The following is a 53576-nucleotide window of genomic DNA, read 5'->3' as shown; positions in this document are numbered from 1 at the left end:
GGGACATCCACCAGGCGCAGGCGCTCGAGGCGCGGGCGGCCAAGCTGTACGACGTCGCGCGATCGGTGAACGTGTCCTGACATGACCTCTCTGACTCCGTCGAGGGGTGGTTTGTTCCACACGAGTTGCGATTTGTGATTCTCACCGGGGCGGTGAGAGGTCATGTGGTCTATTCTCCTGTGCAGGGGGGCATGACCACCACCGATCACAGGGAATGCACCACTTCCATGGCGACTGCGGAAGAACTCGTCCGTACCTACCTAACCGCTCTGCGCGATCCTGATTCGTTGAAGGACGATGACGCGATCGAATCGAAGCAGGCCGAGCTCGATGCCGCAGAGGACGTGATCTCGCGGTTGCAACTCCAGGAGGAGCTGAGGAAGCTGTCCGCACCGTCCCTCGAAGCGGTCGAGGAGGACTTCGTCGTCCACGCCAAGTCGTGGGCGGACGAATCCGGCATCAGCGCAGAGGCCTTCGCCGCAGAGGGTGTCCCGACCGCGGTGCTGCGCCGTGCGGGCTTCCAGGTCGGCGGTGGCCGTGGTGGTCGCCGGCAGCGGCGCAGCGCCTCCGGCACCCGTCGGAGCTCCGGCACCCGCGTGACGACGGAGGAGGTCATCGAGTCGATCCCCTCCACGGCGTTCACCGTCAAGCAGCTGCGCGAGATCTCCGGCGCATCCCCGGCCGTGGTCCGCAAGGCCATCTCGGCCGAGCAGGAGGCCGGCCGGCTATCCGACCTCGGACCCGACCCCGACCACAGCGGGCCGGGGCGCGCGCCGACGCTCTACAAGCGGGCCTGACCAGGTCGAGGCGCCGAGGGGGGGCGCCTCGTCCACGTCGACGTGCGACGGCGTCGTGGCGATGCTCCACAGGACGACCGCCGACCCCACGACCGCGGCGGCGCACGCCAGCAGACCCAGCCAGCCGGGTGCGGCGAAGCCGGCGTCGGCGAGCACGGCCGTCGCGGCGGACGGCAGGTCCGGTCCCGACCGCAGCCCCGCGAGCTCGAGGTAGCGCAGCCAGGTGTCGGCGTTGCCCCACAGCAGGCCGGCCACTGCCAGGGGCAGGGCGATCGGCACCGAGGGGATCGCCTGGTCCCGCCACCTGCGGATCCCCGCGGGCGGTTCGATCCGGGGCATCCGGATCACCTCGGCGCCCACGGCCAGGACCAGCCCGAACCCCGCGGCACCCGGCCACAGGTACCGCGCGTGCGGCGCACCGCCACCGCTGACGAACTGGATCATCATGGCGAACAGCGCCGCCCACCACGTGATGAGGAGCGTCCAGGCAGCCACCCGACCCCCGTCGAGGGCGCGCGGGCGCACGCGCGCCCTGGTGGCGAGTGCCGGGATCGACGCGACGACCCGGTGGGTGCCGGCGACGACCGCGCCGATCAGCGCCAGCCCGACCGCCCGGTAGACCGCGAGGATCGTGTCGGGCGGCATCAGCGACCGGGGCAGCGGGGGCAGGCCCTCGTAGCGGTTCCACAGCTGGTAGACGTGGAAGCGGTAGTCGTGGGCTCTGAAGAGGATGTCGGCGAACTCGCCGCGGGGTTCGCGCAGGTGGAGCTCGAACAGCGCCGCAGAGCCCGTGGGATCGCCGTACACGTCGAGGTTGTGGAGGTAGAACCACCCGGCCGCCGCCGCGGCCGCCGCGCCGATCAGCAGGCCTCCCCCGATGCCGCGGAGCCACCGGCGGGCCAGCCCGTTCCTCCCGTGGACGAGGTTGGCGACGCCCCAGGCGAGCCCCGCGAGGACCACCATGACCGCCGAGGGCGCGCGCATCAGCGCCGCCACGGCGGACAGGACCACGAGCCCGAGGAGCCGCCAGCGGCTCGGGCCCCGGCAGAGCACGGCCACGGCCGCGCAGGTCAACGACATGGTCCCCGCGAGGGCGATCCCGTCGGTGTAGGCGGTGCCGGCGACCTGCACGGAGTAGGGCCACAGCCCCGCCAGCGCCGTGGCGCCCACCACCACCCGCGGCCGGTGCGGCAGCACCGTCGCGGCGATGCGACCCACCAGCACCAGCGCCAGGCCGGCGGCGGCCACGTTGGTCAGACGGGCCCACCAGAACCCGTCCAGGGGGTCGCCCTGCGCGATGCCGATCCGCAGCGGCAGGCTGAGGATCGCGTAGCTGCCGGGCGGGTGGTTGGCCGTCCAGATCGACAGCCCCTCCGGCATGCCGGGGATCGGCAGGTCCTCCGGGAACTCGTCGATCCGCGGGATCTCCCCCTCCGCCAGGGCGAGGGCGTAGGCGACGTGCGCGGTCTCGTCCGGCGGGGCGAACGGTGGCGTCGCGTAGGCGTGCAGGGCCCCGGCCGCGAGGAAGACGACCAGGACCGCCAGGACGCCCACCGTCGCCCGTGCGCGCCCGGCCGCGATCTCGTCGGTCGCCGGGCGGTCGGGTCCCCACAGCAGGCGGGCGATCCCCGGACGTGGGCCCGGTGGTCGTCCTGCGTGGTCGCCCGCGGGCGCGACGGCGTCCGCCCGCGTCGGGGCGTCCTGCTCGCCCTCGGAGTCGACCATGACCTGCAGGAGCCTAGAGGGCGTGCGGGGACGGGGCGCGGCGCGGCGGGCGTCGCACCCCGCACCGACGTCAGCCGAGCGCCGCGACGATCGCCGGGTCGAGCCCCTCGTGGGTGGCCATGAAGGCCGTCCGCTCCTCCTTGACCCGTGCCACGGACTGCGCGTACTCGTCGGCGCGGCCGAGGCGCTCGTAGAGGCGCCGGGGCTGGAGGATCTCGATGTCGTCGATGCCCGGCACCTCGGTGGCGATCTCGTAGCCGAAGTCGGGATCGACCTCCCAGGTGATGGTGTCCTCCGCGATGCCCTTCACGATCGCCGAGGAGTGGGGGATCGTGATCTTCTTCGAGCCCTCGACGTCGGCGCCGCCGCCGACGCGACCGGTCGACAGCAGGTAGACGCCGAAGTCGTAGTCCATCGACTCGATCATCTCGACGAGGCGGTTGCCCTGCATGTAGTCGAAGCGCATGAAGAACGGGTTGGTGCCGGGGACGCGCAGGAACTTCCCGGCCTCCGCGGCGCCGCCCGCCGAGGTGCCCTTGGTCTCCCCCAGCATGAAGTAGGCGGCGGCCTGCTCCGGCGACGTCATCCGGGCGACACCCGGGATGATGGACTCGTTCCGGTTGAGGATGAGGAGGAAGCTGGCCTTGCCGAGCTTCCGCGGGTCGTGGTGGGGGATGTTCGCGAGCGAGAAGGTCCCCCTCCCGTTCGCCGTGTAGGAGTCGTCGTGGAAGTCGACGGCGCCGTCGGTCACCTTCACGTTCTCGAGCCAGGAGTCGGGGCTGGTCAGGGCCTTGTGGATCGTCGGCTCGTAGTCGGGGTCGAGACCGATCGTCTTCGCGAAGCAGCCGTCCTCGGTGGAGTACACGTCGCCACCCTCGACCAGCGCGACGATGTCGTCCTGGACCGGCAGGGAGTTGTTCTGCTGCTGGAACGTCGTCGTCGTCTTGCCCGTGCCGGACAGCCCGACGATCAGGGCGACCTTGTCCCCCTCCGCGGTCGGGATGACCTTGGCACCGGAGTGCATGGCCAGCGCCCCCTGGCCGTAGACCCAGTCCATCCACATCCTGAGGCCGCCCATCTTCGACTCGCCGAAGTAGTCGATGTTGAAGACGCGGGTCACCTCGGCCTCGAGGTCGATGGTCACCAACCGCTCGCCCGGGTACCCCTCGGCCGGGCAGTTCGGCGTGTAGATGATCGTGAGCGCGTCCGACTCGTCCCAGTCGGCGTCCTTCTCGAAGTACAGCTGCTGCTGCATCGCGGGGATGTTCGCGGCGCTGCGCTCGATGAAGACGCGCGCCGCACGGCGCATCGGGGAGTTCTCCGGCCCGATGTAGCCCTCGACGAGGATCATGTCCGCCTCGGCGATGTAGGCCTCCTGCCGCGCCACGTTGTCGGCGTACTCCGACGTCGACATGGTCTGGACCTGCGTCGATCCCGGGTCGTCGGTGACCAGGAACGTCGACCCGGCGGACCGGGCGGTCACGCGCGTGGTGACGTTGTAGTTGCCGAACTCGGTCAGCTCGGCGTTCGGCATCTCCGCGACGATGTCGCGGAGCTCGTCCTGCGAGGGGTTGCGAAGCACGGACTTCGCCTGTGGGAGCTCGATGCTCACGGTGTCTCTCCTGGCTGTGGCGACGTGGAAGCCCGAGTGACCTTGTGAACCCGCTCACAAGTACTGCGGGGTGCGCCGGATCGTAGACGACCGGCTCGGCAGGGCCCTAACCCGGCCGGACTAGCCCGAACCGCCCCCGATGCCGGAGGGATCGGATCCGACCCCTCCCCCGCCGGGTGACAGGGCGGGGTCGACCCGCCCCTGGGCGACGAGCTTCTCGAGGACCGCGTTCACGCTGCGCGCCGCCGCCGGGTGGAGGTGGGCCGGCACGTCGGTGTAGACCACCTCGACGATCGCCGGCGTGGACGCCGCCCCGGAGGCGATCGCGTCCAGCACCTGCCGCTCCCGCTCGCGGCGGTGGGCGATGTACTCGGCGACCTTCTCGGCAGGCCGGTCGACCACGTCGCCGTGACCGGGGTAGATGCGCCGGCCGGGCGCGGCGGCCAGCCGGTCCAGGGACCGCATGTAGGCGGACATGTCCCCGTCGGGCCAGTTCACCACCGTCGACCCGCGGCCGAGCACGTGGTCGCCGGTGAGCACGACGTCGGTCTCGACGATCCGCAGGCACAGGTGGTCCGAGGCGTGCCCGGGGGTGTGGACCGCCGCGATCGTGATGCCGCCGATCCGCAGCTCCTCGCCGTCGGCCAGCGGGGTCGCGCCCGGCACCAGGCCCGGGTCGAAGGCCCGCAGGTCCGCACCCCACTCCCCCGCCCAGCCCGCGGCAGCGGAGTGGTCGTGGTGGTGGTGGGTGATCACGACCGCAGCGACCTCCGCGCCGTCGAGCGCGGCCTCGACCGCCCGGCGGTGGTCGGCGTCATCGGGTCCGGGGTCCACGATGGTGACGGCCCCGTGGGCGGGGTCGCCCAGCAGGTAGGTGTTGGTCCCGTCGAGCGTCATCGGGGAGGGGTTCGGCGCCAGCACCAGGCGGGCCACCTCGTCGAGGGTCCGTGGGTCGCTCATCGGGCCGCCCCGTCGGGGTGGCGGGGGTCGTCGGGGAGCACGATCGCCTCGTAGCTGCCGTCGTCGCGCACCAGGATGTGCGGCTGGATGACGTCGACGACCTCCTGGGCGGTCGCGTGGGCGACGACGGCGTCGGGGCTCTCGAAGCCCGCGAGCAGCTCGAGGGTCTTCTCGGTCGGGAAGATGACCTGGGTGCCGTCGTCGTCGAGGGCCTGGCGCGGGGTGAGCCACCGCGACTCGGTCATCTCCACGTTGTCCGCCGCGGCGGTGACCCCGGCGGGCATGCGGGCGACGAAGAAGGAGGTGTCGTAGCGGCGGGGCTCCTGGACGGGGGTGATCCACCGGCTGAGGTAGGTGACCGCGCCGAGGTCGAGGACCAGGTCCTGCTCGCGCAGGAACGCCGGCCAGTCGACGGCCCGGTCGCTTTCGTCGACGGTCCGGTCGTTCAGGGTGCGGCGGACCTCGACGAACGGGGCGGCGGTCACGTCGACGGGTTCGCCGTCCCGGCGGTGGGCGAGCAGCACGCCGGCCTCCTCGAAGGTCTCCCGCACGGCCGCGACGTGCAGCGCCAGGACGTCGGCGGCCGGCAGGTCGAACCGGCCGGCCAGCACCTCGGGGTCGATCCCCGACCAGAGGGCGTCGTCGAGGTCGGCGTCGGCCGCGTCCACCACCCCGCCGGGGAAGACCCAGGCGCTGGCGGCGAACCCGGACCGCGCGTGCCGGCGCAGCAGCAGGACCTCGAAGGGTGGGGTGTCGGCCTCGCGCATGAGCACGATCGTGGCGGCGGGACGGGGGCTCGGTCCTTCGGGCGGCGCGGCGGACATGGCCGTGATCCTAGTGAGCCCCGGCTGCGCGGGTGGCCGTGTGCGATCCTGCGGGCGATGGACGCCAACCCGTTCGCCGCCCTGCCGCGCACCGACGACCTGCTGGACCGGGCGCAGGACCTGCGGGAGACGTACGGGTACGACGACGTGAAGACGGCGCTCGGCCGCGGGCTCGACGCGGCGCGGGCGGCGATCGCGGACGGCGGGCTCGCCGACGCCGACGACGTGGAGGGGTGGGTGCTCGCGACGGCCTCGACCGATCTCGCCGCGCGCCGACGGGGCGGTCCCCGTCGGGTCGTCAACGCCGCCGGCGTCGTCGTGCACACCAACCTCGGTCGGGCCCCGCTCAGCGCGGAGGCCGTCGCGGCGGTCGTGGGCGCGACCGGGTGGTGCGACCTCGAGTACGACCTCGCGGACGGTCGTCGGGGGTCCCGCGGCGCGCACGTCGACGGGCTGCTGGCCGACCTCGTCGGCGCCGAGGACGCGATGGTGGTGAACAACTGCGCCGCGGCGCTGGTGCTGGTCCTGTCGGTGCTGGCCGCCGGGCGGCAGGTGCCCGTGAGCAGGGGGCAGCTGGTCGAGATCGGGGGGTCGTTCCGCCTGCCGGAGATCATGGCGGCCTCCGGCGCGCGCCTCCTCGAGGTGGGGACCACGAACCGGACCCGCGCGGCGGACTACGAGGCCGGCGACGACGTGGCGCTGCTGCTGACCGTCCACCCCTCCAACTTCACCCAGTCCGGGTTCGTCGCCAGCCCCGACCTGCCAGCGGTCGCGAAGGTGGCCCGGCGCCGGGGTGTGCCGCTGGTCCACGACGCCGGGTCGGGGTTGCCGCGGGACGCCGAGGGGCCCCTGGCCGGGGAGCTGAGCATGGCGGCCGCCCTGGCCCGCGGCGCGGACCTGGTGCTCGCCAGCGGCGACAAGCTGCTCGGCGGGCCGCAGGCCGGCCTCATCGCGGGGCGGGCGGACCTGGTCGCGCGGCTCCGCACCGCCCCGCTCTCGCGGGCGCTGCGGGTGGACAAGCTGCGACTGGCCGCCCTCAACGCGACGCTGCGCGCCCACCTCCGCGGCGAGCCGTCGACCGTGGCCGCGGTCCTCGCCCCCGACGGGTCGCTCGAGGACCGCTGCCGAGCGCTCGCCACGTCGGTCGGGGGGGAGGTCGTCGAGGCGACCACGATGGTCGGCGGCGGGAGCGCACCGGGGGTGGGCGTGGCCTCCCCGGTCGTCTCGGTCCCAGGCGGCCGCGCCGTCGCCGAGGCCCTGCGGCGCCACGACCCGCCGATCATCGGCCGGGTGGTCGACGACCGGGTGCTCCTCGACCTCCGCACGGTCGATCCCGTCGACGACGACACGATCATCCGGGCGCTGGGCAGGGCCTGAGGGCGCGACGGGCCGGGCCCACCCCACATGGCAATTCATGTGACTTTGTGTCACCTCCACCGGAACTGAGTTCAGCGCTCGTACCCTCAGCGTCATGCGCCGCACCGCTGTCACGGTCTGGGTGCTGGTGTGGGGGCTCGTCGCCGTGGTGGGATCGTCCCCCGCGCTGGGGGCCACGGACCGGAACGCCGTGATCGAGCTGACCTTCCCCGTCGCCGGACCCGTCACGTACACCGACACCTACGACGCGAACCGCGACGGCGGCCGTCGGCGGCACCAGGCCACCGACGTCTTCGGGGTCAAGGGGCAACCGGTCCTGGCCTCGGTCGCGGGGACGATCTGCTTCGCCCCCGGCATCGACGAGCCGATGCCGAGCTACGGGTACATGCTGCGGATCTGCCGAGGCGACGAGGTGCACTCCTTCATCCACCTCGACAACGACACGCCCGGGACCGACGACGGGCGGGGTGGGCACCGCGCGGCCTACGCACCCGGGATCCGCGAGGGCGTGGCGGTCGCGCGAGGCCAGGTGATCGGCTACCTCGGCGACTCGGGGAACGCCGAGGACACCCCGCCGCACCTCCACTACGCCATCCACGACGGGTCGCTCGTCGACCCCGCGCTGACGCGTGCCCCGTGGCGCCAGCACCAGCGCAACCCCTACCCGAGCCTGGTCGCCGCCCAGCGGCGCGGGGACGTGGTCGCCGGCGCCATGCGGGCGGGTCACCGAGGTCCGGAGGTCCGGGCGTGGCAGCAGGACCTCAACGCGGCGATCGCGGCCGGGCTCACCGTGGACGGCGACTTCGGGCCGGCGACGGACTCCGCGACCCGCCGCTTCCAGCGCGACCGCGGTCTGGCCGTCGACGGGGTGGTCGGGCCGGCCACGCGGGGGGCGATGGCCGACGTGCTGTCCGACCTCGGCCGCAGACCGGCCACGCCGGCCGGCCGTGTCGGCACGGGCTTCCCGGGACGGCTGCTCCGGCTGACCGACCCGCCGTTGCGGGGGGACGACGTCCGCGCGTGGCAGCAGCGCATGCGCGACCGGGGGTGGCGCGGCGCCGACGGCGCGGCGCTGGCCGTGGACGGCATCTTCGGACCGGACTCAGACCGGGCCGCGCGGTTGTTCCAGCAGGAGCGGGGGCTCGGCGTCGACGGCGTGGTCGGACCGGCGACGTGGACGGCCGCGTTCGGGTCCTGACGCGAGGGACCGCTCACGTGGGTGCGGTCCCCGCCCGTGGCGCATGGCGGCGCACCCACTGCGAACGCCGCGCGCTCACGTGGGTGCGGTCGCCGCCCGTGGAGCATGGCGGCGCACCCACTGCGAGCGGGCGGACTACCCTTCGCGGCCACATGACCGACCACGCCGGCGCGCGCGACCTCCCCGTCCGGGTGGTGTGCACCGCGGGCCACGTCGACCACGGCAAGTCGACCCTCGTCGCCGCGCTGACCGGCACCGACCCCGACCGGCTGGCCGAGGAGAAGCGGCGGGGCCTGACCATCGACCTCGGGTTCGCCTGGACCGAGGTCGGCGACGTGCGGGTGGCCTTCGTGGACCTGCCCGGCCACGAGCGGTTCGTCCCGAACATGCTCGCCGGCGCCGGACCGGTCCAGATCGCCCTGCTCGTGGTCGCCGCGGACGAGGGGTGGATGCCCCAGAGCGCCGAGCACCTGGACATCCTCCGGCTCCTCGACGTCCGCCACGGCGTGGTCGCCGTCACCCGGACCGACCTGGTGGACGACGAGACCGCGGAGCTCGCCATCGAGCTGACCCGCGACGAGCTCGCCGGCAGCGGCTTGGCGGACGCGCCGATCGTGGCGGTGTCCGCGGCGACCGGGGCGGGTCTCGACGACCTGCGCCGCGCCCTCTCCGACGTCATCGTCGCCGCCCCCGCACCCGCGGACCGTGGGCGCCCACGGCTGTGGATCGACCGCGGGTTCACGATCCGAGGAGCCGGCACGGTCGTCACCGGCACGCTGACCGGCGGCGGGCTCGCGGTCGGGGACGTCCTCGCGATCTGGCCTGACGGGCCCGAGGCGCGGGTGCGGGGCCTGCAGGTCCTCGGCGCGGACGTCGCCCACGCCCCGCCCGGCTGCCGAGTCGCGGTGAACCTCGCCGGCGTCGACCTCGACGACGTCCCCCGGGGGGCCATGCTCGGCCGGCCGTCGCAGTGGACCGCCACCACGACCGTCGACGCGTGGTGCCGGACCGTGGGCGACCGGCCGCTCAGCCGGCGCGGCGCGTGGAAGCTGCACGTCGGCACCGCGGCCGTCCCCGTCCGCCCCTACCCCGTCGGCGGTGAGGACCTCGTCGGCGAGGGGCCGGTCCGACTCGAGCTGGCCGAGCGGCTGGCGCTCGCCGCCGGCGACCGGGTGGTGCTGCGCGACGCTGGCTCCGGCGGCACCGGCGCCGGCGGCCAGGTCATCCACCCCGACCCCGGTCCCCGCCCGCGCGGACGGGCCCGGCGTGACGCCGCGGTGGCGCGGCTCACGGCCCTCGCGGCGGCGACCGACCCGGTCACCCGCCTCGAGGCCCTCGTCGCCCACGACGACGAGGTCGCCGCCGAGCGCGCCCTGGCGCTGGCCGACGCGGGACCTGACGACCTCGCAGCCGCCGACCTGGTGACGGCTGGCGCCCACGTGCTGGCTCCGACGCGCTGGCAGGTCCTGGCCGACCTGGCCGTGGGGGCGGTGCGGGGCGAGCACGACCGCCGCCCAGCGCGCAGCGCCGTCGACCGGTCCGTGCCACGGGCGCTGCTCGCCTCCGCCGGCGCCGACCCGGCGGCCGTCGACGGGATCCTCGACCGGCTGGTGGCGACCGGCCGGCTCGAGAGCCTGCCCGGCGGCCTGCGCGTCCCGGGGCACGAGGCGCGGCTGACCGTGGCCCAGCAGACGGCGCGGACCGACCTGCTCGAACTGCTCGACGGCGCGGGGGTGGCGCCGCCGGAGCTCACCGAGGCGGCCGCGCGGACGCGCGCGGACCAGGACCTGGTCGATGCGCTCGTGCGCGCGGGCCAGCTCGTCCCCCTCCCCGGCGTCGGTCGTGCCCTCAGCCGGACCGCGCTCGACGGGGCCGTCGCCACCCTCCGCCGGTTGCAGGACCAGCAGGGGCCGTTCACGGCCTCACAGGCCCGCGAGGCCTGGGGCACCTCCCGCAAGCACGCGCTGCCGCTGCTCGAGCTCACCGACGCGCTGGGCCTGACGGAGCGCGACGGCGACCACCGGGTCGTGATCGACCGCGGCTAGCCCTCGACCTGGGCGACGGCCTCGACCTCGACCGGCACGCCGAGGGGCAGGACCGCGACCCCGACCGCAGATCGCGCGTGGCTGCCGCACCCCTCACCGAGGACCTGGGCGAACAGCTCGGAGGCGCCGTTGGCGACGAGGTGCTGGTCGGTGAACTCCGGCGCGCTGGCGACGAAGACGGTGATCTTCACGAGCTTGGTGATGAACGTCAGCTCGCCCACGGCCGCCTTGAGCTGGGCGAGCACGTTCACCGCGCACTCGCGGGCGGCGTCCTGCCCCTGGGCGAGGGACACGTCCTCACCCAGCCGGCCGGTGATGGTCGGGCTCCCCCCGCGCACCGGGATCTGCCCGGCAGTGAAGACGAGGTCGCCGCTGCGGCGCCACGGCACGTAGGCCGCTGCCGGGGCGGGGGCCTCCGGCAGCTCGATGCCGGCGTCGGCGAGGCGCTGCTCGGGCGTGGACACGGCGCTAGCCCTCGAGGGGCCGCTTGAAGTACGCGACGGGCTGGGCGGGGTTGGTCGTGACGACCGCCACGAGCTCCCACCCGTCCTCGCCGAAGTTGTTCAGGATCTCCTGGAGGGCGTGATCCAACAGGGGCGCGGTGAAGTACTCCCACTTCTGCATGTGGGGGACACTAGCGGCTGGCGCCGCGATGGTCAGGCCGGGATGCGCGCCTTGCCGAGGAGCATCTGCTTGCGCTCACCCTCGGCGTGACCGCCCCAGACGCCGTGGGGTTCGCGGGTGCTGAGCGCCCAGTCGAGGCACTCGGCGCGGACCGGGCACTCGTTGCAGACGGCCTTCGCCCGACGTTCGCGGGCCTCTCGTTCCGGCTTGTGCTCGAAGTGCGCGGGGGGGAAGAAGATCGAGGAGTCGACGGCGCGGCAGAGCCCGTGTGCCTGCCACGACGTCGGAGGAGCTCCTGCGAGCAACGGCAGTGTGGCCATGTTCTTGGCGATCTCCGTGCAGATCGGGGTCGTGCGGTTGTGCTACCGGGCGGAGGCTACGTGCGATGTGCGCACAACGGAAGGGCCAATTGGCACGCGGCAGCCATGGCGGACCCCGCGTCGGCTCAGCGCTCGAGGTCGCCGAACGCCGCCTTGAACGGCCCGAGCAGCTCGATCGGGAACGGCAGCACCAGGGTGGAGTTCTTCTCCGCCGCCACCTCCGTCACGGTCTGGAGGACGCGGAGCTGGTAGGCCACGGGGTTCTGGGAGATGACCGCCGCGGCGTCCGACAGCTTCTGGGAGGCCTGGAACTCCCCCTCCGCGGAGATGATCTTCGCGCGCCGGTCGCGCTCCGCCTCGGCCTGGCGGGCGATCGCCCGCTGCATCTCCGGGGGGAGGGTCACGTCCTTGATCTCGACCAGGGTGACCTTGACGCCCCACGGCTCGGTCAGCTCGTCGACGATGCGCTGGATCTCGGCGTTCAGGCGGTCCCGCTCGCTGAGGAGCTCGTCGAGCTCGGCGGTGCCGCACACCGACCGCAGGGTGGTCTGGCTGACCTGGCTGGTGGCGAACAGGTAGTTCTGGATGTTGATGACCGCGCGGACCGGCTCGACGACGTTGAAGTAGGCGACCGCGTCGACCCTGACGGTGACGTTGTCCCGCGTGATGATCTCCTGGGAGGGGACGTTCACCGTCACCGTCTGCAGGTTGACCTTCACCATCTTGTCGATGATCGGGATGATGAAGAACAGGCCGGGGCCCTTGGCGCCGGACACCACGCGGCCGAGGCGGAAGATGACGCCCCGCTCGTACTCCTGCACGACCTTGACCGACTGGAACAGCAGGATCGTGCCGACGGCGGCGATGACGATCAAGAACGCGGCGAGCGCTTCCACTTCGGCCTCCGAGGTCGGTGCACGGCGGGTGCCCGATCAGCCTAGATCAGCCCCAGCGCCCCTGGACGACCCAGCACCCCCGGACGACTCAGCACCCCTGGACGACGAGCCCGGGTGCGGCGGCCTCCGATTCGTTCCCCCGCCGGTCGACGGCCGAGATCGTGAGGCCGACCTCCCCCGGCGCGGTGAAGGGCCCCAGCACGCCGACGTAGCGCCCCGGCTGGTCCGGGTCCGCGGCCAGGGCGGTCTGGGCCTGGGCGTCGGGCGCCGGTCCCGTGGCGACCACGACGACCTCGTCGAGCGGACTGGGGTCCGCCACCTCGACGGCGATCTCGGTCTGGGTGACCGGACACCCCTGGACCTGCAGCGCGGTGGTGGCGATCTGGACGTTCTCGAGCACGGGGGGTTCGTTGACCGCGGTGGTCACGTCCACCACCATCCGGCCCCCCGGTGACCCGTCCCACTGGATGACGACGCGCCCGGTGTAGTCCCCCTCCGCGAGTCCGTCGGCCTGGGCGATCTCGAGCTCCGCGGCAGCGCCGGGATCCAGGCTGCCCTGCACGGGCTCGATCATGAGCCACCCGGGCGACGTGATGACCTGGTACTCCACAGCCGTGCCGCCCGAGTTGGCCACGCGGAGTGCCGCGACGGCGCCCGCGGGGACCTCGACGGGGCCGGCGGGACCGGTCAGGCTGCCCGGCGGGGGCGGGCTGGAGGGCACGGCGCTGGTCGTCGTCGCGGGTGCGGCCGCGGAGGACGTCGACCCCTCAGGTCCGTCGTCCGCACCCGCCGTGGCCGCGGGGATCGCGGGCGCGTCCAGGTCCGACGCCATCGCAGCGGTCTGCGGACCGGTGACGACCGCCTCGGTCGGCGGGTCGGCGGCCAGGACGAGGCGGAAGATCGACGCGGCGACGACCAACCCGAAGGCGACGCCGAGGGCGATGGCGAGGTGCCGGGGGATCCCGGGCCGCGAGCCGCTCACGCGACCGGCGCGGGAGGCGGGACGTCGCCAGCCGGGCCGCTCGTCCTCCACCACCGTCGTCTCGGCACCCTCCGCCGCCGCGAGGCCGGCGGTGGGGGTCGAGGTCGGCCCTGGCGTCGCTGGCGGCGGCGCGGCAGGCGTCGCAGCCCCGCCCTCGGGCTGGTCAGGTCCGGGTGCGGACGCGGGCACGGTGGGTGGTGGGACGGTCGCGTGGGTGGTCGGCGGGACCGTCTCGTCCAATCCGGTGGCGGCCGCGGGGACGTCCCCGAGCGCCTCGGCCAGCGCGAGCCGGTCCGCCACGGCCGCCCGCAAGCCGGCCGGCGCGGGGACCAGGGGGATCGACTGCAGCAGCTGGAGGGGCGCGGTGCGGTCGTCGTCCCACAGCTCGGCGCAGGTCGTCTCGAGCTCGGTGGCGCGTCGCCGCACGAGCGGCGAGAAGGTGCCGTCCCAGCGCGCCCGGAGCGCGTCGAGCTCGGGGTGGTCCGCCCCGCAGTCGGTGACCAGCACGAGGAGCGCGCGGATCTGGGTGCTGACCCGCTCGAGCGTGCCGGGCAGCAGGACCTCGACCGCGCCGCTCGAGACGCCCAGCGCGTCGGCGAGCTCGGCCCCCTCGAGCCCGTGGCGCAGGTGGAGGGTCACCAGCGCTTGGTCCCGCTCGGTGAACGCCGCCGTGGCGGTCCAGACCAGCCCGGCCAGGTCGGCCGGGGTGTGCGCGTCGGGCAGGTCGTCGACCTCGACGACGCGGTCCTCCGCGGGTCGACGGCCGCGGCTGTGCAGCAGGGCGAACGCCTCGGTCCGGGCCTGGGCGTACATCCACGCCCGGACGTCCTCGGCGTCGTCGAAGCTCCGCCGCTGGGTCGCGGTCATCACGATCACGTCGCGCGTGATGGCGGCCGCCGGCGCCGGGTCCCGGGTCAGGAAGAAGACCAGGTCGTGGACCCGGTCGGCGAAGCGGTCGAAGAGCGCCAGGCCACCCGCCGTCGCCGACGTCCGCAGGTCACGGAGCAGGTCGACGGTGTCGGGGCGGGGGCCGGGCTCCGTCACGTGATCGATGGACATCAGTGCGAGACGTCAGCCTCATCGTCCACGGGCGAGACGTCCAGGGTCAGTTTGTCGTTGAGGCCGAGGACGCGGACCCGGGTGCCGGTCTTGACCCGACCGGCCTCCTCCGGCGCGCGGGCCCGCCACAGGGCCCCGCCCACGAAGATGTGCCCCTCGGGGTTGAGCACGGACCGGACCACGCCGACCTTCCCCTCGACGTGCTCGGCGCCGAGCTGGGCGGTGTTGCCCTGGGCACGCAGGACGGTGGTCATGACGATGACGAAGAAGAACGTCGCCGAGAGCGTGCCGACGATCACCAGCCAGAGCGGTGGCGCGAGCTCCGGCACCGCCCACATCCACCACGAGCCGGCCCCCAGCAGCAGGGTGCCGACGGCCGTGGGCCAGCTCAGCCCCGCGACGGCGAGGTCGTAGGCCAACAGCAGCAACCCGACGATCGCCACCACCACCCACAGCGGGGCGAACGGGAGCGGGACCAGCGAGTACACGCCCAGGCCGAGCAGGCCGATCGCGGAGAACCCCGCCACGCCGAACCCGGGCTGGAAGATCTCGAAGGCGAGGGTCAGCAGGCCGACGAGCAGGAGGAGGTAGGCGAGGGTGGGGCTGGCCGCCGTGTGCAGGATGCGCACCAGCAGGTTCGCGTTGACGAAGCGGACGTTGGCGGTGACCGGGTCGACGTCCAGGGGGGTCGGGCCGGCGGCGGTCTCGACCTCGAGGTCGCTGAGCCGGCTGAGGACCCCCTGGAGGGTGGGCTCGACCACGTCGGCGATCCCGGCGTCGACCAGGGCGGGTTCGTCGAGGGTCCGGACGCGGTCGGGATCGACCTCCGACCCGAGGTCGGCGTCCTCGGCGACGGCGGTGCCGGCCTCGCCGTCGGGGACGGCCACGACCGCGTCACCCGCGGCGGCCGCGTCGGCGAACGCGGGGTCGCGGCCGCGGTCCTCGGCGAGGTCGCGCAGCAGGGCCGCGGTGGCCGCGACGTCCAGCGCGTCGGGATCGCCGAGGTCCTGGGGGACCGCGACGCCGAAGGTGGTGGCGGGCGCCAGCGCCAGGACGTGCGCTGCCGCGGCGACCCGCACGCCGGCGCCGAGGGCCTGCGCACCGGGCGGGCCGACGTAGACCACCACGGGGACCGGCGAGCGGTCGATCGCGTCGACGAGGGCGTCGATGTCGCCGCCGAGCGCGCCGGGGGTGTCGAGGCGGATCACGACGGCCTCGGATCCCTCCTCCGCCGCGGTCTCGAGCGCCCCGATGGTGAAGTCCGTGAGGGGCGCGTCGAGCACCCCCACGACCTCGACGACGTCGACGGTGTCCTGGGGCGTCTGCTCAGCGGCCAGGGCAGGCTCGGGCTGGAGGAGGGTGGGCGCTGCGATCCCGGCGAGCAGCCCCAGGACGAGCAGGACCCCACCCACGAGACGGGGGAGCGGCATCCGGGGGATTGTAGGTCGGGTCGTCCGGATGGCCGAATGCGCAGGTGGGGCGGCGGTGCTTGCGCGGTCGCGGCGATGGGGTACCACTGTGGTCGTGGACGCCCTCGACCTGCTCGACCGACGGCTGCTGCTGGTGACCGGGAAGGGCGGCGTCGGCAAGTCGACGGTCGCGGGCGCGCTCGCGGTGGCGGCCGCCCGCGCCGGGCGCCGCACCATCCTGGTGGAGGTCGAGGGGCGCCAGACGTTCTCCTCGCTGTTCGAGACCGCGCCGTGGGACTTCACCGAGCGCGAGTTCCGACCCGGGCTGTTCGGGTTGTCGATCGACCCCGAGGCCTCTCTGACGGAGTACCTGTCGCAGTTCTACGGCGCGCAGCGCCTGACCCGCATCGTCGCGCGGACCCCGGCGGTCGAGTTCGCCACCCAGGCCGCCCCCGGCATCAAGGACGTGCTCCTGATCGGCAAGGTCAAGGAGATGGAGCGCCGCCGCGAGCCGGACGGCCGCTTCGCCTACGACCTGGTCGTGGTGGACGCGCCGCCGACCGGGCGCATCGTGAACTTCCTGGCCGCGCCGGACGCCACCACCGAGCTGGTGAACGTCGGGCCCGTGCGCCAGCAGGCGCAGACGGTGATCGACATGCTGACCGACGACGCCCGCACGGCCCTCATCCTGACGACCCTGCTCGAGGAGATGCCCGTCACCGAGACCGTCGACTCGATCACCGCTCTAGGCGATCTCGGCGTGCCCCTCGGGCCGATCATGGTGAACCGGGTCGCCCGGCCGGCGTGGGATCAGCAGGCGCAGAAGGTGTCGGAGTCGCTGACCGCCGAGGACCTCGCCGCGGTCCTCGGCGCCGACCGCGCCGGGACGGTGGTCGAGGAGCTGCTCGGCCTCGGCGCGGCGCACCGGTCACGGCTCGAGCTGCAGGAGCGGATGCGCGCGCGCCTGGACGAGCAGGCGGCCCTCCCCTCGGTGGAGCTGCCCTTCGTCGCGGACGCGGTCACCGCCCAGGACGTCGTCACCGAGCTCGCGGGGGTCCTCGAGGAGGTCCTGGACCGTGGCTGACGCACCCGTGGCCGAGCCGGACCGCGACGACCGGGACCTCCGCGAGGTCGTGGCCACCCGCCACATCATCGTCTGCACGGGGTCCGGCGGCGTCGGCAAGACCACGACCGCGGCGACCCTCGCCCTGGCGGCCGCCCGTGCGGGCCGGCGCACGATCGTCGTCACGATCGACCCCGCCCGCCGGCTGGCCCAGTCGATGGGCCTCGAGCAGCTCGACAACACCCCTCGCCCGGTGGCGGGCGTCGAGGGGCTCGACGCGATGATGCTCGACATGAAGCGGACCTTCGACGAGGTGATCGACCGCCACGCCGACGACCCCGCCCGCGCCCAGCGGATCAAGTCGAACCGCTTCTACCAGCAGCTGAGCGACACCCTGGCCGGCACCCAGGAGTACATGGCGATGGAGAAGCTCTTCGACCTGCACTCGACCGGCCACTACGACTGCATCGTCGTCGACACCCCGCCGACGCGGAACGCGCTCGACTTCCTCGACGCCCCGCGGCGGCTGACCGACTTCCTCGACGGCCGCTTCCTCAAGATGTTCCTGTCGACGGGGGTCAGCGCCGGCCGCGCCGTCGGGCGGGTGGCCGCCTTCGGCACGAGCCTGTTCATGAAGGCCGCCGGCCGCATCACCGGGGCCGGGGTCCTCGACGACCTCGGGGAGTTCTTCCAGTCCTTCGAGGGCATGTACGAGGGCTTCAAGCACCGCGCCCAGGCGGTCTACCGGCTGCTGTCGAGCGGCGACACGGCGTTCGTGGTGGTCGCGACCGCCGACCCCGGGGCGCTGCGCGAGGCGCGGTACTTCGTGCAGCGCCTGGCCAAGGACGGCATGCCGATGGCCGGCCTGGTCGTGAACCGGGTCGCCGAGCCGATCAGCGATGACCTCCAGGCGCTGGTGGCGGCCACCGAGGACGAGCGGGGCGCGTGGGCCGAGGGGGACGACCAGCAGCGGGCCGTCGCGGGCCTCCTGGCGCTCGCGCGGCGGCAGGCCGACGTCCGGGCGCGCCAGCAGCGGGCGATCCGCAACGGGTTGCACGGCCTGGACGTCGGGGTCCGCCTCGAGGTGCCGCTGATGGCCTCGGACGTGCACGACCTCGACGGCCTGCGGGCGATCGCCGCGCACCTCGTCGCCGCCTGACCGGGCGGGTGGGCACAGGTGAGGCGGCGCAGCGGGCGCCGTATCCTCGACCCGCAGCATGGCCTCACCGTCCCTCCCCGCCCGGCAGCCCAAGGAGCTGCATGTCCTCGTCCGCCTCCTCCTGGCGGTCATCGGCGTCCCGCTGCTGATCATCGGGGCGGGCACGGCGTTCGGCGCGGGCATCGTCCCCGCGGTCGGCCCGGTCGCCGAGTTCACCCACCGGGTGGACTCCGAGGTGCTCAACTTCCCACCCCTCGGCGACATCATCGAGGGGTACCGGGCCGACGAGCGGTCCGTCGTGCTCGACTCCCAGGGCGGCGAGCTCGCGATCCTCCGCGCGGTCAACCGGGTCAACGTCGAGATCGAGGACATCCCGCTGCACGTGCAGAACGCCGTGCTGGCCACCGAGGACCAGGAGTTCCGCAACCACCGCGGGGTGAACTGGCAGGCCATCGCCCGCGCGGCCGCGGGGAACATCCGCGCCGGCGACATCGAGTCGGGCGCGTCGACGATCACCCAGCAGCTGATCAAGAACCTGACGGGCAACGCCGAGACGACGATCGAGCGGAAGCTGCAGGAGGCCGTCTACGCCATCGAGCTCGAGCGGACCGCCACCAAGGACGAGATCCTCGAGATCTACATGAACGAGGCCTACCTGGCCAACGGCGTGTACGGCTTCGGGACGGCGGCGGAGTACTACTTCTCGAAGGACATCACCGACCTGACCGTCGGCGAGGCGGCGATGCTCGCCGGGATGCTGCGGGCGCCCAACGCGAACGACCCCCTCAACAACCCCCGCAACGCCCTCGACCGGCGCAACATCGTCGTCCAGCAGATGGTCGACGCTGACTTCATCACCGCCGCGGAGGCCGCGGAGATCCTGGTGGACGCGCCCGACACCGCGTCCGACGACCAGGTCCGCGACCTGCTCGGGTTGCGCATCAACGCGATCGAGTCGCCCGACGAGCCGTTCTTCGTCAGCTACATCCGCACGTTGCTGCGCGACATCCCCGAGCTCGGCGTCGACGCAGAGGCGCGGGAGAACTTCGTCCTGCGCGGCGGGTTGACGATCGAGACGACGGTCAACCCCGACATGCAGGACATCGCACAGGACGCGATCACCGACGTCCTGAGCGACCCCGACGGGCCGCAGTCCGCCCTGACCTCGATCGATCCGCGCACCGGGGAGATCCTCGCCATCGGGTTCGGGCCGAAGGAGTTCGGCTCCGGCCCCGGCCAGACCGAGGTGCTGCCGGCCGTGCCCGGCGTCGGCTCGTCCTTCGGCCGCCAGCCGGGATCGTCGTTCAAGGCCTTCGAGATCGTCGCCGCGCTGGAGGCCGGCGTGACCCCGGCCTACACCGTCGACACCCCCTCGCCCTACACCCCCCGCGGTGCCTGCGCCAACTCCGGGTGGCGGCCGGGCAACTACTCCGACGGCTCGGGCGGGACCATGAACATGGTCCGCGCGACCGCGGTGTCCTCCAACGTGTACTTCGCCCACCTGGTCGACGAGTTCACCGGCCCCGAGGGCCTGGCCGACACCGCCACCCGGATGGGCATCGTGAACACCGACCTCTTCAACCCGCCGGGACCGGCGGAGTCGCCGGTCTGCTCGACGGTGCTCGGTGCGACCGAGGTCTACCCGCTCGACATGGCGTCGGGGTTCGGGACGATGGCGAACGGCGGCATCCTCTGCGAGCCGTACGCGATCACCCGCATCCTGAACGCCGACGGCGAGGTCATCTACGAGGGCGGCGGCGACTGCCACCAGGCGATCCAGCCGGACCACGCGGCAGCCGCGACCTCGCTGCTCCGCGGGCCGATCGAGAACGGCACGGCCAGCCGCAACGGCCAGATCGGACGCCCGGCCGCGGGCAAGACCGGGACCACGCAGGACTGGCGCGACGCGTGGTTCGTCGGGTACATCCCGCAGATGTCGACCGCCGTGTGGGTGGGGAACGAGACCCCCTCGACGATGGTGGACAACCGCTGCGGCCGGGTGACCGGCGGGTGCCTGCCCACCATGATCTGGCGGAACTTCATGACCGCGGCGATCGAGTACCGCCAGCTCGAGGTGGCGGACTTCCCGCCGCCACCCCGGCTGCCCTCGGACACCGTCCCCTCGGTGGTGGGCATGACCGAGGAGCAGGCGACCGCGACGCTCGCCGAGGCGGAGTACTCGGCGGAGAGCGTGTCGGTGCCCGACTACCGGCCGGCCGGGACGGTGGTCGCCCAGAGCCCGGCAGGTGGGTCGGAGGCGCCCAAGGGCACGTTGGTCGTCCTCGACGTGTCCGACGGCACCGGCGAGCCGCCGGAGGTGCCCGACGTGATCGGGCTGAGCGCCGAGGAGGCCCAGCAGATCATCCAGAACGACGGGCTCGACGTCACGGTCGTGGAGGTGCCCGTCGACGACCCGGACTCCTACGGCGTGGTGATCTCCGCGAGCTTCGACCCGGAGACGGGCACCGTGACCCTCGAGGTCGGGCGCGAGCGGACCCCGGACGACCCGACGCCGACCGCGTCGCCGAGCCCGTCTGACGAGCCCGACGACGACGGCACACCCGACCCGGCCGAGAGCCCGACCCCCGGCGCGCCCACCGCGCCGCCCGACGACGGCGACCCGACCGAGGAGCCGCCGGACGACGACGACGGCCCCGGCCCCGGCCAGGGCCCGCCACCCACCCCGGCGGCGGGCGAGCCGCCCGAACCGCAGCAGCGGCCTGACGGGTAGGCCGCTGATGACCTCCGCCGGGCGCCGTGCCGGCAGGGCGGCCGGCGGGGTGGTCGCCGCGAGCGGGCTGGCCGTCGCGTACGCCGTCGGCATCGAGCGTCGCTGGTACGCGACGCGCCACGAGGTGCTCGACGTGCTGCGCCGCCCCGGGCGGCTGCGCGTGATGGTCTTCGCGGACCTGCACCTGGCCCCCGGGCAGGGACACCGGTTGGCCTACTTGCGGCGCGCGGCGGAGGAGTGGCAGCCCGACGTCATCGTCAGCGCGGGCGACAACCTCGAGTCCGGCGAGGTCATCGACGACGTCGTCGCGCTGCACCGCGACGTGCTCGCGTCGACGGGGGCGGTCGGGCTGGCGGTGCTGGGCGCCCACGACCGCTACGGGCCGACGCGGGGCAACCCGGCGACGTACCTGCTGGGGCCGAGCAGCGGACCGCGGGGTCAGCGGCTGGACACCGACCGGCTGGTGGAGGGGCTGTCGGCCGGGGGGTGGCAGGTGCTCGAGAACGCGGGGACGGTCGTCGACACCCCGGCGGGGGCGGTGCAGGTCGTCGGCGTGGGGGACCCGCACATCGACGCCGACGATCTCGGGGTGGTCCCGGCGGCCGATCCGGGCGCCGTGCTCCGGCTGGGCCTGGTGCACGCGCCGTACCTGCGCGCGCTGCACGCCTTCGACGCCTCCGGGTTCGACCTCGCCCTGTCGGGGCACACGCACGGCGGCCAACTGGCCGTGCCGTGGTGGGGCGCGCTGGTGAGCAACTGCGACCTGCCCCCCTCCCAGGCGAGGGGGACCTCGAGGATCGGGGTGGACCTGCGCCTGCACGTCTCCGCCGGCCTCGGCCACAGCATCTACTTCCCGTTCCGCTTCGCCTGCCGCCCCGAGCTGAGCGTCCTCGACCTGGTGGGGGCACCGGGGGTCTGAGGGTCGCCGAGGGCGGGTGTGGGTCGCGCGCGTCCCGCTCGAGGACCCCGCCATCCACCCACGGGCGAAGGACACTGGACTCACCCGCCTCGAGGACCCCGCCATCCACCCACGGGCGAACAACGGTGCGGGTGCCGGGCCGCCGACTGCCGTGGACCCCGCTGTCGCGCAGATCGAGTTGGGCACATCCTCGGCGGGGCGGTTATCCTCGTCGTTCGCACACGGCCCAGGCCGTGGCACCGGGATGTAGCGCAGTTTGGCAGCGCGCCACGTTCGGGACGTGGAGGTCCAGGGTTCAAATCCCTGCATCCCGACTTAAGCCCCGAGCCCCTGACCTGCGAAAACTTGTCGCAGAGCGGGGACTCGGGGCGGTTCATGTCACCATCCTGTAGCCGAGTGAGGCTCTCACCGTTCTGCGTTGCCCTCGACGGTGCCATCCTCGAGTTCGTCGCCGGCGTCACGGCGGCGCTTCGCCTCCTTGAAGTCGAGCACCGTCCCGTCGCCGTGGTAGAGGTCGGCGATGTCCTGGGCGAGCTTCCGGTCCTTGTCGGGGAGCGCGTGAGCGTACTTGTCCAGGGTGAAGGAGATCGTCGCGTGGCCGAGGCGGTCGGACAGCTGCTTCATGTCGGCCATCGAGGTGGCGGCCTCGAGCGCCAGGGTGGCGTAGGTGTGTCGCACGTCGTGGACGCTGATCTTGCGGATGCCATTGGCTTCGCAGATGTCCGTCAACCACTTCAGCCACCGCTCGGGCGCAACCTGTGTTCCATCCGCGTGGGTGAAGACCACGTCGGGAAGGGCCTGGCCGAAGTCGTCGGCGTTGTGCACCTGCCATGCGGGACCGGCCGCCAGTCGCATGGCGGCCTGCCGGATGTGCCACACCTTCAGCGCCTGCACCGTCATGGAGTCGAGCGCGATCGTCCGGCCACCGCCTCTGGTCTTGGGACCCTTCCAGATCCTGCCTCCCTTGCCGCGGGTCAAGGTCCACCGGACCCTGATCTCTTCGCGGTCCAGGTCGACGCACGGCCAGGTGAGGCCGCTCAACTCACCGCGCCGGATGCCCGTGGAGATCAGCAGCATGAACGCGCCGGCGTACTCGTGGTCCCTGACCGCAGCCAGAAAGGCACGGAGCTCAGGGAGGCTCCAGCTGGTGATGGGCGTCTTGGGCACCTTCGGCATCATGACGGTGTCGCAAGGGTTCCGGCCGATCAGTTCCCAGCGGACGGCATCCTCGAGCGACCGGTGCAGTACGCCGAACACGTTGTGCATGGTCTTGGGTGACAGGCCCCGGTCCTGCATCCCGCGGAGCATGTCCTCGACCTGGCGGCCGCGCAGCTGCTGGAGCAGCGCGCCACCTAGAGCAGGGACGAGGTGGATCCGGACCGCCCGCTCGTAGGCCCAGTAGGAGGTGACGGCCACCTCGCCGCCTTGGGGTTCGGGTGCGTCGGTTAGGGGGTCGATCTCTCGCGTCACCACCGCCTCTTCGGCCTGTCGGAGCAGCGCGGGCTTCTTGTAGGGCAGCCAGTGCTGTTGGAGGTACGTGGCGACCGTGGTCTTCGTCGGGTCGACGAATCGTCCCCCTATCAGCTCGGCCTTCCACAGCACCAGCGCCTCGCCGGCTTCCTTGACGGTGCGGAAGCCGTGGCGGTACCGGCGGAGGCGCTTGCCGTTGGCGTCGCGGCCCAACTCGATGGAGATCGTGTAGGTCTTGCCGCGCTTGTAGATGCTCATGGTCGTGGTTCACCTGTCTGCCTGAGGGCCTTCAGCAGAAGCCCTGTGGTAACCACGTTACCACATGTGGTAACGTGGTTACCATGACGACTCATGCAGGTGCTCCCGGCGAGGAACGGAGCCAGGCGACGGCTTCTAGGCTCGATGGCATGACGCTGCCTCCTGCGCTGGCCGAGGAGCTCGAAAGCCACGCCTCCCACGCTGCCCAGCTGGCGGCTATCGCCGACCGTGCCGTCGAGACACGCGATCGTTGGATCGTCTACGCCCACCGAGTCGGCGGCAGCTTCCGGGAGATCGGCCGTGCTGTCGGCCTCAGCCACGTCGCGGTCCGCAAGATCGTGCTCAAGGGCCAGGACGACCCCTGGTTCCCGGACAACGAACTGATGATGGACCCCGAGGTCCGCTTCGACGAGCCACTCTCGTAGATGGGCACGATCATGTCGACCGAACCTCTCTCCCTGGCCGCGGCCCCCGACGTCCTCACCGTCGAGGAGGTCGCCCTGGTCCTGCGCGTCTCCCCCGGCGTCGTCTACAGAATGATCCACCGCGGCGAGCTGCCCAACCGGCGCGCCGGACGACGGATCCTGATCCCCCGCGTCCCCCTGCAGGGCTGGTTGCACGCCGCCGATCACGAAGACGCTCGACCCTGAGTGGTTGCTGGAAGGTGCCCGCGGTCGCGGGCGCCTCGAATCCACTTCGACGCCGTCGACTCCGAACAGGATCCCCACGCCGCCACCTGGCGGCGGGGTGGCACGCCGACCTTCACAGCCTCGAGGTACACCTGGGCAACCTCCCGGTAGTGGTCATCGCCCAAGGCGACGCCGCGGGCTGTCCGCGGACCTTCCGCGACGTAGGTGGCCAGCAGGTCCGGAGTCGCGAAGAAGGCGTGCACCATCTCCCCGTCGATCTTCTCGGCGGTGTGGGTCGCCGCCTCGATGGCCAGCTTCACGACCCTGCTCACCGGGACTCGGCGGAGGCCCTCAGACGAGATCGGCCCACCGTCGTCGTACACCTCGTCTTCGGAAGACGCCACGGGCGCGTGGTGGATGGTGCGCGGCCGCACGCTGAGGGCCGTGCACTCCACCTCGGATCCGTCCCATGAGAGTTCAACGTTGACGGCGTACGGGATCGCAGGGTCGACGACGGCCGCGGTGAAGAACCGGGGCAGGAAGGTCGTCGACTCCTGGTGGGGGTAGGCCTCCACGCCCCACTCCTTCCGATAGCGGATCCCCAGTTCGACGCCGCCCGGGAGCGCGTAGTGGAGCTGCACGTGGGTGTAGCCGTCCCTGTGCTCCTCGCGGTGCGTGAACTCGGGGACGCTGCGCTGGGACTGAAACCGGGCCATACAGTGACCATACGCACATAGGTAATGCTGCGTCAATTACATTGCCTGCCGGACAGAAGAACGGCAATGTTGGGACGTTGGCACTGCGGTGACATGGCCTTACCGTGCACTTCATGACACCCCGAACGGCGCTGATGAAGCGCACCCGAGCACGTCAGTCCCTTCCGCCTCCTGCGGAGTGCCGGCGGATCCGTGAGGCCGCCGGCGCGTCCATCGCCGAGATCGCCCGAGCCATCCAGGTGACGCCGCAAGCTGTGTGGGCCTGGGAGACCGGAAAGACCCAGCCCAACGCCACGAACCTGGTCGCCTACGTCGACCTACTGGCAGACCTCCGGGAGGTGACCGCGGCGTGATGACGCTGACCGATCTCCGCGGACGCGCCACCATCACCGTGCCCGAGGCCGCCGAACTCCTCGGCGTCGGCCGCAACAGCGCCTACGACGCCGCCCGCGCCGGCGACATCCCGACCCTCCGAATCGGCCGCCGGCTCGTCGTTCCGACCCATCGGCTGCTGCACCTGCTGGGTGTCCCCGTCCATGACGACGCCCCCGCCGCTGGTACCGGCGAGGGCGAGAAGTCGTCTACTCACCTGGCCGGCGAGGAGGGTCGACATGCGCCAGCGTAGCGCTGACACCGCGTCCGTTGAAGTGTCTGCCGCTGCGGTCCGTGACGAGCGGGCGGCCGACGCCCTAGCGGCCCTGTCCGTTCCGGATCGAGCGCAACTCCTCGAGCTCGGCCGCCAGTTGGCCCGAACCCGGCGGACGCCCTGGACCGCTGACGACCTTCGCGAGGTCGCGCTCGAGGCGGGTCTCGACATGGACCAGCCGACGCTGTCCGGCGGCCCGTGGGCCATGGGCGGGGTGTTCCTCACTCTCAAGTGCGAGGGCACCATCCGCCCTGTCGGCTACACCGTGAGCCGACGCCCTGCGAGGCGCGGAGTCTGCCGGCTCTGGATCGGCCGGGAGGTGCAGCCGTGACGCGGCTGATCGACACCGCCGGCCTGCCCGCCCTCACCGCCGCCCGCCGGGCCGGTCAGGACGTCGCGGCCGCGTTCCCGGACCGGATCGAGATGGGCGACCGCGCCCGCCGGTTCCTCCAGACGCTGCCCGACCCCGCCACGCCCCGGCCGGCGCCCGGCGTCGGCACCGACCAGGCCGACGACGTCCGGGCCGCGTGGCTGACGCACCTGGCCAAGCTCCGCACCGCCTACAGCAGCGGCTACGCCGACGGTCGCCAGCACTGGGCCCAGCCCGCCGCGGCGTGACCGCTGACACCCCGATGCCACCGCCGAGTTCGTGGCCGAGGCCCGCATGACCCCACCGCGTGACTCCTACGCCGAGGTGGGCGCCGCCATGCGCACCGTGATGGCCACGGCCGCATCCCGGACCCTGCCCCCACGGCAGTACCGGGTGCTGCTCGCGATCCTGCACGAGACCGCGACCTGGTCCCGGCTCACCGACACCGTCTCCCAGGCCCGCCTCGGCCAGCTCACCGGCATCGACCGTCGCGACCTCCGACGCGCCCTCCACGACCTCGCCGACGCCGGCCTGATCAGCTACCAGCCCGGCCACTCCCGCCGTGGCCACCGCCGGGTCCGCTCCATCGTGGGCCTCCCCCCACAGGGGGGCGACACCACCCCCCTGTCACCAGCCGGACAGGGGGGCGACCTGACCCCTCTGTCTGACCCCGGACAGGGGGGCGACACGACCCCCCTGTCGCTCCAGGGGGGCGGCCTGGCCCCCCGGGCAGACGCCCGGGGGGTCGCACAGCCACCGACCGGGGGGTGCCCCCACCCCCCGGAACCGGGGGGTACCCCTACCCCCCCACCCGAGGAGTACCGAGAAGACCCTCGAGAAGACCATCGCGCCGACGGCGCGGACGACGACGACCGCCAGGACGTCGCCGACCAGGACCCCGCCGGCGGCGACGAGCTGCCGATGCGGAACCGGACCGGGCAGACCTACAGCCGAACCCTCGCCGAGTGGGCGATCCGCCACGACCACGAGCCGCCCGACACCGAGAACCGCTCCGACGTCGCCCGCTGGCTGATCGGCGTCCTCCACCGAGAGCTCCCCGCCGACACCCCCGAGCAGCAGCGCCGCGGCCGCAACCGCGCCGGCGTCGTCATCGGCGACTACCTCGAGTACGTCACCGACCAGCCCATGCCGTCCGAGGGCTGGGCGCTCCTTGGCCGCCACGTCAAGGAAGCCGGCTCGATCGCCACGCTCGAGTCGATCCGCGTCGCCGTCGAGTCCGGCGCCGGTCTCACCCCACCCCACAACGCCGACCCGCTCAGCCTCTTCCACTACGCCACGAAGGTCCGCAACAACCCGAAGGAGCGCACCACATGACCACCGAACCGGCGGTCACCACGGACGCCCCGACGCCCTCAGGGCATGAAACCCATGACCGGTCAGCGGCACGCCTACTCCCGGTCCGACGCGCCCGGCTCGCCATCCAGAGTGTTGGCCTCGCGCAGCAGGCTCAGCAGGAACTCCCGGTTGTCATACAGGGCCCGGCCGAGTGCGTCCTTCACCGCCCCGCGGATCAGCAGGTACTCCACGATCAGCCCCAGGGCGACGGCGAACAGCCAGAGGATCGACATGCCGAGGTCCTTCCTCACGACGCTTCCGATCGCCCGGATCACACCACGGCACCGCGACCGGCCGTGTGCACTTGCGGCCACACCATCGTCGAGCACGACTGGATCGCCGCTCTCGGACAGCCGTGCGCGGCCTGGCGCTGCTGGTGCCGCCAGTTCACCGACTCCACACCCGCGCCCGCCGAGAGGGGTGGGGGGACCCCCCTCCGGGGGGAGGGGTCGTATGCCGCCGGGGTGGGAGTGGAGATGCGCGTACAGGTTCCGACATCCCGCCCCGCTGCTGTGGTTCCTGGCCGGGCAGGTGCGTCGTGAGCCGCCTGGACCTCGAGCTCCTCGCCGGCCAGCACGCCCCCGCGCTGGCGGCCCACCTGATCGCGGCGATCACCGCCTACCGGCGCCGGCTGGTCGACGCGGGGCTGCCGGATCCGGCCGGTCTGGCCGACGTGATCGGTCAACTGCGGTCATCTGCTGCCAGGAGCGGTCAAGTTCCGGCGCTGCCGCCGCCGGCGGTGCACGGTGCCGGTGTGACCACACTGCTGACCTACGCGGACGCCGAGGCGCGGACCGGCTTGTCGGAGTCGACGCTGCGCCGCCGGGTTCGGGACGGGTCGCTGCCGGCGGTCCGGCTCGGCGGGGCGGTTCGCTTCGACCCTGCCGATCTGGACGCCGCGATCGAGCGGGCGAAGGGGACCGCGGCATGACCACCACCACTCCGCTGGACGCGTACCTCGAGGCCGTCGGGCTGTCCCGCGCCGATCTGGACCTGGTCGTCCTCGCCCGCCTCGAGCAGGACCTCAGCCGAGAGGTGCCCGCATGACCGTTGACCCGTACGCCCCCAACCCCTACGCCGCGCTGTTGGCCCGCCTGCATCCCGAGCGGTACGCCGAGGTGGCCGCCGTGGCGCCGCCGCCGCGGCTGTTCGAGGGCGGCCGGGCGGACCTGCCGGCCACGACGGCGTCCGGGGTGGACCCGCAGGTGCTGATGCGGCTGCCGTTCGGTCTGCGGCACGCCGCCGCGGCCGAGCCCGACCGGGCGAAGGTGTTCGAGCTGGTCGAGCTGTACGCCGACGTGCCCGACGCCCAGATCGACCATCCGCGGCTCGGCGAGGCCTGGCAGCGGATGCAGCGGTGGCTGCACGAGACCGACACCGACCCGCGCAGCTTCGAGCAGCGCCAGGCCGACGACGACGCCGAGTTCGCCAGCTACTACCCGGAGGCTTCATGACCACCGACGCGCCCGCCCGCCCGACGTACCGCGTGACCGCCGCCTACGTGCAGGTGTCCCGTGCCAGCCAGCCACGCTGGCAGGCCAACCCGGCCGCCTCGCCACCCATGACGGGGTTCCGTCGCGGTGACGTGCTGCCCGCTGACGTCACCGAGGAGTGCATCGCACACCTGCTCGACGGCAACATGATCGCCGAGGTGAGCTGACCGTGGCCGCCGCAACCACAACCCGCACCGCTGAGGACCGGCTGGCGGACCTCGAGGCCGAGCTCGCCGACCTGCCCGCCGCCACGACGGAGGCCCGCCGGGTCGGTGACGCCGCGGAGTGGATGCGGCTGCTGACCCGGGCCGATGAGCTGCCCGGCGAGGTGACCGCGGCACGCGTCGACGTGCTCGCTGGCGACCTCGCGGCGGCCTGGGCGGCCGTCGACGAGGCAGCCGCCGTCGAGGCTGAGGCGCGGGCGGTGTACGAGCCGCTCCGTGACGACCCCGACTGCACGCCCCTCGCCGGCCGCATCCCACCGTCGCTGTCGCGCATCGAGGCGGCGGAGATCGAGCTGGCGTACGCCACGGCGGTCACCGCCCGGGATCGGGCGCACGAGACGCTGAAGGCGGCCAGCTTCGCGCACGACCGTGCCCTGGCCGAGGTCGACGCGATCGAGGCGGCCCTGGTCCAGCTCGGCGCCGATCCGGCGGACCACGGGTCCCGTCCCGCCCCGCCGCCGCTCGCCTCCCAGGCACGGGTCTCTGCCATCGGCGCGGTACCCAAGTACGACCCGACGGTGGCCGGACGGTTCATCGCCGCCCGCTCAGAGACGTGGACCGATCGGTTGACCCTGCCCGCAGGGACCGTGCCGCCCCGCTGGCTCGCCCGTCACCTCACCCACCCGTCCTTCGGCCAGCACGTGCCCGCCTGAGAGGACCTGACCGTGCCCGCCACACCGCACCCGTTCCACGTCTTCGCCGCCGCCTGTCGGATGGCGGACGAGACCAGGACCCGCCGGCCCGACCCGGCCGCCTTCGGGCTGCCCGCCGGCACCCGGCCGGAGTACCCGCCGGCTGACGCGCCCCCGCCGTCGCCGGCCGACGACGGGATGCACCCGGTGGTCGCCAAGATCGCCGGCTGGCACCTCGTCGACCCGACCGACGCCGCCGCCCATCTCGACGTGGCCTCCTACGTCAACGAGTACGGCACCGTCGACGCCGCCGCACAGGCGCGGTTGCGTGACGACCTGGTCGCCCTCACCACCCAGCGGCCCCACCTCGCCCCCGCGCCGGTGCCGGTCGACCAGCAGGTCAGCGACGCCGCCGCCCGGATGCGTGAGGCCGTCGGCCTCCCCCACCACCCGGCCGCCTGACCCCCATGGCCACCATCGCCCTCCAGCTGTTCTCGCCTGCGGTCGAGAGCCTGCCGGGACGCCTCCGCCCGGGCTGGCGCGATGCCAGCCCGACCGGCCGCCCCGGGCCGTCCTCTGCAGCGGCTCGGGGACCGGCCTCCCCGGCGATCGCGGGCGACCGGTGAAGGTCTGCGCCGAGCCGGGCTGCCCGACCCTGGTCGAACGGGGGACGGCGCGCTGTGACGCCCACCGGCTGCCTGACCGGCGGCCGGCGGACCGGTGGCGCTACAACGACCGGAAGTGGCGGCGGATCCGCGCTCAGGTCCTCAAGCTCCACCCGATCTGCACCTGCCCGGGCTGCCCGGCCAGTCGCCGCCGTCCCGGCCACACCGGCGTCTGCGGGGGCGAGGCGACGATCGCGGACCACATCATCCGCCGGCGGGATGGCGGATCGGACCGCCACGAGAACCTGCAGCCCCGCTGCCAGTCCTGCCACTCCGCCAAGACCGTCCGCGAGGACTCCGGGTTCGGAAGGCCCGCCGCGTGACCGCCGTCGACGCCCGCCTGGTCGTGCTGGTCGACCTGCTCGCCCAGCTCGACGACACCACCGTCCTGCACACCGGCCAGGACCCCGACGGCTGGACCGTCACCGTCCAACCGGTCCTGTGCGACGACTGTGAGTACGGGCATCCCACCGAGGACGGCTGGGTCGACCTCGAGCTGCTCGCCCACCTCGCCACCGACGTCGACGACGTCACCATGACCGCGACCGCGACCTTCCCCGCCGGCAATCCCGGCCGGACGCTCACCCACCGCCTCACCGGCACCGACGTCGCGCTCGACGACACGATCAGCTACCTGCGACACCTCCTCACCGACGTCTACCGCCGAGGAGGCCGCACGGCATGACCACGACCAGGGCCGAGGTGCTCTCGACGGTCGACCTCGACACCGTGTTCAACGTCGCCAAGAGCCACCGACGTGGCCGGCGGATCCGCCGGCCGGCAAGCCGGTGGCGGACCATCGACGGCCAGCGGCTGACGGCCGCCCAGCGGGCCGCGGTGGAGGCTGCCAGCTGGGAGGACTGGGCGCTGGCCGTGGCCACGCTGCAGACCGACGCCGCCCAGGCGCGCCTGCGCGGCGAGTGGTGGCACGAGCTCGACGACCTGCTCGGACGCCACTGGACGCCGAGTGGCCAGATCATCGACGCGCTCGCGGCGATGAACCCGGACGAGTACGCCCGCGCCGTCGAGCTGCTGGAGCTCTGCGGGCTCCTCAAGGACCAGGAGGCCAGCTGATGGCAGTCGAAGAGGTCGGCGCCAAGCTCACCCTGAAGGACCGCGCTCCCTTCTCCCGCGGCATCCGCGACGTCGAGGGTGACATCGGCCGGCTCGGCCGCACCGCCGGCGGCACGGGCCGGCAGTTCTCCACCCTCGGCACGCTGGCGTCAGGAGCGCGGGGCAGCATCAGCCTCGTCGGCTCGGTCGCCCGCACCGCCGCGGTCGGCGTCGGCGTCCTCACCGGCGCGGCCGCCGCCGGCGGGCTGGCGCTCGTCAACATGGCGTCGGACGCCCAGGAGGTCGAGTCGCGGTTCAACACCGTGTTCGGCCCCCAGGGCGTCGCCCAGGTCAACGCCTGGTCGCAGGGCGTGCAGGGCAACGTCCACATCGCCACCCAGGAGCTGCAGGACGCCACCGCCGGGTTCGGGGTGTTCGGCCAGGCCGTCGGTGTCGCCCAGTCCGACCTGCCCGGCTTCTCCACCGCGCTCGCCCAGGCCGGCCTCGACCTCGCCTCGTTCAACAACGAGTCGCCGGAGGACACGTTCCTCGCGCTCCGGTCGGGCCTGTCCGGTGAGGCCGAGCCGCTCCGACGGTTTGGGATCTTCCTGTCCGACGCCTCCCTCAACGCCTTCGCCGCCGCGGAGGGCATCTCGGCCACGACCGAGGAGATGACCGAGCAGGAGAAGGTCCTGCTGCGTCAGCGGTTCATCCTCGCCAACCTCGGTGCGGCCGAGGGTGACCTGGCCCGCACCGCTGAGGGGTACGCCAACCAGCAGCGCAGCCTGCTCGGGGTGTTCCGCGACATCCGCGTCGAGCTGGGCGAGGCCCTGCTCCCTGCGGTGCAGGAGATCACCCCGGAGCTGACGCGCGGCCTCCGCGGGGTACTGTTGGACCTGAACGACAACCTCCCGTCGCTGCAGGAGCGCACCCGCGGCTGGGCGCAGGACGTGGTCCGGCTGTTCCGGACGATCCGCAACGGCCGGGTCGACACGACCGGGTTCGACGAGCAGATCGAAGAGGTGTTCGGCACCCGGTTCGGCGGGTTCTTGAACGGCGCCATCGACCTGGTGCAGGACCTGCGGACGAACATCGGTGAGCTCGGGACCCGCCAGGGGACCGTGCAGACCATCGAGGGCATGTTCGGCGCCGGCGCCGCCGGGCTGCTGGACGACATCTGGGAGGCGTCGGAGAACATCGGCGTCATCTGGCGCGACATCCTCGTCCCCGCCTGGCAGGGCGCAGAGGAGACCCTGGGCCCGATCGCGGGCGGCACCCTGACCGCCCTCGGCGACGCGCTCGGCTGGGCGGCGGACAACGCCGAACGGCTCGCCCCCTACGCCGAAGCGCTCATGACCACCCTCATCGCCGGGTCGGCCATCCGCAGCATCAGCCGGCTGGCCGGCGCCTTCCGCAACGTCGCCGGCGGCGTCGGCGCGGTCCGCACCGCCATCGGCACCGGCGGCGGACGCGGCCTCCTCGGCGCCCTCGGCAACCTCGCCCGCTTCCTCGGACGCAACCCCGGCGTCGCCGGCCTCCTCGCCGCCGGTACCGGCGTGGCCACCAGCTTCCTCGGCCTGTCCGACGAGCTCGGCGAAGCCGTCGACCGGGCCGCCACGACGCCCGATGAGGCGCACGCGCTGGCGTCGGTCAACCAGGCCCGCGAGGCCATGGGCATGCCGACGATCAGCCAGGGCGACCTCATGCTGGGGCGCGGCGGCAGCCCGGGACCGGTCGGCCTGGTCGAGGACCTGTACGGGTCCCGCGCCGCCGCGGCGGTCAGCGGTAGCCCGGTCGCCGCCGGCAGCTTCCGTCCGGTGGGCGCCGGGACCGGCACCTTCCAGGGCACCACTGCCACGGTGACCGTCGCGCCCACCTACCGCCTCGGCGTCAACATGACCCGCGAGGACGCGCTCCGCATGTTCCGCGAGTCCGAGCGCGAGCTGGTCGAAGCGGTGCAGCGCGGCATCGAGATCAACAACACGAGGGGCAACTGACCGGCATGCGAGTCGCACTCGGCCTGCCCTCGGTCACCGAACTCCGGCCCGGCTGGATCAAGACGGCCGCCACCGACGGCATGTGCCACTACGTGCTGGCCGACCAGCCCGACCGTGTCCGCGGGCCCGCCCGCTACCTGCGTCCCGCCTCGCCGGCTACCGCCGAGACCGACGACGGATCCGGAGGGCACATCCACGACCGTCCGGCCCCGCCCGCCGCGAACACGCCGTGCCTGGTCGTGACGATCGGTGGCAGCTTCGACCTCGACTCCGCGTGGGTCATCCCGTTCCCATGAGTAGCGCACAGCTACCTCCCGGTGACGCTACGCGCTCTGTGGGTGTCACCCTCTACGATGAGCGCGCCATGACCCGGCTCAGCGACCCGCCGATCCGCGCCGCGCTGCACAGCCGCCTCGACGAGCAGCTGAGCGACGGCGACCGCGTCGTGTTCGAGATGCCGGTCTGCGGCGGCACCGCACGCCTCGATGCAGCCCGGCTGAACGGCCACCTCGAGGGGTACGAGATCAAGAGCGACCGGGACACCCTCGCCCGCCTCGACGGTCAGGTCCAGGCCTACGGCCGTGTGGTCGACCGCATGACGATCGTGTGCACGCCTCGACACCTTGACCAGGCCATGGACGTCGTCCCGCCATGGTGGGGCGTCTGGGAAGCCACCGGCGACGGCGTCCATGTCGACCTGGCCGAGGTCCGCTCCGCAACGGAGAACCCCGATCAGGAGTCCGTGTGGGTCGCCCAACTCCTGTGGCGTGACGAGTGCCTGAGCCTGCTGGACCTGGCGGGCGTGACTGGAGTGCGCAGCAAGCCGCGGAGGGTGCTGTGGCGCCGGCTGGCCGACGTCTACGACCTCCCTGAGCTCTCGCCACTGGTCACAGGGGTACTGAAGAACCGCCGCGGCTGGCTAGCTGTGCGGTGACGAACGCGAAGTGCCGCTGGTGCCCGACTGTGATCCATGTTGTCGCGTTCCCAGTCGTGCCGTCTCCGCGGGCGTGCTCGATGACCCAGCTGTCACCGGCAGAGAGACCCTCATCGACGTGCCCGACGAGACGCTGGGCGACCCGGTAGATCGCCTCGTTGCCCTCGAGGGCGGTCCGCCGTTCCCGCATGACGAGCCAGTCGAGATGACGGGTGACACGCAGGTTCGGGTTCGGGGCACGCGGCACCGATGGGGGTGGGCTCGCGGCCACGATCGAGTAGTCACCGAACCCTGGGGCGCGGTAGTTGTCCATCCGCAGGGCATCGTGGATGTCGACCCAGCCCGTCCAGTCGTGCCGGCCGTGGACCTGCTCCTCCTCTGAGCCCAGCTGTGTCGGGAAGGCGCCCCAGGCCAGGGTGTAGCCGCCCCACTCCTCAGCAGGGACCACCATGGTCAACATCTCCGCGAAGGCGACGTTGACCGTGCTCTCCAGGTCCAGGACCAGGTGCACCTGCTCGGGCGTAGCCCCCAAGGTGTGCACCAGGGTCTCGAGACGGTTGCGCAGTTGGACCGGCCGCTCGACGTGATCGGCGCGCAGGCGGATGCAGACCTCGTCCGGACCGGCATCCTCGCTCAGCGCCACCCGGACGGCGGCCAGGAACCCGTCGGGTGACGCGATGTCGACTACCGGGATCGGCTCAGGGACGGGCAGGTCCTCAGCGATCGACTGGGCCGCACGGCGGACGAGGTTGTAGCCGTCGGCCAGGTCCACGTCGCTGTCGTCGAAGGCCCCCTGGACGTCGAGGAACAGGGGCCGGTACCAGGCCTGCAGGATGTCGTTGACGCGCTTGGCGACAACCGTGGACGGGACCTCACCCTCGATGGGTTGCAGCTCGACCAGCGGGGTCATCGTGGTCAGGTGACCCGAGGTGGAAAGGGCGCTGAGTTCAGCGCGCTTGCCCCGCAGCATCGGCACGTAGTGCAGGTCGTCGCGGTTCATGGGTTCAGCCCTCCCTCAGATGATGATATCAGTGATAGTATAGCCGCATGGCTACCAGCACGACGTCGAAGCAGGTCCTCGTCCGCCTCACACCTGAGGAGCACGTCGCTCTGCAGCGGTTCGCCTCGATCACGAACACGTCGGCCAACGACGTCGTCCGCCGGGCGCTCCGTGACTTCCTCGCGGGCCCCGGTCGCCGTGAAGAGTTCGATCAGCTGGTCAGCGACGCCAAGGACCAGTACCGGGCCGCCCTCGATCGCCTGGCCGACGAGTGAACGGACCGCCCTGGCCGTTCCTCAGCGTGGACGAGGTCCTCCAGATCAACGAGGCCATCATCGGCCCTGGCCGGCTCCGTGACCGACCACTACTCGAGAGCGCGCTGGCTAGGCCGGCATCGAGTGCCTTCGGGGAACTTGTGTTCCAGACGGTCCACGACCAGGCCGCGGCCACACTCCACGCCATCGCACGCAGCCACGCATTCCTCGACGGCAACAAGCGCACGGCCCTGGTCGCGTGCGTCGCCTTCTACAGGCGATGCGGCTACCGCATGACCATCGATCAGGACGAGTTCGCTGACCTCGTCGTTGAGGTGGCCCAGGGAACCTACTCCGTAGGAGCTCTCGCCGGATCACTCAAGGGACACGTCGAGCCCGTGCCCGACGAGGGTCTCGAGCCCCCGGATTAGGTTGGGCGGGCCAGCCAGGCGGTGATCGCGACCTTCGACGCGAGCCACTTCGTACCGACCTTCCGACCCGGGATGGTCGAGCCCATGTGGTCGCGGACGAATCTCTCGGACAGCCCGCAGTACACGGCGATGGCCTCCACGCCCGCGAGGACGTCGTGCTCCACTGGCGTGAGGACGGAGGCGACGGCGTCGCGGAGTTCGTCGGCGACGGCGCGGCCGACCAGGCTGGCGAAGTCGGCTGTGGCCGGGTGCGAGTCCTGCAAGGTCACTGCGAGACCATCCGGGTGAGCTCCGCGGTCTCGCGGGCCCTGGCGAGGTACCGGTCGAGAGACTCGGCGGTCACCACGTTGCGCTTGACTCCGGGGAGGCGGAGGCCGTCGAGGTAACCGGCCAGGACCAGGTTCCGGACGGTGTCGGTGGAGACGCCGCCGATGTAGTCGGCTACCTGGGGGTGGCCCCAGTACGGACGGACGTCGACGGCGCGAGTGCTGGTTGTGAGTTCGATCATGCGACCGGACCCTAGGGGTCCCGGCCGGCCAGCCACGCGGTGAGTGCGGCCTTCGAGGCGAGCCAGGAGCGGCCGACCTTGCGGGCTGGGATCGTGGACCCGAGGTGCCGTGCGACGTGTGCCGGCGACAGGGTCAGGTAGGTCGCGATGTCCTCGATGCCCTCGAGCACGTCGTTCTCCGCAGGCACCAGCAGGCGTTGCACGTCGCCACGGAGCTCGCGGGCGACGGTGTGGCCGATGAGTTCGGCGAGCGTCGTCATGGCGGCCTGGATGTCCTCAGGCGTCACAGGTCCTCGGCGTGGGTCAGGGCGTCTTCGGGAAGCGGCTGGCCTGTCCCCGATTCGGTCTCGTGGTCGAGCATGGCCGCGATCTCGGGGCCGTGGATCATCCTCCGCACGCTCCGGCGCGGCAGCCGTCGCGGGTCCACGCCGGCCAGCGCCAGCTGTGTCGTGCCCTGGCTGAGTGCGGCGCGGAGGTAGTCCAGTTGCTCGACGATCGAGTCGAGGCGGTCGTCCTGGCCCTTGACGTGCGCGGCCAGACCTGCGAGGGCTGCCCGGGGGGCGTACCCCTCGATGTGGGCGATGGGCATCTGGTCAGGGGCCTCGGGGTCCGGCTCGGCCTGTACTGAGTAGGTGACCGTGGCCCAGCCGGACTCGCTGATGTCCTCGGGGTGCTCCCATTCGGCGCCGTACCGGCCTTCGACGTAGACCCCCGGGGTGCCGTCGCGGAACCGGTGGCCGCGCACGGCCGTGGCCACGACCGCACCCGCGCCTGGTGGGAGAAGGTCCATCACGTGCGCCGCGTGGACACCGAGGCGTTCCTCCACGAGCTCGCGCTCGCGGCCAGGATCGCGCACATCGATGGGCTCGATCACGTTTCGCGTCGTGGCCCGCACCACATCGATGGCCGCCTCGAGGACCTGGCGGGCGCGGTCGAGGTCGTTCGGGTGCGGGTTGTGGACCGTCTCGGGATGCCGGTTGTCGAGGCCGGCCCGGGCGTCGTTCAGCGCCCGCAGGGCCATCTGCAGCCGGTCCTGGTCGGTGGTGGGGGCGGAAGCAGGGTCACCCTCCCGCCGCGGCGGCTGCATCGTGAACGGCCGCGCCGGCGGCTCCACCGGCGGATGGGCAAGGGGCGGTGCTGGTGGACCATCGACGTGGTCCTGGTCGTGAGCGTGCGGGGTGGGCATGGCTGGCTCCTCTCTAGGGCAGGAGCCCGGTGACCGTTGCCGCGGTCGTGTCCGGGCGAGTGTGTGTGCGCTCGGCCAGGGCGATATGCCCCGGCCTGCGCGGCGAGAGGGGGGAGCATGGTGGGGCCCGCGGGCCCAGCAGTGACACGGCGGCCTACAGGGGCCGCTCCGGACACGCCAAGAACGGTCTGGGTGCACCACGTGCGTCTACGCTCATCGCGTCGGGTCCTTCTAGGGAGGATCCGGCCGGCTTCGGCCGGGCCCGGGGAGGTTGCCGCCTCCTCGGGCCGCACCATCGTACCGGATGGGACGGGGCGGGACTAGATGCGACCTTGCCGGGGGTTGATGTCGCACCCGTTCCCTACTGTCAAGAGTTCGGGTACAACTACGTGCATGGAAGGGGAGACGTGATGAGTCCGGCAGCCACCGCAGGCGTGGTCACCCACCACGTGCCACGCGAGGAGTTCGACGAGGAACTCCGTGAGGCCATCTCGAGCGTCTCCGATCTGACCCTTGACGAGTTCATCGAGCGGGGTCGCAGCGGGGACCTCGAGGAGCCCTTGGACGACCTCTGGCTGATGGTGGCGCCGCTGTTCCGGTAGCTTCCCCCGCGTGGGGGTGCTCGAGGATCAAGCCGAGGCGTTCGCGGCCCGTCTGACCGACCTGGTCAACGCGACGGTCACCCGCGACTGCGTGTTCCACGTCACGCTCGTCGATGGCTTGGCGATCGTTCGCCCTCCCGGTGAGGTGTTGAAGACCCACCCGCTGCTGCCGTTGTCGACTGCCGATGATGTCGAAGACCGGCAGCAGGCGCCGCTGTGGTTGCGTGTGCGGTTCTCCACGACGATGGATGCCGAGGGCCAGCACCTGGCGGTGCACTCCTCGGTGATGGGTCTCTGCGTCGACCCGCGGACGAACTTCTGCCCCATCCGCATCGAGTACGACCGCGACGAGCCCGGCAAGCAGGCCGCCCACCTCCACATCACCGGTGACTCCGCCGGCTTGGGCTTCGCGTACGCCGCCGCTGGCAGCAAGCTCCGGCCGCTCCACAAGCTCCACATCCCCCTCGGCGACCGGCGGTTCCGGCCGACGCTGGAGGACTTCATCGAGTTCCTCCACCAGGAGCGCCTGATCACCGACACCCACCAGGGCTGGCGGCAGGCACTCGGGGAGTCTCGTGGCGACTGGCTGCACCGCCAGACACGGGCAGCCGTCCGCCGGCATCCCGACGCCGCGGTGGAGCAGCTGGAGGCGATGGGTTATACGGTCCGTTCGCCGGATTGATGTAGCCGCGTTGTCACCGAGCCACGCGAAACCACACGTGAGCAGGCGACACCAGACGTGACCAGTCGGTGGCAAACGCGCAGGTCAGGGCCATTAGGCGGCATCAGACATGACCAGTCGGGACGGGATGCGCATGGTTCAAATCCCTGCATCCCGACTCTCGGGTCGCGGAATCCTGCGGGGTTCCGCGACCAACGTGTAGGTGAGATTTGAGACCGTCGTCATCGACTTCGTCTAGGACGTCGTCGTCGTGGACGCCGCACTCGCCAACGGCTACCACCGACGAGCGGCCAGCCTCATGCCTGGACGACGCCCGCGACCGTCCTACCCAACTTGGACGAGCCGGGATGATCCCGACCGTCGACACGGGCCCGCTGGGTGCAAGGCCGGACTGTCTCACCCCATGCGTATCGTTGTCGATCCGGGTAGAACACGACTACACCCACGAGGAGGCAACGCGCCATGAAGGTCTTGGAGCCGTCTGCCGCCGACCTGCGCGCTCGGCGTGAGCGCTTGCTCGCGTCCATCGGGATGACCTACACCGAAGCCCAGCAGGCCGCGGAGCGCAACCTGCTGAGTGGACCGGACTTCTGGGTGTGGAGAGAGGTCCAGTCCATCGACTTCCTCCTCGGAGAAGACGAGGACTGACCGATCGACGAACAACTGCGAGGGAGGGCGCAGGAGTTCGCCGACGACGTAGCCGCGATGCTCCGCGGCACGGTCAGCCCTGAGGCCGTCATCGAGTCCACGGTCCGGGGCGATCGCGTGGTGATCTCCACCCCGGGGAAGCGCACCGACCACCCCGTCGAGCTCACCATCGGCGGGGAGCACCTGCTGGACCTGCACGTCGAGTGGCGGTGCACTTGGGACCACGCACGCCGATACCTCGCCGTGGTCGAGTCCAACGTCGCCGTGGGGTTCCCCGTGACGAGGAACCCTCTCCTGCGCGTCGAGTACGTCCGTGCACGCAGGTGGGCGCAGGCTCACATCCAAGTCCACGCGGAACGTGCCGACTACGGCTATGTGCTGGCGAAGGCTGGCAAGGACGGACCCGCGCAGCTATACGACGTCCACCTGCCCGTGGGTGACCGTCGCTTCCGTCCATGCCTTGAGGACGTCGTCGAGATGGCGGTGGAGGACCTGGGAGTCGACTCTCAGGACGGTTGGCGGGCAGTCGTCGAGGAAGGCCGGGACCGCTGGAGGCTGATCCAGGCGAAGTCAGCGCTGCGGGACGCCATCCGGGAGCACCCCGACCAGGCAGAGACCTTTCGGAGGCTCATCGATGAGGCGCAGCACGAGGTCTCCTCCTAGGAAGCTCCGACCCCCCCCCCGGATACCCATCCGATTCGTCCACAGCCACTCCCTGACGACCCTCTTCTCCGGTAGGGCGTGTCCGGGAGCGGTCCTCACTCCCAGGCGAACCCAGGCCTCTCACAGGCTCCGAATCGAGCATCCGCTGACGGCCACGACCCCGGGACGTGCAGGAGCACGACCGGCTGGCCGCGAGCTGCTGACCGACCCCTCGCCGGTCCTGCGGCGAGTGGCTGCCGACCTCGCCGGGCAGATGACCGGCAGTCGTGTCGATGGCGGGCAGGTGCTGACATCCCCCGACGGGCGCCCCACCGCCGGCTGGTAGCGTCGCGGCATGGCTGGCCGCTCCGTCCTCCTCGTCCACGGTGCCTGGCACGGCTCGTGGTGCTGGGACGACTGGTCCGCCGTCCTGGCCGAGGCGGGCCACCGACCTCGAGCCATCGACCTGCCCGGCCACGACGCGCCGGGGAGCAGGCACCGGATCTGGACGCGGATCGGCGGTTACGTCGCGGCCGTCGGCCAGGAGCTCGACCGCCTCGGGACCGAGGCCGTCGTCATCGGCCACTCGATGGGCGGGCTCGTCACCCAGCGGGTGCTCGAGCAGCGGTCGGCCGCCCTCGGCATCCTCGTCGCGTCGGTCCCCCGGTCCGGCGTGTGGGGGGCCACGGTCCGGACGGCGCGGGCGATCCCCCTGCCCTTCGCCAAGGCGAACGCCACGGTGTCGATGTGGCCGATCGTGGGGACCCCCGCGCTGACACGCCGGGCCTTCTTCACCCCGGACACCCCTGCGGAGGTCGTGGACGCCTGCCACGACCGGCTGCAGGACGAGTCCTACCTCGCCTACCTGCAGATGCTCGCGGTCCTACCCCGACCGTCGCGGGTCCGGACCCCCGTGCGGGTCCTCGCGGCCGGCGAGGACCGGATCTTCACCGTCGCCGAGGAGCGGTCCCTGGCCGTGGCCTACGGGACCGACGCCGTCGTGGTCGACGGCGCCGGGCACGACCTGATGCTCGACCCCGCCGGTCGTCCGGCGCTCGACCGGGTCCTGGCCTGGCTGGCCGAGCTCGGGTGAGCTGACGCGCGACCAGTCCGCCGCCGCGAACCCGCCGACGACGGAGGCGCCCGACGTCGCTCAGGGTCGGCGCAGGCGGACGACGTTCCAGGACACCGGTGGCAACAGGACCTGTTCGTCGTCGCCGTCGCGCTGGGTGACCTCGACCTGGCGCGGGACGACCCGCAGCGGATCGTCCTCGGTGTTCACCGCGCGGACGTCGGGATCGGACAGCGTCAGGTGCTCCACCACCCTGTGGTCGGGGAACGCGCGGATGCCGAGGGTCAGCGAGACCGGCTCGTCCACGTGGCGGTTGACCACGAACACCACGACCTCGTCGCGGTCGGGATCGTGCGTGGCGACCGCGTGGACGACGGGGGTCGCGCCGAACCGGGCGCACTCGTAGGAGGGGGTGATCGCCTGCACCGCCAGGACCTTCCCCCTCGCGAACCGGGCGGCCTGGGCGAAGGGGTAGAAGCTCGTCTGGCGCCACGCCGGCCCGCCCGGCTCGCTGCGGATGGGCGCCAGGGCGTTGACCAGCTGCGCCTGGCACGCGGTCGTCACGCGATCGCTGCGGCGCAACAAGGTGATCAGCAGGCTGCCGACGACCACCGCGTCGGCGACGTCGTAGGTGTCCTCGGCGATGCGCGGCGCGACGGGCCAGTCCTCGGTCGGGACTTCCAGGTCGGGCTGGTACCACACGTTCCACTCGTCGAAGGAGATGTCGATGCGCTTGGAGCTGCGCAGCTTGGCGCCGACGTGATCGGCCGTCGCGACCACCTCTGAGATGAAGGCCTCCATGTCGACGGCCGAGGCCAGGAAGCTGCCGAGGTCACCGGCGTCGACCTCGTCGTAGTAGGCGTGCGCGGAGATGCGGTCCACCTGGTCGTAGGCGAGCTCGAGGACGGTCGCCTCCCACTCCCCGAACGTCGGCATCCCGCGGCCCGAGCTGCCGCAGGCCACCAGCTCGAGGTCCGGGTCGACCATGCGCAGGGCCCGGGCGGTCTCCGCGGCCAACCGCCCGTACTCCTCGGCGGTCTTGTGACCCATCTGCCACGGGCCGTCCATCTCGTTGCCGAGGCACCACATCCTGATGCCGAACGGTTCGGGGTGCCCGTGCGCGATCCGGAGGTCCGACCAGTAGGTCCCGCCCGGGTGGTTGCAGTACTCGTGGAGGTCGAGGGCCTCCAGCACCCCGCGGGTGCCGAGGTTCATGGCGAGGTTCACCTCGATGTCGGCCTTTCGAGCCCACGTGACGAACTCCCCCAACCCGTGCGCATTGGTCTCGAGGGAGTGCCACGCGGCGTCGAGCCGCGTCGGGCGGTCCTCGCGGGGCCCGACGCCGTCCTCCCAGCGGTACCCGGACACGAAGTTGCCGCCCGGGTAGCGCACCAGGGTCACCCCCATCTCGCGGGCGAGGGCCAGCACATCGCGACGGTGGCCGTCGTCATCGGCCTCGGGGTGCCCGGGTTCGAAGATCCCGGTGTAGACGCAGCGCCCCATGTGCTCGACGAACGAGCCGAACGTCCGCCGGTCCACATCGGCGACGTGGAGGTCCGGGTCCAGGATCAGGCGCGCGTCGAGCATGGTCTGGTCAGCCACCGGTCCCCTGCTGGATCTGGATGACCACGTCCTCGGACACCACGGCCACGCCGCCGACCACGGTGAACGCGGGTGGGGCGGTGAACCCGACGGAGGTGAGGAAGTCGAGGGTCTCCGCCGGCAGGCGGGTCGGCTCGACGCCGAGCTGCGGGGCGCCGCGGCGGACCGCCAGCGGCGCGGACGCGAGGGCGTAGGTCCAGGCGTCACCGTCCCGGGCGTTCGACAGGTCGACGACGATGAACTCCCGGTCCTCCGGGTCAGGCGAGCCGATCACCTCGGGCCACAGCTCGGCGGCGATCAGCGCGCCTGTGGCGAACCGGTTGGGGCCGGCGATGCGGACCCCGCCGGGGGACTGCGCCAGCGCCCCCTCGGGGACGACCGCCTCCCCGCCCAGCGCGGTCGTGCCGGCGATGCCGTGCTCGGCCATGAACTCCCGGGTCACCGGGTGCAGGACCTCGCCCACGGTCAGCAGGATGGGGCGACCGACCGCCCCGCCGAAGGCTCCGCCGAGCACCGAGTCGGGGAAGTTGTCCCCGGTCGCGAGCAGGACGTCGGTCGTGCCGGGGTTGCGGCGCAGGACCTCGGTGGCCACCTGGGCGGCGGTCTCCACCCGGGAGGCCCCGGCGAAGCGGACGACCTCGTAGCCGGCCCCGCGGAGCTCGTCCTCGACGGCCTGCGAGACGGCGTTGGTCCCGCCGAGGATGTTCACCCGTCCACCGGGGGGCAGGGCCCGGTCGATCTCGGCGCGCGTCTCGTCGACCAGCGGCGCGTCAGGGCCGCCGTCGGTGTAGAGGATGCAGCCGTCGTCCCCCGCGAGGGGTGCACCGGCCAGCGCGTCGGGGAACGCGTCGTCCCGCGACAGCAGCACCTCCCCGGCGGTGTCGTCGGCGGCGAACAGGAGCTGGCAGATCTGGATGGCGACGTCGTCGGGGGTGTCCCCGTCGAGCCGTGCGGTCCCCTGCCCCACGGCGGCGAGCTGCAGGCCCACCCCGCTGTCCGACTCGGCGGACGCGGTGTTGGCGAGGATCACCCTCCCGTCGTCGAGGACGGGGGCCATGCGCTCGCCGCGGAACTCGCCGAAGAACGCGTCGGCGTCCTCGCCGGTCGTCGTCAGGAGCGCACCGGTGGCGCCGTCGAGCGCGGACAGGCCGAACCCGAAGGTCGTGTACCAGACGGCACCCGCGGCGTCGACGATGGGCTCACCGGCGTTGACGAACGACGGCACCGGCTCGTGCTGCCACAGGGGCCGACCGTCGTCGAGGGAGATCGCGAAGAGCACGTCGCCGCTGGGCTCGGCGGTCACGATGCGGTCGCCGGCGACGGCGAGGCGGTCGACCCACATCCCGAGCCCCGACTCGTCGGCGCTGTCGTCGCGCTCGTAGACCACCGACCAGTCCTGGACCAGGTCGTCACCCGACCGGTCGTAGCGCGTCAGGCGCTGCGGGGCGTCGTCGGTGTGGACGACCAGCCCGCCGGGGACCGCCGCCATCTGCGCGACGTCGCCGACCTCGACGGTGGACAGCTCGGCGCCGGTGTCGACCGCGTACACGCCGATCAGGTGCGGTTGGTCACCGGACCCGCGCTGGTGGGCGTAGTAGGCGACGTCACCCTCGGGGCTGACGATGATGCGGGGGAAGAACGCGCTCTCCCAGCCGTCGAAGTACTCCTCCCACGCGAGGGTCATGTCGGGTCCGGCCAGGTCGACGGCCACGAGCCACCGGTCGAAGTTGCGCCGCTGGGTGAACAGCAGGGTGTCCCCGGCCAGGGTGAGGTGGGCGGAGTCGAGGGCGCTGCCCGAACACGGGGGGTTGCCGTCGTCGCGAGGGTCGCCGGGGGCGTTGGCGACCGGCTCCTCCCACGACCGCACGACCGTGCCGTCGGAGGCGTCGATCTCGAGGATCCCCGGGAGGTCCGTCGCGGTGTGGCCGCCGCCGCCGGTGGTGTACGCGTAGACGAACCCGTCGTCGCTCGCGACCGGCAGGCAGTCGCTGGCCATGTCCTCGAGCTGCCAGGCGATCGAGCCGTCGTCGGGGTCGATGGCGACCAGCACGTCGACGTCACCATCGCCGCGCGCCTCGTAGGCGTTGAGGACGACGTGACCCTCGGCGTCACGGATCAGCTGGTGGGCGTGGCTCCCGTCGCGACCCAGCTGCGGGTGCACCGCGACCCACTCCAGGCCGGTGACGCCCGGTCCCTGCCCGGGCGAGGTGAAATCGCCCTGGGGTGTGCCGGCGGGGCTCCCGCCGGGCAACGGGGCGGCCACGGCGGCGGTGGGCACGAGCGCCACCGCCACCACGACGACCAGGGCAGCTGCGGTCCTCTTCATCACGAGCGACACCATCCTCGGGTCTCCGGGTGCTGCCCGGGCCGGCGGCACCCGGGCGGCTCGGACCCTAGGCCCGGCGTGACGCTGCGCACAACCGCCGTCACCCGTTCGTCATCTCGGTGCGTCCCCAGCGGTTGATCGCAGATCGGGAGGTCGGTACCGTCCCTCTGCGATGGACTTCTTCATCCGGTTGCGCTGAGCCCCCGCTGACACCCCGTCGAGGCACCCCTCCGCGGTGCGCGGTGTCGGCATACCTGCTCAGTCCGGACGCCACCCGCGTCCGCGCACCCGGGAGGAGTGCCCATGCCACCGTCCGACCGCGCCCGGCCACGCCGTGCCACGCGACCACCCCGTCGCAGCCTGTTCGACCTGTCCTTCGACGAGATCGCCGACCTCGAGGACCCCGAGACCGCCGGTGACGTCTACCGGTCCCTCTACCGCCACCGCCGCACCACCGCCACCGTCAGGCGGGTGGCGCGGACCCACGACCTGACCACGTCCGCGCTGCCGCTGCAGGCGGTGGAGCGGGGGTCGATGACCACCAAGCACCTCTTCGGCCTGCCCGACGGCTCGTCGGTCGAGACCGTCGCGATCACCCGCCGGACCGGCACGACCGCCTGCGTGTCCTCACAGGTGGGCTGTGCGTTCCGCTGCGCGTTCTGCGCCTCCGGCCAGGACGGCCTGACCCGCCACCTGTCCCCCGGCGAGATCGTGCAGCAGGTCCTCCAGCTGGGCACCCGCATCAACCGGGTCGTGTTCATGGGGATCGGCGAGCCGCTGCACAACTACGACAACGTCCTCGCCGCGATCAGGATCCTGCGCGACCGCCGAGGCCGCGGGCTCAGCACCCGCGGCATCACGATCTCCACCATCGGCCCGCCGGCCGCGCTGCGGCGCCTCCGCGAGGAGCACCTCGGCATCAACCTGACCATCTCGCTGCACGCCACGGACGACGCGGTGCGGCGCGAGCTGATCCCCGGCGCCCGTGCCCACCGGATCGAGGAGGTGATCGACGGCAGCCAGTCGTGGGCCGAGCGGCACGGCAGGCCGGTCACCTACGTGTACCTGCTCCTGCCGGGCCACAACGACACCGACGAGGACCTGGACCGGCTCATCGGCTGGTTCGCCGACCGGCCTGCTCGGGTCAACCTGATGCGCTGGAACCCGGTCGACGGGGAGCAGCGCTTCCTGCGGGCCGATGACCGGCTGCTGGCCCGGTTCCGCCGTGCCCTGGTCGACGCACGCGTCGACACCGCCGTCCGCGACACCCAGGGCCTCGACGTCGATGCCGCGTGCGGGCAGCTGCGCGCCCGCCGGATGCGGTCGGTGCCGCGATGACGGAGGTGGTCAGTCCCTCGCCATGCGCTCGAGCGCCTCGACCAGGACGGTCGCCTCCGCCTCGTCCAGCCGCGCACCCGGGTGGAGGAGGGTGTAGCGGCTCGGCGGCATCGACCCGTCCCGCACGGCATCGGCGGCGTCGTCGGCGTCGGAGTCCCCGAAGTCGGAGAAGTTGAGCTCGTCGCGGCCCTCGGCGACGTCGCGCTGGAGCAGCCAGCTGGCCGGGGCCACGTAGGCGTAGGGCGGGTAGCGCGTCTCGTGGCTGTGGCAGTCGAAGCAGGCCGCCCGCGCGACCTCCTCGGCCTCCGCGGTCGGGAACCTCGCGGCGTCGACCACCGGCGGGTTCGAGAACTGCCACGCGCCGAGGGGGACGAGCTGCACGCCGATCCCGACGGCCGCCACGGCGACGGCCGCTCGGCGGAGGAGGCGACGTCGTTCCACGTGGGACGACCATACGCCGACGGGCCGGCGCTAGCGTGCGGGACCATGGCCGACACGACCCCGCGCGCGATCACCGACATCGCCACCTTCCAGGACCAGATGGTCGCCCTGTACGGCGACCGCGACGCCGAGCGAGGGCTGGCGCGGACCTTCGCGTGGTTCACCGAGGAGGTCGGGGAGCTCTCCCGGGCGCTGTTCCGGGGGACGCACGACGAGCGGGTGCACGAGTTCGCCGACGTCCTCGCGTGGCTCGCCTCGCTGGCCGCGCAGTCCGGCGTCGACCTCGCCACGGCCGCCCAGCGCTACGCCGACGGCTGCCCCCGGTGCGGGCAGACCCCGTGCGGCTGCCGGCGCTGACCTACCCGCTGCCCACGGCGACCTGCCAGGGCGACCCGGCGACGACGAACGCACGGCCCAGCTCCTCACCCTCCCCCGCCGCCGCCGCGAGCGCCACGTCGCTCGGATCCCCCGCCGCGAGCCGCCGGTGGTAGCGGTCCATCACCGCCGCCGCCACCGCGTCGGGGACGCGGCACACCGCGGCGACGACGGAGCGGGCCCCCAGCGCGAGCATCCCGGCGGCGAGCCCCAGGGGCTCGTCGCCCGGCCGCACGGTGGAGCGGCCCACGTCGCAGGAGGAGAGGATCACGTGGGCTGCGCCGACGCCGCTGAGCTCGAGGTCGTGGACGAAGAGGGGGCCGTCGGCCATCCGGACGGACGCGAACAGCGGGCTCTCCTGGTGGTGCAGGCCGTGGGCGGCGACGTGGACGACGTCGGCGCCGACGAGGGCGTCCCGCAGCGCCGCGGCTGACGAGTTGCCGGCCGGCACGAGCGCCGCGCGCGGCCAGCGGTCGGCGACCCGGCGGACCTCCTCGTCCGCCGCCGGGAGGTCGGGACCGCCGATCGCCGCCACGTCGGGGGTCGCGACCGGGGTCGACAGGCCGCGCGCCCAGGCGGTCGCCGAGCGCGCTACCACCACCCCGCGGCCGGCGAGGGACGGGAGCATCCCCCACGGCAGGGCCGCGGTCCCGCGGTGGGGGACGACCACCACGCGGGGGCGCGCCAGGCCGCACGGCCGCACGACCGTCCGGTCGAGGTCGTCGAGCCCGGCGCGGAGGGAGCTCCACACGGCCGCGCGCATCGGGCCCAGCTCGTGGGTCGCCGCGGCCTGGAGGTCGGCCCGCAGCCGTCGGGAGGTCTCGGCCACCACACGCGCGGCGCCCAGGCGGTGGATCGAGGCGTGGCCGCTGGCGACGACCACGGCGAGGACCTCGCCGTCGTGCTCCACCAGCGACAGCAGGTCCGCGTCGACGGCGTCGAGGGCCTCCCGCAGGGTCTCCGGGTCGAGCGGGGCGAGCGGCGCAGCGCGCGCGTCGACGTCCCGCTGGCCGCGCGCGTGCTCGCTCACGTCCGCCTCCACCGCCTCGATGCGGGTCAGGAGCTCGGCCCGGGCAGCGGCACCGACGTCCGCGCGCAGGTCCTCGCGCAGGCGGCGCAGGTCCGCGAGGGCGGATGCGAGCGCGGGGGAGCCCGGCGGGCGCACGCGGGGGAGCCGCGCGGTCACCGACCGCCAGCGCTCGGTGCTCGTGATCACCGCGTCCGGGCCGGATGGCAGCGCCAGCGCCAGGTCGAGCTCGGCCAGCCTGGTGCCGTGGACGGCGATGGCGGTCCGCAGGTCCAGGCTGGCGCTCAGGCCCTGGGCGCGGGCCAGGTCGTCAGCGGCGAGGTCCAGCACCGCCGGGACCTCGGCCACGCGACCGGCGGCGGCCGCCGCCATCGCCCGTCCCAGCCGCAGCTGCAACCGGATGCTCAGCAGGCCGGTGCCACCGGTGCTGGCCACCAGGTCCTCGGCGGCGTCGAGGTGCGCGACCGCGGCTGCCGTCAGAGCCCGGTCGAGCGCTGCCTGCGCAGCCAGCACGCGGGACTCGAGCTCCAGCAGGGGGTCGTCCGCATCCTGGGCGCGGGCGATGAGCGCCTCCACGTCCTCGGCCACCGCACCGGGACGTCCGCCCGGACCGGCGGTGATCTGGGCGAGGACCAGATCGGCCCTGGCCGCCCACCCCGCCGCGTCGGCCGACCGGAAGCGCTGCCCGGCGGCCCTGGCCATGCGCTCGGCCGCGTCGACGTCACCCCGGACCGCGTGCGCGCGGGCCAGCTCGAGCTCGATCTCCGCGAGCACGTGGTGCTGGTGGCGCTCCTCGGCGGCGGCGGTCGCCTGCGTGAGGACCTCAACCGCCTCGCGGCCCAGTCCGGCCTCGAGCAGCACCCGCCCGCGGTCGAGGCGCGAGACCGCGCCGGACACGTCGACGCCCATGGCCTCGCTGCGGCGCATCAGCGCGAGCGCCCTCGGCAGATCCCCCACGAGGTAGGCGATCCACCCCTCGTTGTGGAGCGCCATCGCCTCCTCGCGGACCAACCCGGCATCGGCGGCGATCCGCACGGCCCGGGCCGCGTCGGCTGCCGCCTCGGTGAGTCGACCCAGCAGGCTGTAGGTGACGCCCCGGTTGCTGAGGAGGACGAACTGGTCACGCGCGTCCAGGGCGTCGAGGCGCTCCACGGCCGCGTCGAGCTCGTCGAGCGCGGCGCTCATCTGCCCGGCCCGGCCGAGCAGGTTGGCGCGCTGGGAGTGGCACAGGGCGCTCAGCTCGGCATCACCGACCGCGTCGGCCTCGGTCAGCGCGTCGGCGAGGACGGCCTCGGCGGCGGGCAGCCCGGAGGCCTCGAACACCGCGAACGCCAGGGCCATCAGGACCCTCGCGCGCAGTCGGATGCCGGCAGGGTCGTCCGGGGCAGGGTCGTCCGGGGCGGGGTCGTCCGGGCCATCCAGCACGTCGAGGGCCGCGCGGAGGATCGACGCGGCCTCGGCGGGCCGACCGGCCGAGTTCGCCTCCACCCCGCGCCGGTGGAGGTCCCGCGCCCGGTCGAGCGCGTCGGCGTCGCCGCCCACCTGGTGGCCGCCCAACTAGAGGTCGACGGCCGGGGTCACCACGGGGCGCGATCCGTCGGTGTCGGGGTCCGGCCAGATCACGAAGCTCCCGCGGCCCCGCGGCACGTCGCGCAACGTGAACCTGCCGTGGACATCGGCTCGGGCGGCGTGGATGCCGTTGCCGATCTGCAGCTCCACCTCCGCACCACCGCGGGTGACCCAGCCGTCGACCGTCACGCTGTCCGCGGTCTGGTCGCTGAAGGAGACCATGAGGCTGACCGTGCCGCTCGCGAAGGTGATGCTCTCGGTGTGGGTGACCTCGTCAGCGCGGGCGACGCTGAGCGGCGTCCTGGTCAGCTCGGCGACCTCGGCGTGGAGCCCGTGGACCGTCAACGCGAACTTCAGCCGCTCCTCGAGCCCTGCCGGGGCGGGGTCGAGGTGGCTGTGCACCTCGCGGAGCGCATCCAGGATCACGAGGTCCGTCGCGTCGATCGTCTCATCCATCGCCAGTCCCCCAGTCGTCGTCGGCGGCGAGCAGCCGCCTGAGCTTGTCAAGGCACCGGCCCCGGGTGGGGCCGATGCTGCCCACCGGCATGCCGAGTGCCTCTGAGATGCCGGCGTAGTCCGGCTTCTGCGCGAACGCGATGACCCGCAGCAGCTGCTGGCAGCGCTCGGAGAGGGCGCCCACGTGCCCCCACAGGGCCTGCTGGCGCTCGGTGAGGAGGCTGTGGGCCTCCGGGTCGGGTGCGGTGCTGATCGGCTCGGGGGCTCGGTCGAGGTCGGCGTCCTCGCGTCCTCCGGCTCGACGGACGCGCCAGGCCTCTCGCTTGACGGTGGTCAGCATCCACGCGAGCACGCGCCTCGGGTCCTCGATGCGGTCGGCGTGATCGACCAGGCGGAGCCACGCCGTCTGCAGGACGTCCTCCGCGCGGCGCTCGTCGACGCCCTGGCTGCGGGCGGTGTGCCACAGGATTGGGGTGAGCAGGTCGACGAGCTCCCCCATCTGCGCCCGGTCGCCGGCGCGGTAGGCGTCGAAGGCGGCAGCGGCGGTGTCGATGAGGCCCGGTGCGGCGCGCTCGCCGGTCGGCCGGGGCGCCGTCACGGTCGCTCCCACCTGACCACTGCGCGCACCGCATCCCAGCCGCGGGCCACCATCGCATCCGGGTCCGTGTCGGCCAGGTCCCCCGCGCCGGTGAGGTGCGCGAGCACCTCGGCGGCCAGCACCGGGGCGGCGAAGGAGGTGCCGGACCAGATGCCGAACCCGCTCGTGAAGTCGTCGAGGTCGATCGTGCCGCGCGGGTGGAACCCCGTCGGGACGGTCTCCGCACCCTCCTGCCCGGCGCCCTCGAAGGACGTGGGCAGCGTCGAGACGAGCGCCGCGCCCGGACGCCAGCAGCTGACCCGGCTGCCGTCGTTCGAGAAGAACGCGGCCGTGTCCCCCGGGGGGTTGAGTGCCCCGACGCTGACGAGGGGCACCCGGTGGCCCACGTGGTCGGGGGCGTCACGATCCGCGGCGAAGCCCGCGGGCAGCAGGGGTTCGGTCGTGGCGTCGTTCCCGGCGGCCGCGACGACGACGACGCCGTGCGCCCCGTACCGGTCGAGCAGCACGCGCAGGAAGCTCGTCGTGATCGCGTCCTGCGGGGTCTCGTGGTAGTAGCCGAGGGAGAGGCTCAGCACGTCGATGACCTCGTCGGGCCGGCCGCCGCGCTGGCCGTCGACGTGGCGCAGCAGCAACAGCGCGAGGGCGCGCAGCAGGTCGGATTCGCTCACGGATCCGCCCGCGTCCATCACGCCGAGGGGCAGGATCGAGGCGGCCGGCGCCCCCTGGCGGAGGAGACCGGCGATGAAGGTCCCGTGACCGGCCAGCGGGGCGAGGGTCCCGTCGAGTCCCTCGACCGCGCCGTCGCCCTGGTCCGCTTCGTCCCCGCCGATGGGCAGGCCGGCGTACGTCACCCCGCGGATGACGCCGGGATGCCCGTCGTACCAGGGGTGGGCGCCGAGGCCGGTGTCCGGGACCGCGACGACGGGCGGTCGGTCGGGGCGCGGTGCGTGCCGGGAGGGGTCCCCGGCGACGACCGCCACCGGTGACCGGCCGCCCATGCCGGGCTGGGCGTAGGTGGTCACCGGCGAGCCGCCCCCGTGCCCGACCCAGAACGGGTGCCCGACCCAGAAGGGGTGCCCGACCCAGAACGGGTGCCCGACCCAGAAGGGCACCCCGCCGATCTCGCAGGCGCGGACGAGGTGGTCGAGCCCGACGTCAGCGGAGGCCTTCGCGTCGCGGGCGAGCAGCTGCTGGAGCAGGTGCCAGGCGTCCGGGGGTGCCTGCGGGGCCCGCCCGGCCGGCGCCAGCTGCACGCGGGTCACCCAGGTGTCCTCAGCCAGCTCGCGCAGCTCGCCCTGCGCCGTCGCCTCGGCGACCCGGCCGGCGAGGGCGCGCTCGTCCTCGAGGACGGTCGCGGACCACCCCATCTGCTCGGCGACCTCGGTGATCTGGCTGAGCCGGGCGCTGGCCCGCCCACCGGGCAGGCCGCCGACCAGCACCGTGGACCGCTCGTACACCGTGGCGCGGGGTTCCGGGGCACCAGGCGCCCGCACGGCGGTGGCCGGGTCCAGCAGCTGCCAGCGCCGCCCGTCGTCCCGCGGCAGGCCGGTCGCCCTCGCCTGGCTGATCGGGTCGTCCGTCGACATCTGTCCTCCACACTCGCGTCGCCCGCCACCGGCGGTCGTCCGGCCGTCCGCTGCCCGCGACCTCGAGCGTAGAGGGCGGTGCGTCGACGAGGAAGAGGGGCGGGGGTCGGCGCTGATACGCCGTGTGAGGTGGATGTATCACCGCCATCCGGCCACGCTCCTCCTCACCGCACCCGCCCTCCGGCGGCGGGTGCTGGACGACCTGGCAGGGATGGGCAGATGCGCACCACCGAGGACATGCGATGACGGCCTCCGCGATGCTGGTCCGTGACACCGACGTCCGGACGCCGTGCGACCTGGACGGGGGGTGGGCACCCCGGGGACCTGGGGGCCCGACCACCCCGTGCGCGCTGGACCTGCCCGCCGCCCCGGGCGTCGTGGCGGCGGCGGACCGCCCGACAGCGCTCGCCCCGGCGACGACCGACGTGGCAGCCCAGGGCATCCCGCTGCGCGAGCTGTGGACCGGCCGGGCCGGTCAGCTCCGGGTCTGCCGGGCGGTCGGGCGGGCTCTCGCCGAGCTCCACCGCCACCCGGTCCGCGCGGGGCAGCGGACCGCCGCGCTGCCGTCCCTGCTCTCCGGCGAACTGCCGACCGGCGCGACCGGTGCCGTCCGCGACGCCCTCGCCGACCCTACCGTGCGCCGCGCCGTACGGGTCGTCGAGCGCGGGTGGACGGCCGAGGGGTGGGTCCACGGCGACGTGCGGTTGGACGATCTGTGGGTGGACACGGGCGTGGGGCGCTGCAGGGCGAAGGAGTGCCGCGTGCGCCTGATCGACCGCGGCGGCGCCGGGGTGGGTCCCGCCGCCTGGGATCTCGCCGGCGTCGTCGACGCGCTCATCACCGCGGCGCGCACCTGGGACCTCCGTGTCCCGACCGCGCTCGCCGCCTTCGGCGAGGGCTACCGCCACGCCGGCGGGACGGGGCGCCCGCGGGCCGCCGAGGCCTGCGCGATGGCGCTGCACCGGGCTGCGTGCCCGACGACGCCTCCCGACGACGTCCCGCAGCTGGTGGCGAGGGCGCACCGCGCCGCCGGTCTGGTGCGGGCGGAGCAGGGCGTGGGGATCCGTTGAGGTCTCCGGTCGGCCGTCGC

62 protein-coding genes and 1 tRNA gene (1 of these 63 running past the window's edge) are annotated in these 53576 nt (G+C 73.0%); 38 read left to right on the top strand and 25 right to left on the bottom strand.

The genetic code is table 11. The annotated features are described in order from the left end of the window. Together ACEQ2X_RS13765 and ACEQ2X_RS13760 are read left to right on the top strand one after the other, a co-directional pair. A protein-coding gene (locus ACEQ2X_RS13765; protein WP_370326390.1) for a hypothetical protein crosses the window boundary here: on the top strand, nt 1-80 show its end. It extends 148 nt beyond the left edge of the window; only the last 80 of its 228 coding nucleotides appear in the window; the start codon falls outside the window, past its left edge; its stop codon occupies nt 78-80. 207 nt (nt 81-287) lie between these two features. Beyond that, nucleotides 288-797 carry a hypothetical protein gene (locus tag ACEQ2X_RS13760; protein ID WP_370326389.1) on the top strand — a complete coding sequence of 170 codons (510 nt, stop codon included), beginning with the start codon at nt 288-290 and terminating at the stop codon, nt 795-797. On the opposite strand, the gene ACEQ2X_RS13755 is transcribed toward ACEQ2X_RS13760, so the two are convergent. From ACEQ2X_RS13755 to ACEQ2X_RS13740, 4 genes are all read right to left on the bottom strand, one after another. Further along, complete coding sequence (locus ACEQ2X_RS13755; protein WP_370326388.1) at nt 726-2522, bottom strand: hypothetical protein; 1797 nt, start codon at nt 2520-2522, stop codon at nt 726-728. The two genes, ACEQ2X_RS13760 and ACEQ2X_RS13755, sit on opposite strands and share 72 nt — an antisense overlap. 70 nt (nt 2523-2592) lie before the next feature. After that, nucleotides 2593-4134 (bottom strand): phosphoenolpyruvate carboxykinase (ATP), encoded by a 1542-nt coding sequence (locus ACEQ2X_RS13750; RefSeq protein ID WP_370326387.1) that lies wholly within the window; start codon nt 4132-4134, stop codon nt 2593-2595. A gap of 120 nt (nt 4135-4254) precedes the next feature. Next, nucleotides 4255-5094, bottom strand: coding sequence for an MBL fold metallo-hydrolase (locus ACEQ2X_RS13745; protein WP_370326386.1), 840 nt, complete (start codon nt 5092-5094; stop codon nt 4255-4257). Beyond that, nucleotides 5091-5918 (bottom strand): NUDIX domain-containing protein, encoded by an 828-nt coding sequence (locus ACEQ2X_RS13740; protein ID WP_370326385.1) that lies wholly within the window; start codon nt 5916-5918, stop codon nt 5091-5093. The genes ACEQ2X_RS13745 and ACEQ2X_RS13740 overlap by 4 nt, the downstream gene beginning before the upstream one ends. 57 nt (nt 5919-5975) lie before the next feature. Between ACEQ2X_RS13740 and selA the strand changes: the two genes are divergently transcribed. From selA to selB, 3 genes are all read left to right on the top strand, one after another. Next, the gene (selA, locus tag ACEQ2X_RS13735; protein WP_370326384.1) at nt 5976-7295 is read left to right on the top strand and encodes an L-seryl-tRNA(Sec) selenium transferase; all 1320 of its coding nucleotides are present in this window, start codon (nt 5976-5978) and stop codon (nt 7293-7295) included. 94 nt (nt 7296-7389) lie between these two features. Continuing rightward, entirely contained in the window at nt 7390-8493 is a 1104-nt protein-coding gene (locus tag ACEQ2X_RS13730; protein ID WP_370326383.1) for a peptidoglycan-binding protein, read from the top strand. Nucleotides 8494-8645: 152 nt separating this feature from the next. Continuing rightward, nucleotides 8646-10538 (top strand): selenocysteine-specific translation elongation factor, encoded by a 1893-nt coding sequence (gene selB, locus ACEQ2X_RS13725; RefSeq protein WP_370326382.1) that lies wholly within the window; start codon nt 8646-8648, stop codon nt 10536-10538. On the opposite strand, the gene ACEQ2X_RS13720 is transcribed toward selB, so the two are convergent. The 6 genes from ACEQ2X_RS13720 to ACEQ2X_RS13695 all read right to left on the bottom strand — a co-directional run bounded on the left by ACEQ2X_RS13720 (nt 10535) and on the right by ACEQ2X_RS13695 (nt 15849). Further along, nucleotides 10535-11002, bottom strand: coding sequence for a RidA family protein (locus tag ACEQ2X_RS13720; RefSeq protein ID WP_370326381.1), 468 nt, complete (start codon nt 11000-11002; stop codon nt 10535-10537). The genes selB and ACEQ2X_RS13720 overlap by 4 nt on opposite strands. A gap of 4 nt (nt 11003-11006) precedes the next feature. Beyond that, entirely contained in the window at nt 11007-11162 is a 156-nt protein-coding gene (locus ACEQ2X_RS13715; protein ID WP_370326380.1) for a hypothetical protein, read from the bottom strand. Between the two features lie 32 nt (nt 11163-11194). Then, the gene (locus tag ACEQ2X_RS13710) at nt 11195-11482 is read right to left on the bottom strand and encodes a WhiB family transcriptional regulator (RefSeq protein ID WP_370326379.1); all 288 of its coding nucleotides are present in this window, start codon (nt 11480-11482) and stop codon (nt 11195-11197) included. 125 nt (nt 11483-11607) lie between these two features. Beyond that, entirely contained in the window at nt 11608-12378 is a 771-nt protein-coding gene (locus tag ACEQ2X_RS13705; protein WP_370326378.1) for a slipin family protein, read from the bottom strand. Nucleotides 12379-12466: 88 nt separating this feature from the next. Continuing rightward, complete coding sequence (locus ACEQ2X_RS13700; protein WP_370326377.1) at nt 12467-14419, bottom strand: hypothetical protein; 1953 nt, start codon at nt 14417-14419, stop codon at nt 12467-12469. Further along, nucleotides 14419-15849 (bottom strand): NfeD family protein, encoded by a 1431-nt coding sequence (locus ACEQ2X_RS13695; protein WP_370326376.1) that lies wholly within the window; start codon nt 15847-15849, stop codon nt 14419-14421. Before ACEQ2X_RS13695 ends, ACEQ2X_RS13700 begins: the two co-directional genes overlap by 1 nt. Nucleotides 15850-15943: 94 nt before the next feature. On the opposite strand from ACEQ2X_RS13695, the gene ACEQ2X_RS13690 reads away from it, so the two are divergent. The 5 genes from ACEQ2X_RS13690 (at nt 15944) to ACEQ2X_RS13670 (ending at nt 22014) form a co-directional block, all read left to right on the top strand. Next, nucleotides 15944-16912 carry an ArsA-related P-loop ATPase gene (locus tag ACEQ2X_RS13690; RefSeq protein WP_370326375.1) on the top strand — a complete coding sequence of 323 codons (969 nt, stop codon included), beginning with the start codon at nt 15944-15946 and terminating at the stop codon, nt 16910-16912. Next, entirely contained in the window at nt 16905-18050 is a 1146-nt protein-coding gene (locus ACEQ2X_RS13685) for an ArsA family ATPase (RefSeq protein WP_370326374.1), read from the top strand. Before ACEQ2X_RS13690 ends, ACEQ2X_RS13685 begins: the two co-directional genes overlap by 8 nt. A gap of 58 nt (nt 18051-18108) precedes the next feature. After that, nucleotides 18109-20781 carry a transglycosylase domain-containing protein gene (locus tag ACEQ2X_RS13680; RefSeq protein WP_370326373.1) on the top strand — a complete coding sequence of 891 codons (2673 nt, stop codon included), beginning with the start codon at nt 18109-18111 and terminating at the stop codon, nt 20779-20781. 7 nt (nt 20782-20788) lie between these two features. Then, complete coding sequence (locus ACEQ2X_RS13675) at nt 20789-21700, top strand: metallophosphoesterase (RefSeq protein ID WP_370326372.1); 912 nt, start codon at nt 20789-20791, stop codon at nt 21698-21700. A 240-nt stretch (nt 21701-21940) separates the two neighbouring features. Then, nucleotides 21941-22014 (top strand) — tRNA-Pro (locus ACEQ2X_RS13670). Nucleotides 22015-22105: 91 nt separating this feature from the next. On the opposite strand, the gene ACEQ2X_RS13665 is transcribed toward ACEQ2X_RS13670, so the two are convergent. Then, entirely contained in the window at nt 22106-23428 is a 1323-nt protein-coding gene (locus ACEQ2X_RS13665) for a tyrosine-type recombinase/integrase (RefSeq protein ID WP_370326371.1), read from the bottom strand. 149 nt (nt 23429-23577) lie between these two features. Between ACEQ2X_RS13665 and ACEQ2X_RS13660 the strand changes: the two genes are divergently transcribed. Both ACEQ2X_RS13660 and ACEQ2X_RS13655 read left to right on the top strand, forming a co-directional pair. Further along, on the top strand, nt 23578-23853 hold the full coding sequence (locus ACEQ2X_RS13660) for a hypothetical protein (protein WP_370326370.1): 276 nt from the start codon (nt 23578-23580) through the stop codon (nt 23851-23853). 12 nt (nt 23854-23865) lie between these two features. Continuing rightward, nucleotides 23866-24078 (top strand): helix-turn-helix domain-containing protein, encoded by a 213-nt coding sequence (locus tag ACEQ2X_RS13655; RefSeq protein ID WP_370326369.1) that lies wholly within the window; start codon nt 23866-23868, stop codon nt 24076-24078. Here the strand turns inward: ACEQ2X_RS13655 and ACEQ2X_RS13650 are convergent. After that, a complete protein-coding gene (locus tag ACEQ2X_RS13650; protein WP_370326368.1) occupies nt 24057-24773 on the bottom strand; it encodes a hypothetical protein in 717 nt (238 codons plus the stop codon). The genes ACEQ2X_RS13655 and ACEQ2X_RS13650 overlap by 22 nt on opposite strands. 113 nt (nt 24774-24886) lie before the next feature. Here ACEQ2X_RS13650 and ACEQ2X_RS13645 point away from each other — a divergent pair, with 113 nt between their 5' ends. Genes ACEQ2X_RS13645 through ACEQ2X_RS13625 form a run of 5 tightly spaced genes read left to right on the top strand, consistent with a single transcriptional unit; the run spans nt 24887 to nt 27124 of the window. Next, a complete protein-coding gene (locus tag ACEQ2X_RS13645) occupies nt 24887-25126 on the top strand; it encodes a helix-turn-helix domain-containing protein (RefSeq protein ID WP_370326367.1) in 240 nt (79 codons plus the stop codon). Continuing rightward, on the top strand, nt 25126-25398 hold the full coding sequence (locus ACEQ2X_RS13640; RefSeq protein WP_370326471.1) for a helix-turn-helix domain-containing protein: 273 nt from the start codon (nt 25126-25128) through the stop codon (nt 25396-25398). The genes ACEQ2X_RS13645 and ACEQ2X_RS13640 overlap by 1 nt, the downstream gene beginning before the upstream one ends. Continuing rightward, complete coding sequence (locus tag ACEQ2X_RS13635; RefSeq protein ID WP_370326366.1) at nt 25385-25750, top strand: hypothetical protein; 366 nt, start codon at nt 25385-25387, stop codon at nt 25748-25750. Before ACEQ2X_RS13640 ends, ACEQ2X_RS13635 begins: the two co-directional genes overlap by 14 nt. Further along, on the top strand, nt 25747-26037 hold the full coding sequence (locus tag ACEQ2X_RS13630) for a hypothetical protein (RefSeq protein ID WP_370326365.1): 291 nt from the start codon (nt 25747-25749) through the stop codon (nt 26035-26037). The genes ACEQ2X_RS13635 and ACEQ2X_RS13630 overlap by 4 nt, the downstream gene beginning before the upstream one ends. Nucleotides 26038-26083: 46 nt before the next feature. Further along, nucleotides 26084-27124, top strand: a complete 1041-nt coding sequence (locus ACEQ2X_RS13625) for a hypothetical protein (RefSeq protein WP_370326364.1) — start codon at nt 26084-26086, stop codon at nt 27122-27124. A gap of 74 nt (nt 27125-27198) precedes the next feature. Here ACEQ2X_RS13625 and ACEQ2X_RS13620 read toward each other — a convergent pair whose 3' ends face one another. Continuing rightward, nucleotides 27199-27378, bottom strand: a complete 180-nt coding sequence (locus ACEQ2X_RS13620; protein ID WP_370326363.1) for a hypothetical protein — start codon at nt 27376-27378, stop codon at nt 27199-27201. Between the two features lie 305 nt (nt 27379-27683). On the opposite strand from ACEQ2X_RS13620, the gene ACEQ2X_RS13615 reads away from it, so the two are divergent. The 11 genes from ACEQ2X_RS13615 (at nt 27684) to ACEQ2X_RS13565 (ending at nt 34143) form a co-directional block, all read left to right on the top strand. Beyond that, nucleotides 27684-28076 carry a helix-turn-helix transcriptional regulator gene (locus ACEQ2X_RS13615; RefSeq protein WP_370326362.1) on the top strand — a complete coding sequence of 131 codons (393 nt, stop codon included), beginning with the start codon at nt 27684-27686 and terminating at the stop codon, nt 28074-28076. 112 nt (nt 28077-28188) lie between these two features. Further along, the gene (locus tag ACEQ2X_RS13610; protein ID WP_370326361.1) at nt 28189-28599 is read left to right on the top strand and encodes a hypothetical protein; all 411 of its coding nucleotides are present in this window, start codon (nt 28189-28191) and stop codon (nt 28597-28599) included. Further along, on the top strand, nt 28596-28805 hold the full coding sequence (locus ACEQ2X_RS13605) for a hypothetical protein (protein ID WP_370326360.1): 210 nt from the start codon (nt 28596-28598) through the stop codon (nt 28803-28805). Before ACEQ2X_RS13610 ends, ACEQ2X_RS13605 begins: the two co-directional genes overlap by 4 nt. 2 nt (nt 28806-28807) lie before the next feature. Next, entirely contained in the window at nt 28808-29515 is a 708-nt protein-coding gene (locus ACEQ2X_RS13600; RefSeq protein WP_370326359.1) for a hypothetical protein, read from the top strand. A 12-nt stretch (nt 29516-29527) separates the two neighbouring features. Beyond that, nucleotides 29528-29956, top strand: coding sequence for a hypothetical protein (locus ACEQ2X_RS13595; RefSeq protein WP_370326358.1), 429 nt, complete (start codon nt 29528-29530; stop codon nt 29954-29956). 160 nt (nt 29957-30116) lie between these two features. Continuing rightward, complete coding sequence (locus ACEQ2X_RS13590; protein WP_370326357.1) at nt 30117-30482, top strand: HNH endonuclease signature motif containing protein; 366 nt, start codon at nt 30117-30119, stop codon at nt 30480-30482. Next, entirely contained in the window at nt 30479-30844 is a 366-nt protein-coding gene (locus tag ACEQ2X_RS13585; protein WP_370326356.1) for a hypothetical protein, read from the top strand. The genes ACEQ2X_RS13590 and ACEQ2X_RS13585 overlap by 4 nt, the downstream gene beginning before the upstream one ends. Continuing rightward, nucleotides 30841-31233, top strand: a complete 393-nt coding sequence (locus tag ACEQ2X_RS13580) for a hypothetical protein (RefSeq protein ID WP_370326355.1) — start codon at nt 30841-30843, stop codon at nt 31231-31233. The genes ACEQ2X_RS13585 and ACEQ2X_RS13580 overlap by 4 nt, the downstream gene beginning before the upstream one ends. After that, nucleotides 31233-33209 carry a hypothetical protein gene (locus ACEQ2X_RS13575; RefSeq protein WP_370326354.1) on the top strand — a complete coding sequence of 659 codons (1977 nt, stop codon included), beginning with the start codon at nt 31233-31235 and terminating at the stop codon, nt 33207-33209. Before ACEQ2X_RS13580 ends, ACEQ2X_RS13575 begins: the two co-directional genes overlap by 1 nt. Nucleotides 33210-33214: 5 nt before the next feature. Continuing rightward, nucleotides 33215-33505 (top strand): hypothetical protein, encoded by a 291-nt coding sequence (locus ACEQ2X_RS13570; protein ID WP_370326353.1) that lies wholly within the window; start codon nt 33215-33217, stop codon nt 33503-33505. Nucleotides 33506-33573: 68 nt separating this feature from the next. Further along, nucleotides 33574-34143: a sce7726 family protein gene (locus tag ACEQ2X_RS13565; RefSeq protein ID WP_370326352.1), complete on the top strand. Its 570-nt coding sequence runs from the start codon at nt 33574-33576 to the stop codon at nt 34141-34143. On the opposite strand, the gene ACEQ2X_RS13560 is transcribed toward ACEQ2X_RS13565, so the two are convergent. Beyond that, a complete protein-coding gene (locus ACEQ2X_RS13560) occupies nt 34097-35143 on the bottom strand; it encodes a hypothetical protein (RefSeq protein ID WP_370326351.1) in 1047 nt (348 codons plus the stop codon). The genes ACEQ2X_RS13565 and ACEQ2X_RS13560 overlap by 47 nt on opposite strands. 47 nt (nt 35144-35190) lie before the next feature. Here ACEQ2X_RS13560 and ACEQ2X_RS13555 point away from each other — a divergent pair, with 47 nt between their 5' ends. Both ACEQ2X_RS13555 and ACEQ2X_RS13550 read left to right on the top strand, forming a co-directional pair. Next, nucleotides 35191-35418 (top strand): hypothetical protein, encoded by a 228-nt coding sequence (locus ACEQ2X_RS13555; RefSeq protein ID WP_370326350.1) that lies wholly within the window; start codon nt 35191-35193, stop codon nt 35416-35418. A gap of 26 nt (nt 35419-35444) precedes the next feature. Then, entirely contained in the window at nt 35445-35828 is a 384-nt protein-coding gene (locus ACEQ2X_RS13550; protein WP_370326349.1) for a type II toxin-antitoxin system death-on-curing family toxin, read from the top strand. Here the strand turns inward: ACEQ2X_RS13550 and ACEQ2X_RS13545 are convergent. The 4 genes from ACEQ2X_RS13545 to ACEQ2X_RS13530 are packed head-to-tail and all read right to left on the bottom strand — an operon-like array spanning nt 35825 to nt 37522. Then, nucleotides 35825-36097, bottom strand: a complete 273-nt coding sequence (locus tag ACEQ2X_RS13545) for a hypothetical protein (protein WP_370326348.1) — start codon at nt 36095-36097, stop codon at nt 35825-35827. The two genes, ACEQ2X_RS13550 and ACEQ2X_RS13545, sit on opposite strands and share 4 nt — an antisense overlap. Next, nucleotides 36094-36336, bottom strand: a complete 243-nt coding sequence (locus ACEQ2X_RS13540) for a hypothetical protein (protein ID WP_370326347.1) — start codon at nt 36334-36336, stop codon at nt 36094-36096. Before ACEQ2X_RS13540 ends, ACEQ2X_RS13545 begins: the two co-directional genes overlap by 4 nt. A gap of 11 nt (nt 36337-36347) precedes the next feature. Beyond that, on the bottom strand, nt 36348-36623 hold the full coding sequence (locus tag ACEQ2X_RS13535; RefSeq protein ID WP_370326346.1) for a hypothetical protein: 276 nt from the start codon (nt 36621-36623) through the stop codon (nt 36348-36350). After that, nucleotides 36620-37522, bottom strand: a complete 903-nt coding sequence (locus ACEQ2X_RS13530; RefSeq protein ID WP_370326345.1) for a hypothetical protein — start codon at nt 37520-37522, stop codon at nt 36620-36622. Before ACEQ2X_RS13530 ends, ACEQ2X_RS13535 begins: the two co-directional genes overlap by 4 nt. A gap of 410 nt (nt 37523-37932) precedes the next feature. Between ACEQ2X_RS13530 and ACEQ2X_RS13525 the strand changes: the two genes are divergently transcribed. From ACEQ2X_RS13525 to ACEQ2X_RS13505, 5 genes are all read left to right on the top strand, one after another. Next, nucleotides 37933-38124 (top strand): hypothetical protein, encoded by a 192-nt coding sequence (locus tag ACEQ2X_RS13525; RefSeq protein WP_370326344.1) that lies wholly within the window; start codon nt 37933-37935, stop codon nt 38122-38124. Between the two features lie 10 nt (nt 38125-38134). Then, nucleotides 38135-38806 carry a hypothetical protein gene (locus ACEQ2X_RS13520; protein ID WP_370326343.1) on the top strand — a complete coding sequence of 224 codons (672 nt, stop codon included), beginning with the start codon at nt 38135-38137 and terminating at the stop codon, nt 38804-38806. A gap of 462 nt (nt 38807-39268) precedes the next feature. Continuing rightward, nucleotides 39269-39454, top strand: a complete 186-nt coding sequence (locus tag ACEQ2X_RS13515; protein WP_370326342.1) for a hypothetical protein — start codon at nt 39269-39271, stop codon at nt 39452-39454. Between the two features lie 57 nt (nt 39455-39511). Next, on the top strand, nt 39512-40117 hold the full coding sequence (locus ACEQ2X_RS13510) for a hypothetical protein (RefSeq protein ID WP_370326341.1): 606 nt from the start codon (nt 39512-39514) through the stop codon (nt 40115-40117). 334 nt (nt 40118-40451) lie between these two features. Next, nucleotides 40452-41189 (top strand): alpha/beta hydrolase, encoded by a 738-nt coding sequence (locus ACEQ2X_RS13505; RefSeq protein ID WP_370326340.1) that lies wholly within the window; start codon nt 40452-40454, stop codon nt 41187-41189. Between the two features lie 60 nt (nt 41190-41249). Here ACEQ2X_RS13505 and ACEQ2X_RS13500 read toward each other — a convergent pair whose 3' ends face one another. Next, nucleotides 41250-42755 carry an alpha-N-arabinofuranosidase gene (locus ACEQ2X_RS13500; RefSeq protein WP_370326470.1) on the bottom strand — a complete coding sequence of 502 codons (1506 nt, stop codon included), beginning with the start codon at nt 42753-42755 and terminating at the stop codon, nt 41250-41252. Nucleotides 42756-42762: 7 nt separating this feature from the next. Then, on the bottom strand, nt 42763-45096 hold the full coding sequence (locus tag ACEQ2X_RS13495; RefSeq protein WP_370326339.1) for a cell wall-binding repeat-containing protein: 2334 nt from the start codon (nt 45094-45096) through the stop codon (nt 42763-42765). A gap of 303 nt (nt 45097-45399) precedes the next feature. Between ACEQ2X_RS13495 and rlmN the strand changes: the two genes are divergently transcribed. After that, nucleotides 45400-46434 (top strand): 23S rRNA (adenine(2503)-C(2))-methyltransferase RlmN, encoded by a 1035-nt coding sequence (gene rlmN / locus ACEQ2X_RS13490; protein WP_370326338.1) that lies wholly within the window; start codon nt 45400-45402, stop codon nt 46432-46434. A gap of 9 nt (nt 46435-46443) precedes the next feature. Here the strand turns inward: rlmN and ACEQ2X_RS13485 are convergent, their stop codons facing one another. After that, on the bottom strand, nt 46444-46875 hold the full coding sequence (locus tag ACEQ2X_RS13485; protein ID WP_370326337.1) for a heme-binding domain-containing protein: 432 nt from the start codon (nt 46873-46875) through the stop codon (nt 46444-46446). Between the two features lie 45 nt (nt 46876-46920). On the opposite strand from ACEQ2X_RS13485, the gene ACEQ2X_RS13480 reads away from it, so the two are divergent. Then, nucleotides 46921-47232 carry a MazG nucleotide pyrophosphohydrolase domain-containing protein gene (locus ACEQ2X_RS13480; protein WP_370326336.1) on the top strand — a complete coding sequence of 104 codons (312 nt, stop codon included), beginning with the start codon at nt 46921-46923 and terminating at the stop codon, nt 47230-47232. A gap of 1 nt (nt 47233) precedes the next feature. Here the strand turns inward: ACEQ2X_RS13480 and ACEQ2X_RS13475 are convergent, their stop codons facing one another. Genes ACEQ2X_RS13475 through ACEQ2X_RS13460 form a run of 4 tightly spaced genes read right to left on the bottom strand, consistent with a single transcriptional unit; the run spans nt 47234 to nt 52486 of the window. Then, nucleotides 47234-49834, bottom strand: a complete 2601-nt coding sequence (locus tag ACEQ2X_RS13475) for a CHAT domain-containing protein (RefSeq protein WP_370326335.1) — start codon at nt 49832-49834, stop codon at nt 47234-47236. Then, nucleotides 49835-50302, bottom strand: coding sequence for a hypothetical protein (locus tag ACEQ2X_RS13470; RefSeq protein ID WP_370326334.1), 468 nt, complete (start codon nt 50300-50302; stop codon nt 49835-49837). Then, the gene (locus tag ACEQ2X_RS13465; protein WP_370326333.1) at nt 50295-50900 is read right to left on the bottom strand and encodes an RNA polymerase sigma factor; all 606 of its coding nucleotides are present in this window, start codon (nt 50898-50900) and stop codon (nt 50295-50297) included. Before ACEQ2X_RS13465 ends, ACEQ2X_RS13470 begins: the two co-directional genes overlap by 8 nt. Then, nucleotides 50897-52486 (bottom strand): S8/S53 family peptidase, encoded by a 1590-nt coding sequence (locus tag ACEQ2X_RS13460; protein WP_370326332.1) that lies wholly within the window; start codon nt 52484-52486, stop codon nt 50897-50899. Before ACEQ2X_RS13460 ends, ACEQ2X_RS13465 begins: the two co-directional genes overlap by 4 nt. A 242-nt stretch (nt 52487-52728) precedes the next feature. Between ACEQ2X_RS13460 and ACEQ2X_RS13455 the strand changes: the two genes are divergently transcribed. Continuing rightward, nucleotides 52729-53556 carry a phosphotransferase gene (locus tag ACEQ2X_RS13455; protein WP_370326331.1) on the top strand — a complete coding sequence of 276 codons (828 nt, stop codon included), beginning with the start codon at nt 52729-52731 and terminating at the stop codon, nt 53554-53556. The last annotated feature ends 20 nt before the right edge of the window (nt 53557-53576 follow it).

The sequence above is a fragment of the Euzebya sp. genome, from assembly GCF_964222135.1.
GTDB lineage: Bacteria > Actinomycetota > Nitriliruptoria > Euzebyales > Euzebyaceae > Euzebya.
The sequence above is the reverse complement of the archived record's forward strand: the minus strand, read 5'-3'. Positions and strand labels throughout refer to the sequence as shown.

Bases quoted from the DNA above. Each gene is read 5' to 3' on its own strand.
- rlmN (WP_370326338.1), top strand. From the start codon at position 45,400: ATGCCACCGTCCGACCGCGCCCGGCCACGCCGTGCCACGCGACCACCC.
- ACEQ2X_RS13495 (WP_370326339.1), bottom strand. From the start codon at position 45,096: ATGAAGAGGACCGCAGCTGCCCTGGTCGTCGTGGTGGCGGTGGCGCTC.
- selB (WP_370326382.1), top strand. From the start codon at position 8,646: ATGACCGACCACGCCGGCGCGCGCGACCTCCCCGTCCGGGTGGTGTGC.
- ACEQ2X_RS13695 (WP_370326376.1), bottom strand. From the start codon at position 15,849: ATGCCGCTCCCCCGTCTCGTGGGTGGGGTCCTGCTCGTCCTGGGGCTG.
- ACEQ2X_RS13555 (WP_370326350.1), top strand. From the start codon at position 35,191: ATGGCTACCAGCACGACGTCGAAGCAGGTCCTCGTCCGCCTCACACCT.
- ACEQ2X_RS13710 (WP_370326379.1), bottom strand. From the start codon at position 11,482: ATGGCCACACTGCCGTTGCTCGCAGGAGCTCCTCCGACGTCGTGGCAG.
- ACEQ2X_RS13700 (WP_370326377.1), bottom strand. From the start codon at position 14,419: ATGTCCATCGATCACGTGACGGAGCCCGGCCCCCGCCCCGACACCGTC.
- ACEQ2X_RS13745 (WP_370326386.1), bottom strand. From the start codon at position 5,094: ATGAGCGACCCACGGACCCTCGACGAGGTGGCCCGCCTGGTGCTGGCG.
- ACEQ2X_RS13675 (WP_370326372.1), top strand. From the start codon at position 20,789: ATGACCTCCGCCGGGCGCCGTGCCGGCAGGGCGGCCGGCGGGGTGGTC.
- ACEQ2X_RS13480 (WP_370326336.1), top strand. From the start codon at position 46,921: ATGGCCGACACGACCCCGCGCGCGATCACCGACATCGCCACCTTCCAG.
- ACEQ2X_RS13740 (WP_370326385.1), bottom strand. From the start codon at position 5,918: ATGTCCGCCGCGCCGCCCGAAGGACCGAGCCCCCGTCCCGCCGCCACG.
- ACEQ2X_RS13570 (WP_370326353.1), top strand. From the start codon at position 33,215: ATGCGAGTCGCACTCGGCCTGCCCTCGGTCACCGAACTCCGGCCCGGC.
- ACEQ2X_RS13605 (WP_370326360.1), top strand. From the start codon at position 28,596: ATGACCACCGACGCGCCCGCCCGCCCGACGTACCGCGTGACCGCCGCC.
- ACEQ2X_RS13650 (WP_370326368.1), bottom strand. From the start codon at position 24,773: ATGGCCCGGTTTCAGTCCCAGCGCAGCGTCCCCGAGTTCACGCACCGC.
- ACEQ2X_RS13505 (WP_370326340.1), top strand. From the start codon at position 40,452: ATGGCTGGCCGCTCCGTCCTCCTCGTCCACGGTGCCTGGCACGGCTCG.
- ACEQ2X_RS13530 (WP_370326345.1), bottom strand. From the start codon at position 37,522: ATGCCCACCCCGCACGCTCACGACCAGGACCACGTCGATGGTCCACCA.
- ACEQ2X_RS13525 (WP_370326344.1), top strand. From the start codon at position 37,933: ATGAGTCCGGCAGCCACCGCAGGCGTGGTCACCCACCACGTGCCACGC.
- ACEQ2X_RS13500 (WP_370326470.1), bottom strand. From the start codon at position 42,755: ATGCTCGACGCGCGCCTGATCCTGGACCCGGACCTCCACGTCGCCGAT.
- ACEQ2X_RS13455 (WP_370326331.1), top strand. From the start codon at position 52,729: ATGACGGCCTCCGCGATGCTGGTCCGTGACACCGACGTCCGGACGCCG.
- ACEQ2X_RS13470 (WP_370326334.1), bottom strand. From the start codon at position 50,302: ATGGATGAGACGATCGACGCGACGGACCTCGTGATCCTGGATGCGCTC.
- ACEQ2X_RS13715 (WP_370326380.1), bottom strand. From the start codon at position 11,162: ATGCAGAAGTGGGAGTACTTCACCGCGCCCCTGTTGGATCACGCCCTC.
- ACEQ2X_RS13665 (WP_370326371.1), bottom strand. From the start codon at position 23,428: ATGAGCATCTACAAGCGCGGCAAGACCTACACGATCTCCATCGAGTTG.
- ACEQ2X_RS13575 (WP_370326354.1), top strand. From the start codon at position 31,233: ATGGCAGTCGAAGAGGTCGGCGCCAAGCTCACCCTGAAGGACCGCGCT.
- ACEQ2X_RS13755 (WP_370326388.1), bottom strand. From the start codon at position 2,522: ATGGTCGACTCCGAGGGCGAGCAGGACGCCCCGACGCGGGCGGACGCC.
- ACEQ2X_RS13645 (WP_370326367.1), top strand. From the start codon at position 24,887: ATGACACCCCGAACGGCGCTGATGAAGCGCACCCGAGCACGTCAGTCC.
- ACEQ2X_RS13655 (WP_370326369.1), top strand. From the start codon at position 23,866: ATGTCGACCGAACCTCTCTCCCTGGCCGCGGCCCCCGACGTCCTCACC.
- ACEQ2X_RS13610 (WP_370326361.1), top strand. From the start codon at position 28,189: ATGACCGTTGACCCGTACGCCCCCAACCCCTACGCCGCGCTGTTGGCC.
- ACEQ2X_RS13565 (WP_370326352.1), top strand. From the start codon at position 33,574: ATGACCCGGCTCAGCGACCCGCCGATCCGCGCCGCGCTGCACAGCCGC.
- ACEQ2X_RS13730 (WP_370326383.1), top strand. From the start codon at position 7,390: ATGCGCCGCACCGCTGTCACGGTCTGGGTGCTGGTGTGGGGGCTCGTC.
- ACEQ2X_RS13660 (WP_370326370.1), top strand. From the start codon at position 23,578: ATGACGCTGCCTCCTGCGCTGGCCGAGGAGCTCGAAAGCCACGCCTCC.
- ACEQ2X_RS13510 (WP_370326341.1), top strand. From the start codon at position 39,512: ATGCTCCGCGGCACGGTCAGCCCTGAGGCCGTCATCGAGTCCACGGTC.
- ACEQ2X_RS13680 (WP_370326373.1), top strand. From the start codon at position 18,109: ATGGCCTCACCGTCCCTCCCCGCCCGGCAGCCCAAGGAGCTGCATGTC.
- ACEQ2X_RS13515 (WP_370326342.1), top strand. From the start codon at position 39,269: ATGAAGGTCTTGGAGCCGTCTGCCGCCGACCTGCGCGCTCGGCGTGAG.
- ACEQ2X_RS13625 (WP_370326364.1), top strand. From the start codon at position 26,084: ATGACCCCACCGCGTGACTCCTACGCCGAGGTGGGCGCCGCCATGCGC.
- ACEQ2X_RS13540 (WP_370326347.1), bottom strand. From the start codon at position 36,336: ATGATCGAACTCACAACCAGCACTCGCGCCGTCGACGTCCGTCCGTAC.
- ACEQ2X_RS13560 (WP_370326351.1), bottom strand. From the start codon at position 35,143: ATGAACCGCGACGACCTGCACTACGTGCCGATGCTGCGGGGCAAGCGC.
- ACEQ2X_RS13460 (WP_370326332.1), bottom strand. From the start codon at position 52,486: ATGTCGACGGACGACCCGATCAGCCAGGCGAGGGCGACCGGCCTGCCG.
- ACEQ2X_RS13580 (WP_370326355.1), top strand. From the start codon at position 30,841: ATGACCACGACCAGGGCCGAGGTGCTCTCGACGGTCGACCTCGACACC.
- ACEQ2X_RS13635 (WP_370326366.1), top strand. From the start codon at position 25,385: ATGCGCCAGCGTAGCGCTGACACCGCGTCCGTTGAAGTGTCTGCCGCT.
- ACEQ2X_RS13620 (WP_370326363.1), bottom strand. From the start codon at position 27,378: ATGTCGATCCTCTGGCTGTTCGCCGTCGCCCTGGGGCTGATCGTGGAG.
- ACEQ2X_RS13640 (WP_370326471.1), top strand. From the start codon at position 25,126: ATGACGCTGACCGATCTCCGCGGACGCGCCACCATCACCGTGCCCGAG.
- selA (WP_370326384.1), top strand. From the start codon at position 5,976: ATGGACGCCAACCCGTTCGCCGCCCTGCCGCGCACCGACGACCTGCTG.